The sequence below is a fragment of the Verrucomicrobiia bacterium genome (assembly GCA_019634625.1).
In the GTDB taxonomy this organism is placed as follows: Bacteria; Verrucomicrobiota; Verrucomicrobiia; order Limisphaerales; family CAIMTB01; genus CAIMTB01.
In genome coordinates, this window is sequence record JAHCBA010000046.1 from 1 (window position 1) to 49,452 (window position 49,452).

Below are 49,452 nucleotides of genomic sequence, written 5' to 3' on the forward strand. Positions count from 1 at the left end.
ATTTCTGGGGGCAACCGACTGGAGCGCCGCGTCAGCAGAATATCGCCTGGCGCTTTACGTGATTGGCGGGACGTCGGGGCGGAGCGACAAGCGGGTGCTGGATCCGGAGGCGATCCGGGCGGAACTGGCGCGGGGCGGCGAGTTGCCGCTGGGTCAAATCCTGCGGTTGCGAATCCGGCACATGACCGACGGGGTGTTCCTGGGATCGAAGGAATTCGTGGACCAGATGTGGGAACGGCACCGGGACAAGTTCGGCAGGCGGCGCAAGAGCGGTGCGCGGATCATTCGAGGCGCCCCGATCCCGGGTCTCACCGTGTTGCGCGATCTCCGCGTGGATGCGGTCGGCTGACTTGCCGCATCGGGGCGACTTACCAGGTGTGGCGATGGGCGCCCCAAGGGGCGTAGGGGGAGACGCACCGACGTTGCCCGCTTTCCTGGCGGGATCGCCGACGGCTCAACCCCCTGCATCCCGGAGTTGTGGGGAGGGGAGCGAACTTCGCAAAGTATCGCTTCGGAGGGCAGAGTTCCACGTGGTCGCAACGGTGTGGAGTGGAGCGTTGGGTTGAAGACTTGCGGAGCTCGTCCCTCCGATTTGCTGCCTCCTCACCCACAACTCCGGGATGCACCGTGATGCGGGTTGAACGGATGCCTGGACTTGCCTCACCGGCCGCTGGTCTGGATACTGCCTCCCCGCGCCCGGGAGGCCGATCCCGGGGGCGCCCGTCGGTTGCCAGTGCCAGGGTAGCTCAGAGGTAGAGCAGGGGACTCATAAGCCCTTGGTCGGGGGTTCGATTCCCTCCCCTGGCACCATTCTTCCCCGCCTTGTTCACCCGCTCGTGACCAGAAAGGGATTCCCCTGGGTGGACGGTTCGCGACAGGGTTTGGGCGAAATGAAGCCCATGCCAACCGCCCTGCTTCTGATCGTGCTGCTCGCCTTTCCGGCCGCCCTGGCGGTGTCCGCGGAGGCCCAGCTGGCCCGCGGCAGGGTGTTCGATGACCGGAATCGCAACGGCGTCCTGGACCCTGGCGAACCTGGCATTGCTGGCGTCCTTGTGTCCAATGGGGAGGCGGTGGTTCGAACCGATCTGGAGGGCCGCTGGGAACTGCCGTCGTGTGACGACTGCCATTTCTTCGTGATCAAGCCGAGCGGCTGGATGACCCCGGTGGATGACCATCAGCTTCCGAAGTTCTACTACAACCACAAGCCCGCGGGGTCCCCGGAACTGAAGTATGGCGGGGTGCCTCCCACCGGGCCGCTTCCGGCGTCGATCGATTTTCCCCTTCATCGCCAGCCGGAACCGGGCCGGTTCCAGGCCATTTTCTTTGCCGATCCCCAGGCCCGGGATCAGAAGGAACTCGATTACATCGCCCATGACGTGATCGAGGAACTGATCGGCACCGACGCCAGGTTCGGAGTCACCCTGGGCGACATCCTGTTCGACGATCTGTCGCTGTTCACCAACCACAATGCGATGGTCGCCCTGATCGGCATCCCCTGGTACAACGTCATCGGCAATCACGACATCAACTTCGACGCGGCGCACGACGATCATTCGGACGAGACGTTCGAGCGCATTTTCGGTCCCAACTACTACGCCTTCTCCTATGGCGCGGTGCATTTCGTGGTGCTCGACAACATCCAGTGGGGCGGAGCCAAGCCCGAGGGCACAGGCACCTACACCGGCGGCCTCGGGGAACGGCAGCTCACCTTCCTCGCCAACCTCCTCCCCCACCTTCCCGAGCATCAGCTCATCCTTTTCATGATGCACATCCCGCTGACGGGAACCGCGGACCGTGAACGCCTGTTCCGCCTGATCGAACACCGGCCCTACACCATGTCCATCGCCGGTCACACTCACTGGCAGGCCCATCTGCACCTCGATGCCAAGGACGGCTGGCACGGTGCCGAACCCCATCACCATGTGGTCAATGTCACCGTCTCGGGAAGCTGGTGGAGCGGCGAACCCGACGAACTGGGAATCCCCCACGCCACCATGGGGGACGGCGCCCCCAACGGCTACTCGATCATCACCTTCGACGGGCACCAGGCGATCGTGGATTTCAAAGCGGCCCGGCGCCCTGCGGATTACCAGATGAATGTCCACGCACCGGAAGTCGTGGCCGCCTTTCGCTCCACCCCGGACACCAACGCCGTCGTTCACGTCAATGTCTTTGGCGGCTCGTCCCGTTCCCGGGTCGAAATGCGGGTGGGCGACAAGGGTGACTGGATCACGCTCGACCATGTCGCCGAACCCGATCCCTACTTTGTGCGGCTCAAGCAGCTCGAAGGCGACGGGTCCCAACTGCGGGGCCGTCCGCTTCCCCAACCCCGCATCTCCCATCATCTCTGGAAGGCGCCCCTGCCCGAACGCCTGCCCGTCGGCACTCATCGGATTTGGGTGCGGACCGAGGACGCCTACGGCCGTGTCTTTCACGGTTCGCGCGTGATCCGGGTGGAGTAGGGAACGGCCTTCCGCGCCCCGATGCCCACCGGACGGGACGGAGCAGCCTGCGGCATTCGTCATGGCCGGCCCGGAATTCGTTCCGGATCAGGCGCCGCCCGCCACGCGGCCGACGGCGCCTGTCGGATGACCCGATCAACGGGGTGAACTCACGCGTGTCTCCGGGGTGCCGGACTTCTTCTCTCTCCGCCGGCGCATGGCGCCCAGCGCGACCGCCCCCACCACCAACAGCGCCCCAGGGGGCGGCTCCGGCACCAGGGTTTGTCCGAAGTTCAGTCTCCCCGGCGTGCTCTCTCCCAGGGCGGACCACAGGAAGTCCGAAGGGCCGGCCCCCGCCCCGATCAGACCCAGCGAGCTTCCCGGGGGAGTGAGTTCCGACTGGGCGACGCCGATATCCCAGGCGAAGAGTCCGGCGGCCGGTCCGTTCGCGGCCAGGAATCCCCCTTCATAACTCAGCAGGTGGACGACTTCGCCGCCGACATCGAGTGACATGCCGTCCGGGGCGCCATTCTGGATGCCACCGATGAACTTCGAGTAGAAGGTCATTCCCTCCACGGTCTCGCCCCGATCGAAGGTGCTCAGCGGATGCGGCGTGCCGTAGGTCCGGCCGTCCCCTCCGTTGTAGAGTACCAGCCGCACGGCTGCCAGGTCCGTAAAGTCCGCCGGCGCCACGACCTCGACAAACTCACCGACGTCCGCACCCGTATTGTCATAGTGAAACTCATTGATCCAGAACCCAGGAAGTGCGGCTCCCGCAGGGAACCAGGCGCTGACCAGGGAGATCATGAATAGAGCTGCAACCCAGGTCGCATGGACCGCGCAAAGCCTGTGCCGGCCCGCCGATTGCGCCGGGTCCGACCGTCCCTTCTCTGCCAGAATCATGCGTTTCATCGGCATTCCTTTCCCGAAGGGTTTGCAGACACAGTTGGAAGGCATGGGTTCCCGACACAGCGACGCCGCCGGCGCCACCAGGCGAGTCCGCCGAGGCCCAGGCAGGCCGCCAGGGCGTACTCACCGGGTTCTGGCACGACCGCCTGGCCCGCGTTGAAATAGCCCGGCGATGCCGCCCCGAAGCTTGTCCATGTAAAATCGGACAGGCTTGATCCCGTCCCGATCAGGCCCAGGGAACTTCCGACCGGCGTGGATTCGGACTGACTCACGCCTATGTCGGGCGCGAACAACCCCGCGGCCGGCCCGGAACTGCCCAGAAACCCGCCTTCGTAACTCAGGAAATGCACGACCGACCCGCCGACATCCAGAGACAGCCCGTCGGGAGCGCCGTTCTGCAGACCTGAGATGGTTTTGGAATAGACCGTCCAGCCCGAGGCCGTCTCACCTGGCGTGAAACTGCTGAGCAGATGGGCGGCCCCGTACGGATGGCCGTCCGCTCCGTTGTACAGGGTGAGTCGGACACTGGCCAGATCCGTGAAGTCGGCCGGAGCCACGACCTCGACGAACTCACCGACGTCCGCACCCGTGTTGTCGTAGTGAAACTCGTTGATCCAGAAGACCTGGCTCGACGCCGAAGCTGCCGCGAGGGCAGTGAATGCAATACCGATCCATGAAGACAATGCGTCCCCGTGCATAGGTTTCTCCTCCTTGTTGAATGTCTTGAAGGCCTCCTTGGTGACCTTCGCCGCCCAGTCAACTGAGTGAGTTCACGAATGGCAAGGGAAAAATACGGGGAAACTTCGTGACCGGTGCATCCCGGAGTTGTGGGGAGAGGTGCGGACTTTGCAGAGCGGCGCTTCGGAGGGCCGAGTTCCACGAGGCCGCAGCGGTGTGGAGCATTGGGTCGAGGACTCGCGGAGCTCGTCCCTCCGGAGGGTGGAAACCGGGTTGAGACCCTAACGGACCAGGATCATCCCCAGCAGGCCCGCCATGGCGGCATAGTACGCAAAGGGGATGAGGGTCATGCGAATGATGGTTCCTTCCCGACCCAACAGACCCACGACCGCGGATGCCGCCACGACGTTGTGCACGCATACGATGTTGCCGGCGGCGCCACCCACGGCCTGCAGCGCCACCATCCACAGAGGATCGAGTCCGATGCGTTGACCGACGCCAAACTGGAACAGGCTGAACATCATGTTGCTCACGGTGTTGCTCCCGGCCACGAACGCCCCCAGTCCGCCGATGGTCGGTGCGAAGAGCGGCCATGCACCGCCCACCAGCGAGGCCACGCCCTCCGCGAGCGCGATCGGCATCCGCTCGTACCCGGCGGTCCCGCCTTCGGTATGGATGAAGACCTGGACCATCGGCACGGTGAAGATCAACGCGACCGAGGCGCCCGCCAGGGTGCGCAGCGACCGGCTCCACACCCGCCGATACTCGGCGGCCGGCACTCGATGCAGTGCGAAGGTCAGAAGGGACACCACCACGAAGATCGTTCCGGGCAGGTACAACGGCTGCGCGTCGGCCACCAGTCCCGTCCCGAACAGGTCCGACCAGCGCAGCGTCACCCCCTGCAGCCAGCCCTTCAGCGGCAGCACCGGCACGCGCGTCAGCACCAGCAATCCCGCCACCACGCCATATGGCAGCCAGGCCTTCCACAGCGACGGTCCCGACCGGGCCGGGTCGAGTCGGGGCTCGATGAGGCCGCTCCATTCGCGTTCCCATCCCGCGCGCGGCCCGAAGTCCCACGCCTCCTCCGGGGGCGGCACCAGCCAACCCTTCCGGGCGGCGGTCACCACCAGCGCCAACCCGATGAGGGGACCCAGCAGCGACGGGAACTCGGGACCCAGGGTGCGGGCCACCAGGTAGTAGGGCACGATCATCGCCCAGGCTGCGAACAGGGCGAAAGGCCAGACCTTCAACCCATCCCGGATAGACCGGCGCGGCCCGAAGAACCGCGTCATCAGGCAGACCACGAACAACGGCATCAACGTCCCGACCATCGCGTGGATCAGGGCGACGCGCACTCCGATGGCCGCGAGCAACTCCTCCGTGCCCAGGCCGGCCGCGTCAGCGAACGCCTGCACCTGGGGATCGCCGGACAATCCTGTTCGAACCCCGACCAGGATCGGAGTGCCAAGCGCACCGAAGGACACCGGGGTGCTTTGGATCACCATCCCGGCCACCACGGCGGCCATCGCTGGGAAGCCGAGTCCGACCAGCAGGGGCACGGCCACCGCGGCCGGCGTTCCGAATCCCGCCGAACCCTCGATGAAGGCCCCGAAGAGCCACGCCACGATGATGGCCTGCACGCGGCGATCCGGACTCAGATGGGTGAAGCCGCGCCGGATGGTGCCCATCGCCCCGCCGGCTTCGAGGGTGTTCAGCAGGAGGATGGCGCCGAAGATGATGTAAATCAGGGTGGCCGCGGTCACCAATCCCTTCACGGTCGCCGCCGCGATCTGAGTCGCGGGCACCCCCCAGACGCCCCAGGCCAGCCAGGCGGCGGTGAGAAACGACAACGGCATCGCGCGGCGGGCCGGCCATCGAAGCCCCACCAGGAACACCGCGACCACCGCGATGGGGAGCAAGGCCAGCAGCGCGAGGGTTGCCGAACTCATGCCTCAACGGCTTGGCAGGATCTGGTCGAGCGCCTGCATCAGGGCCTCGATCGGGGCGGCCCGGCTGGTCTCCCCCATCAACCCGATGCGCCACACCTTGCCCTTGAGCGGTCCCAGACCCGCCCCGATTTCGATGCCGTGGTCAATCAGCAGGGCCTTTCGCACCGCGGCCTCGTCCACTCCCTTGGGCACCGCCACCGCGTTGAGCTGCCAGAGCCGGTGTCCATCCTGGGCGGTCAACGCCAGGCCCCTCGCGGCCAGGCCTTCCCGCAGGATCTCGTGATGGAGCCGGTGCCGTTCCCATCTTGCCTCGAGTCCTTCGAGGAGCACGAGTCGCAGGGCCTCGTGCAGGGCGTAATTCATCGAGATGGGGGCGGTATGGTGATACACGCGTTCCTCGCCCCAGTACGAGGCCAGCAGGTTCACGTCGAAGTACCAGCTCGACACCTTGGTGCGGCGTTTCCTCGCCACGTCGAGCGCCCGCTCGCTCAAGGTCACCGGCGCCAGGCCCGGCGGGGCGCTCAGGCACTTCTGGGTTCCGCTGTACACCGCATCGAGCCCCCAGGCGTCCACGCGCACGGGGCATCCGCCCAGGGACGTCACGGCATCCACCACCATCAGGGCCCCGGCCTGATGTGCCACCCGGGCAATCTCCTCGACCGGTGTCCACGCACCCGTCGAGGTTTCCGCCTGCACCACCGCCACCAGCTTCGGTTGCCGCGTCGCGCCCAGGGCCGAGGCCACCTCGTCCGGTTCGATGATCCGCCCCCATTCGGCCTCGACCCGGATCACCCGGGCCCCCAACCGGGCGGCGACTTCCGCCATGCGACCGCCGAACACCCCGTTCACCCCCACCACCACTTCGTCCCCCGGTTCGATCAGGTTTCCCAGGCAGAACTCCATTCCGGCGCTGCCGGTTCCGCTTACGGGGAAGGTCATGGCGTTGTCCGTGAGGAAGACCGCGCGCAGCATCCCCTTGATCTCCTCCATCAACCGCACGAACTCGGGGTCCAGGTGCCCGATCAGCGGGCGGGCCATCGCCTCGTACACCGACGGCGCCACCAGGCTTGGTCCCGGACCCATAAGCACACGACGGGGCGGCTCGAACGCGAGGGGGGGTTGCATGGACGCCACCCTACCCGCGCGCCTCCCCGCCAGACAACCACCCGCTACGGGCGGGGCTCGTCCCGGACGCATCCCACGTTTCCTGGAACCCGCCCAAGCCCTCCCTTGTGGGGACTCGTACTCAGCCCGAAGGGCGGTACTCGTCCTCGTCCTCGAAACGCCAGGCGCACCATTTGGAACGTCGTCTGAAGGCTGGCCCGATGGGTTCGATCTGGTTCGGACCTCCCATTCCGCGTGGGATTCCGCATGGGAACTGGGGGGGCGAAGGGGGAGGGCGATTACGATTACGATTACGATTACGATTACGAGGGCTACTGCAAGAGGTTGATGTGCGCCCGTTCGTCCATCCGGAAGGGCAGCGGGGAGGGAGATATCGGAGGGCCGGGTTCCACGAGGCCGCAACGGTGTGGAGCGTTGGGTCGAGGACTCGCGGAGCTCGTCCCTCCGATTCACGGCGTCCCACCCACCCCTCCGGGATGCACCGGCCCGGGCGGTTGGGAGCCTCCTATCCGGGCTGGCGCCCCGTGGGAATTCATGCACTCTGCCCGGGTTCGATCATGAAGCGTTTCATTCCCTGGCTGGTCGTCGGTGTCGCCGTGCTCTGGCTTGGCGCCACGTTGCTGCCCCCGCGCGAGAAGGAGTTTCAGTCCCGTGAATTCGGGCGCATTCCGGTCCTGCTGAACGGTCGGGTTCAACCGCTGGATTCTGTGGCGCGCAACGCGCTGCTCCAGCTCCGGGCCAAGCAGTCCGTTCAGGTCACGGACTACCAGACGGGTGGCGCCTCGACGAAGCTGAGCGCCATCGACTGGCTCAAGGAGGTTCTTTTCCATCCGGAACGGGCCGACACGCGGCCGGTTTTCCGGATCGACCACACGGAGGTCATCGGGCTTCTCCGGATCGACCGCGAGGACAAGCATTTCTCCTTTGCGGAGATCCGTCCGGCGCTCGAGGACATCGAGCGCGAGGCGCGCCGGATCAACGCGGCCGAGAAGAAGCCCGAGCAGATGACGCCCTACGAGAAGGCCGTCATGGGCGCGTACAACCGGCTCATTCTCTACCAGCGCCTGAAGAACAGCCTCAAGCCGGAGCGCATCGCCGAACTCGGCCGGTATCTCGAAGACTACGAGCGGGTCATCGGCCCGGGCCGCACGGCCGCGCGCGCCGAACGGGCCGGACAGGAATTCGACCGCGAGGCCCTGGACGCCCTCATCGGGCACCTCACCCAGTTCGACATGGTCTCCCGGTTTGCCTATCCGCTGATCATCCCCGGGCCGAATCCCGGGCATGATCGGGAGGACTGGTCCAATGCGGGGGCGGCGATGATGAACGCCGCCCATTCGGACCGTGTGCCCGAGCCGATGCGTTTCTTCGCGTCGATGAACGATTCGTTCCGGGCCGGCGAAGGCGCGGCGTTCAACCAGGCGGTGGCGGACTACCATCGGTGGCTGCTCGCCCATGACTACGCGCCGGAAGTGACGAAGGCCGGCTGGGAACACTTCTACAATCGTTTCCAGGGCTTCTACCGCTCGATGGTGCTTTACATCGCCGCGCTCGTATGCGCGTTCGTGTGCTGGTTCAACCGCAACGAAACCATCCGCCGCAGCGGCGTCGGGCTGGCCGTTGTCGCCCTGGTCATTCACACCGCCGGCCTGATCTTCCGCATGGCCCTGGAAGGCCGTCCGCCGGTCACCAACCTCTATTCCTCTGCCATCTTCATCGGCTGGGGGAGCGTGATCCTTGGGCTCATTCTCGAACGGCTGTACCGCGACGGCATCGGCACCGTGGTGGCCGGGCTTACCGGATTCACGACCCTGGTGGTCGCGCATAATCTCTCCATGAGCGGGGACACGATGGAGATGCTGCGGGCCGTGCTGGACACCAACTTCTGGCTGGCAACGCACGTGGTGGTGATCACCCTCGGGTATTCGGCCGCGTTCGTCGCCGGCTTCCTGGCGGTGCTCTACATTCTCCGCGGCGTCTTCACCACCGGCCTCACCCCCGGGGCCGCCCGGTCCCTGTCCCGCATGGTCTATGGCGTCATCTGCTTCGCGACACTGTTCAGCTTTGTGGGCACGGTGCTTGGCGGGATCTGGGCCGATCAGTCGTGGGGCCGGTTCTGGGGTTGGGATCCCAAGGAGAACGGCGCCCTGCTGATCGTGCTCTGGAACGCCTTCTACCTGCACGGCCGGTGGGGGAAGATCCTTTCCGAGAAGGCGCTGATGGCCACCGCCGTGTTCGGGAATGTCATCACCGCCTTTTCCTGGTTCGGCACGAACATGCTTGGCATCGGGCTGCACAGTTACGGCTTCATGGATGCCGCCTTCAAGTGGCTGATCCTCTTCGACATTTCCCAACTGGCGGTGATCGGCCTCGCGCTCCTGCCGCTGCGCTACTGGCGCAGCTTCCGGGACCCGGCCCCCACCCCGCGCCCGCCGACGGCCACCCAGACTCCGGATCGTTCGAGTCCCTCGGACCTCCTGCCCAAACCCCGGACCGCCTGAACCGTGGCTCCATGCGGACCCCGCCTGAAGCACGGCCCGCCCCCTTGCAACGTCCCGGCCCCCGCACGGCCGCCATCGCCACGGCGATGGCGGCCGTCTCGTTGCTGGTCGTCAGCCCGTCCGCGCGCCCGGACCTTCCGCACCTTCACGATCCCCGCCTGGAACTGACTCTCATCGCGGAGGAACCCCGGATCGTCACCCCGATCGGGCTCGTCATTGACGCTCGCGACCGCCTCTTCGTGGTCGAATCCCACACCCATCTTCCCCCCAGGGACTACCCGGGCCCCAAGACCGACCGGATCAAGCTCTTCACTGGCGCCGACGGCGATGGAAGGGCTCAACGCATCACCACCTTTGCCGAGGGCTTCATCGACGCGATGAACCTCGCCCTCTCCCCGGAGGGCGAGGTCCACGTCGTCTGCGCCCGCGAGGTCTGGGTCCTGCACGACCGCGACGACGATGGGGTCAGCGAATCCCGCACCCGGCTCCTCGAAGTCCGGACCGCCAACCGGTATTCCCATAGTTGCCTCCTTGGCATTGTCTTCGGCCCGGATGGCTGGCTCTACGTCTCCCGCGGCAACAACGGCGCCCAGCCTTATCGCATCCTCGGCACCGACGGATCGACGGTCGAGGGCTGGGGTGATGGCGGCCAGGTGATCCGCTGCCGGCCCGATGGGTCCCGGCTCGAGGTCTTTGCCACCGGCTTCTGGAATCCCTTCGACCTCAAGTTCGACCGCCGCGGTCGCTTCGTCCTCATCGACAACGATCCCGATGCCCGCGGCCCCAATCGCCTCCTTCACCTTGTCCGGCACGGCGACTACGGCTACCGCTCCATCCACGGGGGCGGCGGCAACCATCCGTTCCAGGGCTGGGACGGCGACCTTCCGGGCTCGTTGCCTTACGCCGGCGGGACTGGCGAGGCGCCCAGCGGCCTGCTGGATGCCCACCGGACCTCCCTGCCGGCGGATTACCGCGATCAATGGCTGGTCACCATCTGGAACGAGAACCGCATCGACCGCTTCACAACCCGGCCCCGGGGCGTCTCGTTCGCGGCGTCCCCCGCCCCGTGGATTTCCGGCGATGCCAACTTCCGCCCGGTCGCCCTCGACGCGGATTCCCGCGGCAACGTCTTCTTCACAGACTGGGTTCTCGTCGATTACCCGAATCATGGACGCGGTCGCGTCTGGCGGGTCGCGCCCCGCCACCCCGCCGGATCCGATGCACCGCATCTTCCCGCACGGCCCCATCACGCCCCGCTGGAACCGGATCCCGAGTGGGCGGCGGTCGAAGCCCTGTCCACCGTCCGCGATCCGGCCGGGGTCCCGCGGATCCTCGCGGCCCTGGCCGATCCCGACCCGTTCGTCCGCCATGCGGCCGTCGTGGGCTTCGCCCAGCCGTCCTTCGTCGAGGACGCGCTTCGAGCCCTTGCCCATGCCGATCCCGCGGTCCGATCCGGCGCTCTCCTCGGCCTGCAACGGCTTCCGTTTCCGAACCCGGAGTCCATCCTACGCGAGCGCCTGGACGATCCGGATGAAGAAGTCCGGCGCATCGTTCTGGTCTGGACGGCCGAGGCCGGACTTCTCGGACTTCGGGACGACCTCGACCGCGCCATCGCCTTCCCCGACCTGTCTCCGGTCCTCTTCGAGTCCTATCTCGCCGCCGTTGAAGCACTCGATCCGGACTTCGTGGCGGCCCGCACCCGCATCCCGTTCGAAACGTCCCAGCGCGCCGACCGGATTCCGCGACGCCTCGACCCCGCCCTCGTCGAGGCGCTCGTCACCGACCCCGGCCGCCCTGCGGCCGTGAGGGCGCTGGCCATGACGCGCCTGGCCACGCCTCTCGATGCGGGTGTGACCGACCAGCTCCTCGGGCTCGTCCGGCATCCGGATCCCGTCCTCCAACGCGAGGCCCTCCGCACCCTGGGGCATGCGAGTGCCGCCACGGTCCTGCCGCCCCTGATTGAGTTCGCCCGCGACCCGTCCCAATCCGTCGGGCTGCGCGCTGAAGCCCTTCAGACCCTTGGGGGCTGGCCCGGGTTTGCCCGCACCAATGCCCTGGCCTGGCTCGACGACCCGAACCCGGCACTCCAGTCCACGGCCATCCGCCTGCTCCGCCCGATGGCCGGCCAACCGCTCGTCCGGCAAGCCCTCCGCCAGCGTCTGCGCACCGCCGCGGAGCAGTCCCTTGCATCCTCCGTCGTCGAGCAACTGGCCTTTGCGCTCGCCCCCCACGAGGCGGAGACGACCGCGTCCCCACCCCGACCTGATTCCCCGGAAGGCTGGCGCGCCATTCTCGCCCGCGGCGGGGATCCGGAAGCGGGAGGCCGGGTCTTCTTTTCCCCGGAAGTGGGTTGCTCCCAGTGCCACCAGGTCCGTCGGCGCGGCGGTGGGATTGGGCCCGACCTCAGCCACATTGCCCAGTCGCTCGACCGCGACGCCCTGATACGGGCCATCCTGCAACCCAGCGAAGGATTCGCGCCCCAATGGCAGGCCTGGTTTGTGGAGCTTCGCAACGGCGACGAGTTCCTTGGTCTCCAGCTCGACCACCAGAGCCGCGGCGACATCGAACTGTTCACCACCGAAGGCATCACCCGCCGCTTCCGCGGCTCCGACATCGCCCGCTATGGCGTCCTCCCCCGGTCCCTCATGCCCGACGGTCTCGAGGAAACCATGACGGTGACCGAGTTCCGCGACCTCCTCGCCTTCCTCGAATCCCTTCGCTGATCCCGCCCTGGCCGGGATTTCGGCGCCCGGTCGCCCTGGCTCCCAACCCTGTGCATCCCGGAGTTGTGGGTGGAGGCACGAACTCCGCCAAGCGGCGCTTCGGAGGGCCGGGTTCCACGAGGCCGCAACGGCTTGGAGCGTTGGGTTGAGGACTCGCAGAGCTCGTCCCTCCGATTCGCTGTCTCCTCACCCACAACTCCTGGATGCACCGCCCCCAACCCTGGGACGCACCAAACACTCGCCACCCACGGACCCCGGCGCGCATCGTCCTGTCCGCCGTCATGAATCAGCTCCTGCTCGCCTACTACGGGGACGATTTCACCGGGTCCACGGACGTGATGGATGTCCTTGCCCGGGCGGGGCTGCGCACCGTGCTTTTTCTGGATCCGCCGTCCGGCGCCCAGCTCGCGCGGTTCCGCGGTCTGCGGGCCTTCGGGGTTGCGGGCGGTTCCAGGACCCTGGCGCCGGAGGCCATGGACCGCGAACTCCCGCCGGTCCTCGAGGCGCTGCGGGCCAGCGGCGCTCCGATCGTCCACTACAAGATCTGCTCGACCTTCGACTCCGCGCCTCACATCGGATCGATCGGCCGCGCCCTGGAAATTGGCCGCCGCGTCTTCGGTCCCGGTCGCGTCCCCATGATCGTCGGCGCCCCGTCCCTGGGCCGGTACGTGGTGTTCGGGAACCTCTTCGCCCGTTCCGGACTCGACTCCGAGCCGTCGCGACTCGACCGGCACCCGACGATGCGCTGCCACCCGATCACGCCGATGGCGGAGGCCGATCTGCGACTGCACCTCCGCGACCAGACCGACCGCGACGTGGCGTTGTTCGATGTTCTCCAGATCGAGGCGGACGACGCGGATGCCCGTCGGAACCGGCTTCCCGCCGATGGGCCGGTGCTGTTCGACACCCTGAACGACGCCCATCTGGCGAGGATAGGCCGCTGGGTGTGGGAGGATGTGCTGGCCGGGCGCACCCGGCTGTCGGTTTCGTCGTCGGGCCTCGAACACGCCCTGGTGGGCTGGTGGCGGCACGCCGCGCTGCTGGCCCCACCCCCGCCGGAGGCGGCCCCTGCCACGCCGCATCCGCTCCTGGTCGTCTCCGGAAGCTGTTCCCCGGTCACCAGCCGGCAGATCGGGCGGGCCATCGCGGCGGGGGCGTTGGATCTTCCGCTCGATCCCCTGGCCCTGCTCGATGGCAGTCTTCCGGACGAGACGCTTCGGCTCGCCTCGGACGCGCTTCGCGCCAATCAGAGCGTCGTGCTTCACACCAGCCGCGGCCCGGAAGACCCGCGCCGGCTTGCGGGCGCCACGTCCGGACAGCGGAGCCGGTTGAGCACGGCGCTGGGCCGTTGCATCGACCGGATCCTCTCCGGCACCCCCACCCGCCGCACGGTAGTCTGCGGCGGCGACACCGGCCTGGGTGTGGCACGGGCGCTGGGCATCGAATCGCTCGAGTTCCTGGCGCCCCTGGCCCCGGGGGGCCCCTGGTGCCGGGCCGCCGCGCCGGACCGGGCCGCCGACGCCCGCGCATTTCTTTTCAAGGGCGGCCAGATCGGACGCGACGCCATTCTCCTCGACGCCGCGCGAACGCATCTCGAACCGCCCCCCATCCCGCTGCCCTCCCACCCGACTCCCGGGGCTTGGAACGTCCGGGGGTGACAAGGGCCGTGGGTTCGGGCACGAAGGGCGGCGGTCATGACGACATTTCCGATTCGTACTGGAATCTGCCTGGTGATGGCGGGGTCACTTTTCTCGGGGACGGCGGGCGCCTCGATGCCGCGCGGCGTTCCGGAGGCGCACGGGGTCTCCTCGGCGGCACTCTTGGAACTGGTGCATGCCCTCGAAGACCGGGTGGGCGGACTCCACAGCCTGATGATCGCCCGGGACGGCCAGGTGATCCTGGAAGGATGGTGGGCGCCGTACCGGGCCGGGGACAACCATGTCCTGTACTCGCTCAGCAAGAGTTTCACGGCGACGGCGGTGGGGCTGGCGGCCGCGGAAGGCCGGTTGTCGATCGACGACGAGGTGCTGAAGTACTTTCCCGCCGAGGCGCCGGCCGACCCGGCTCCCACCCTGCGGGCGATGCGGGTCCGGGATCTGCTGATGATGACGACGGGCCATCAGGACGAGCCGCCGTTGTCGCCGGACCGGATGTCGGTGCGGACATTTCTGGCGCATCCGGTCCCGCACCCGCCGGGAACGCATTTCCGGTACAACACGCCGGCGACGTTCATGCAGTCGGCGATCGTGCGGAAGGCGACCGGGCAGACGGTGCTGGAGTACCTGCGGACGCGCCTGTTCGAGCCGTTGGGGATCGAGAGGCCGGTGTGGGAAACGAACTTCGAGGGAATCCCGCTGGGAGGATATGGGCTGCGGGTCCGGACGGAGGACATCCTGAAGTTCGGTCTGCTGCATCTGCGCGAGGGCGAATGGGGCGGGCGGCGACTGCTGCCGGCCGAGTGGGTGCGGCTGGCGACATCGCGGCAGACCTCGAACGGGAGCCACCCGGAGAGCGACTGGAACCAGGGCTACGGCTTCCAGTTCTGGCGCTGCCGGCACAACGCCTACCGGGGCGACGGGGCCTTCGGGCAGTTCTGTGTCGTGATGCCGGACCAGCGGGTGGTGGTGGCGATCACCGGCGGATTGGGCGACATGCAGGGAGTGTTGAATGTGCTTTGGGAACGCCTGCTTCCCGCCTGCGAGCCCCGGCGTCTGCGCCCCAACAACGAGGCGCATGAGCGGTTGCAGGCCAAACTCGGGCGGCTCGAAGTGGTGCCTGCCCAGGGGGCGCCGTACTCGGCGGCGGCCGGACAATGGGTGGACCGTCGTTACGATTTCCCGGAGAACCCGCGCCGGGTCGAAAGCCTCTGGCTGCGGCCGGGGCTTGAGGACCGGGAATGGATCCTGTCGATGGTGGTCAACGGCCGGACCCTGCACCTCCCGTCCGGATTCCGGGAATGGCGCCGGGGCCGGGCCCCGTTCCCGGCCGGGCCGCTGGCCCAGTTCCCGGACGAACCGGTGGCCGGGACGTACGGATGGGAGACGGACCAACAACTCACCGTGAAGGTCTGCGCCACCGAGACGCCGTTTCACCTGACCTTGAGGCTGGCCTTCGAAGGGGACGCCGTGACCCTCGACGCGGCGGCCAACGTGGCGTTCGGACCGACCGTGTGGGAAACCGTGACCGGTCGGGCCGAACCCGTGGAGGCGGAAGCCGATGCGGAACCTCAGACAGAATCCGAGGCCGACCCTGAACCCGACGCCGAAGCCGGGGTGGACCCGGTTGCGGGTGACGACGACGATGCGGCCGACGATGCGGCTTCCGACCCCTGATCAGCGATCTTCCAGAGGGTGCGGTCGCTGCGCAGGTAGAGGGCGTTGTCGGAGATGGACGGGGTGGAGAGGATGATGTCCTCGAGCGGCAGTTCGCCGACCACTTCGCCCTCGGGACGGCTGAGATCGACGACCTGCAGCAGGCCGGTCTCGTTGGGCAGATAGAGGTGGTGCCCGGCGATGACCGGCGACGCGCTGAAGGGACCCTTGAGGCGCACCTGCCAGAGGCGCTGTCCGGTGTCCGCGTCGCCGGCGGTCAGGACCCCGGCGGCGTTGACGACGTAGAGCCGGTCGGCCAGCACGGCGGGACTCGAGGTGCCGGGCCGCAGGGTGCCGGCCCGCCACAATTGGGCGGGGGATTGACCGGCCGGACCCGGTTGCAGCGCGGTGATGCCGAAGGAGGGGACGAACAGAACGCCACCGGACGCCGCGGTCGAGGCGACCGTCGAGGCGCCATCCGGGTAGTTCCATCCTTCCTCGCCGGTCACCGGATCGACCGCCAGAAGCCCGCGACCCGACTGGAGCGCGACACGCATCCGGCCGGTGACGGGGTCGCGAAAGGCGACGGGCGAGGTCCAGTTGGCGAGCTTGGGGCGGTCGTGCTTCCAGCGATTGACACCGGTGGCGGCGTCGAGTCCGAGGGCGAGGGGCTGGGTGTCGTTTTCGACCTGGGCGACGACGGTGCCTTCGACGACCAGGAGGGACGACGCCATGCCGAGGGAATTGCTGACGTTCGGGTAGTCGAGGGCGAGGGCCCGGAGCCAGACGAGGTTGCCTTCCAGGTCGAGGGCGAAGAGGTCGTTGGAGGAGAACAGGGCGAAGAGGTGACGTCCGTCGGTGGCCGGGGTATTGGCGGCGACGGACGTTTTCGGGTGGCACATGGTGCGCCCGGTGGCGACGAACTGGCGTTCCCAGAGCCGGGTGCCGTCCGAGGCGCGGAAGGCGATGACGTGAAGGCGGGTCTGTTTGGGCCCGCTGGAACAGGTCACGAAGACGCGGTCGCCCACGACGATGGGGGAGGACAACCCGCGCCCCGGCAGCGGCACCTGCCAGGCGATGTGGCGTGCGGGATTCAAGGCCACGGGCAATTGCGCGCCGGGAAGGGCGGCAGAGCCGTCGGCTCCACGGAACTGCGGCCAGTCGGCGAAGGCGGCCGTGGTCGTCGCGCATGCCAGGAGCAGCGCGGCGAGGCGGGGAAGCCGGAGGGACGAGCTGGCGCCCGGCCCGGCGAAGCGGCGGGGATCATTCATGGCGGGTCAGGATCGCGGGAGGTTCGGAGCGCAGGACGCGGCCGGCGGGATCGGTCACGCGGAGCTGGAACTCCCATTCCACGGTCCAGTCCTCGACCATTTCGTTCTGGGTGAGTTTCACGAGGATGGTGTTGGGTCCGGAGCGCAGCCGGACCGGGAGCCGGTACTGGTCGATTTCGGCGGCCCGGTGGTACTCGTCGCGACCGAAGAGGAACTCTCCGTTGAACCAGACCTTCCAGCCGTTCTTGGAGCCGATCCGGACCTCGGCCGGGCGGTCGGCGTCACCGTGGAACGTGGTGAAGGCATAGCCGGCGACCTCCTTGAGGGGGGCGAGGGCCCGGTTGAAGTCGATCTTGCCGAAGGCGTTGGTGCTGACGAATTCGCGCCAGCGGACCGGGCCTTCGAGACCCGGATACTCGGCCCGGGGATTCCATTCGGTTTCGGGGGGCAGTACCCGTTCGTACCCGGCGCCGCCGGTATTGTCGAAGGGGCCAATGATGTGCCAGCGGGTCAGGAACCCGAGCTGCCGGACGAGGTCCACGGAATGGCCGAGGTTCCGCAGCGGGGCGACAACCGATTGGATCTGGTCGGCTTCCCGGGCGAACTGCAGGGCCTGAAGATAGAGGACGGTCGCGGTGGGGTGATGGCCCCCGGCCAGGGCGGCGGCGGCGGTGTCGATGGCGTGCTGGACGGCCTCGCGGCGCAGTTCGGGGGCTGGATCGTCGATGAAACCGCCGCGCAGTTCCGAGGCCAGGCCGGGATCGACGCGGAGGACGAGTTCGTAGGCCAGCCGGCGGGGGCGGGGTTCATGGGTGGAATCGAGCAGGAACGCCCCGACATCGGCGAGGGGAAGGGTGCCGCCGGAGGAGAGGGTGCGGTCGGCGATGGTGCTGGCCGCGGCGAGGAAGTAGTTGTTGGCGCGTTCGCCCGCACCGTTCATGGCGGCGAGCAGGGCGGGCAGCACCGCGGCATCGCGGGCGGCAAGGCGGTTCCAGGCGGCGGTGGCGGCGGCGTTCCCCAGTCCTTCCGGTCCCACCGCACGGAGGGCGGCGCAATCCGCAGCGAGAGCCGGATCGGGTGGCGGGGAGGCGGCCGGGAGGGACAGGACCCCGAAGACGGCTGGAACCAGGCCGAGGACCAGCCATCGGGCACGGGTGACCGGATTATTCATACGCGGACTGGAGGCGGACGATGCGATCGTGGACCGGGGAGGTGGCGGGGACGCGGGCACGGACCTGATGAAAGCGTTCGCGGGCGGCGCGGTGATCCTTGAGATTGAGGAGCACCACATAGTCGAGTTCGATCCAGGCGAGGCGGGGGTCCTGAACATGACTGCTCCAGGTGCGGAGCCAGCGTTCGAGGGATTCGAGGCCGCCCTGCTGGGCCTCGGCGAGGGAGCCTTCGAGGTAGGAGGGCAGCCCGGGCAGCGATTCGCCGGTGAGCCGTTCGGATTCCGGGGTGACCTGCCGGGTCCGGGCCTGCGAGGGATTGGCGGTGCGGTCGTAGAACCCGACCAGTTCGGTGAAGACATAGACCGCGCTGAGCACGATCAGGACGACGATGAGGGCTTTCATGGTTCGTCTCGCCTCCGTTCGATGCGGGCACCCACCCGCCGGAGCTTCTCGTCGAGGGTCTCGTAGCCGCGGTCCAGATGATAGACACGTTTGACCTCCGTGATCCCGTCGGCCGCGAGCCCGGCCAGAACCAGGGCGGCGGAGGCGCGGAGATCGCTGGCCATGACCGGCGCCCCGCTGAGGGGACGTCCGCCCTTGACGATGGCCGTGGAACCCTCGATGGCGATTTCGGCACCGAGGCGGCACAGCTCGGGGACGTGCATGAAGCGCGACTCGAAAATGCGCTCGGTGATGACGCTGATCCCCGGGACCTGGAGCATGAGGACCATCATCTGCGCCTGGACGTCGGTGGGGAAGCCCGCATACGGCTGGGTCGTGATGTCCACCGGGCGCAGGCGGCTGCGTCCGCGATGCACCACGAGGTCGGGACCTTTGCGTTCGACCCGGACGCCCGCCTCTCCGAGTTTGTCGAGGACGGCGCCCAGGTGGTCGGCGCGGGCCCCACGGAGGGTGAGCTGGCCGCGGGTGACGGCGGCGGCGATGGCGAGGGTGGCGGTTTCGATCCGGTCGGGAATGACCTCGTGATCGGCGCCGTGGAGTTCGGAGACCCCGGTGACGACGATGGTGGGGCTGCCGGCGCCCTGGATCCGGGCGCCCATGGCGATCAGGAACTGGGCGAGGTCCACCACCTCGGGTTCGCAGGCGGCGCTCTCGATGAGGGTGACGCCCTGGGCGAGGCAGGCGGCCATCATGACGTTGGCGGTGCCGAGGACGGTGGGGCCGACGCGCCCGCCGAGGAAGACCTCGCTGCCCTGGAGGCCGGGGGTGTTGCCCACGACATAGCCGCCGCGGACATTGAAGCGGGCGCCGAGCTGGGAAAGCCCCTTGAGGTGAAGGTCGATGGGGCGGGCCCCGATGACGCAGCCGCCGGGAAGGGAGACGCGGGCCTTGCCCAGGCGGGCGACAAGGGGGCCGAGAATGCAGACCGAGGCGCGCATCTTGCGGATCAGGTCGTAATCCCCGACGCCGCTGAGGGAGGGCGCCTCGATGGTGACCGCGTCGTCGTGGAAGGCGACCGAGGCTCCGAGGGAGCGGAGGATGTCGCCCATGAAACGCACATCGCTGAGGTTGGGAACCCTTCGGATGGTGCAGCGCTCGCGGGTGAGGAGGGCGGCGGCCATGATGGGGAGGGTCGCGTTCTTGCTGCCGCTGACCGTGATCTCGCCCCGGAGGGGGCGACCGCCCTGGATTCGGAATTCGTCCATGATTGCCCGATGCCCTTGGGTGAAAGACGGCTTACCTACCCGCCGGCAGTCGTGTTGCCAACAGGAACCGTTCGCGGCCGGAGTGATCGCGGTGGCATTCGGCAACCGTCCAGTCGTGCGCCTCGAGGATGGCGGTCACCGCCGGTCCCTGGCCATCCCCGAACTCGAGGAGCAGGGCCCCTCCGGAGCGGAGCCGGCATGGCAGCTCCATGGCCAGGCGCCGGTAGTAATCGAGGCCGTCCGGGCCGCCATCAAGGGCCGTCCGTGGGTCGTGATCGCGCACCTCGGGCTGAAGGGAGTCGAGTTCCGCCGTGGGAATGTAGGGAGGATTGGAGACGACCAGATCGAAATCGAGGTGGGAGGGAAGTTCACGGCAGCCGTCGCCGTGATGGAACGTGATCCGGTCGGACTCGGGGAGACGGGCTGCGTTGCGCCGGGCCAGAGCGAGAGCCTCGGGGGATTGGTCCACGGCGACGATGCGGGCGCCTGGGGCATGGCGGGAGATGGCGAAGGCGAGGCAGCCGGTTCCGGTGCCCCAGTCGAGGACGTCCGATGAGGGAATCCCGGAAGCGGCTCGGTCCTGGAGCCACGTCCAGGCCCGTTCGGCGAGCAGTTCGGTTTCCGGACGGGGAATGAGGGCCGCCGGGGATACTTCGAGTTCGAGGCCGGCGAAGGCGGCGGTGCCGAGCACGTGCTGGAGCGGTTCGCGAAGGCCGCGGCGCCGGACCGCTTCCCGGACGGAGTCGAGCTGGGCCTCATCGAGGGCCCGGTCGAACTCGAGGTATAACTGGAGCCTGGGGCGCCGAAGCGTGTGGGAGAGGATCCACTCGACCTGAAGGCGCGGGGATTCGACGCCGCGTTCCTCCAGGTAGGAGGCGCTGCGCCGGATGACCTCGAGCAATCGCACGCCGGGCAAGTAGCACTTGCTGGCCCCGACCCGCAAACCTAACCTGCCCGGATGCGCTTTCTGTCCGTCCCCGGACGGTTTCTCGCCCTTGGAATGGCGTTGGTTTTCGGGTTGCCCGCGGTGTATTCGCAACCGGTCGATCCGGCCGTGTTCGGCGAACGCCTCCAGCGTTTGACGTCTGCGGTGGAATCCCTGGAGATGGCGCTGGCAAGCCAGAGGCGCCAGATCGACAACCTCAGCCAGGAGTTGCAGCAGGTGCGCCAGGACATGCTGGACCGCTCCCAGGCCCAGCCCCGGGGCGGGGATGACGATCTCAAGCGTCTGGCCTCGGCGATCGCCGAGGTGGACCGCAAGCGGATCGCAGACGCCGAGCAGGTGCTCCGGATCCTGGGGGAACTTCGCAAGTCCATTGCCGCCGCCGCGGAATCCGGTGCGGCCCGCTCCGGGGGAGCCAGCCGCCCCGCCACGGGCGGAGCCCGCCCTTCACGGCCGGCCGAACCGACGCCGGACAAGGAGCTTCCCTATGTGATCAAGCGGGGGCAGACGCTTTCGCAGTTGCTGGTGGAGTTCAACACCGACGCCCGAAAGCACGGGTACCGGACACTGACCGCCCAGCAGGTGATGGACTACAACCAGATCACCGACGCCACCCGCATCCCCGAGGGCGCCACCCTGCTGTTCCCGCTGTACCCCCAATGAACCGGCCGACACCCGCGGTCCGTCCGCCGGGCGTCCCGGTTCCCGTATTTCCGGAATGAACCGATACCTCCGGCGGCTCCACCTCCACCTCGGCGTCTTCTTCGCGCCGCTCCTGCTCTTCTTCGTCCTGACCGGCTGGCATCAGACCGTGCAGCCCGACCGGCGCAAGGGGACGACCGATTCGGACGATTGGGTCAGCCGCCTGAACCGGGTGCATGTGGAGCAGTACTACCCCGCCGAATCGGCGGAAGGGTATTCGACCCGGCTGTTCACCGTCCTGGTGGTGGTGATGTCCGCGGCGTTGACAGGGACGATTTTACTGGGTGTCCTTCTGGCGTTCCAAGTTCTGAAGGCACGGTGGGCGGTGTGGCTATCCCTTGGGCTCGGATTCGTGATTCCAGCAGTAGTCTTATGGGCGGGACAGATGCGGTGACAGACGATTGGCATGGCTGGCTCGTGGCGGGCGGGTCGGTGCTGGTGGCGTTGATGGCGGCCGTGTGGATCCGGCTCACACGATACCGGCTGAGCCGCCATGAGTTCGAGATCCTGTTCTGCGGCGTGGTGCTGCGCCGGGTGTACCTGAAGGACATCGACGAGGTGTTCCTCGGGGGGCGGTTTCCCACCGAGTTTTGGCCGTCCCGATGGCTGTTTCGAAGTGCGCGACTGACCCTTCGGAAGAAACGCGGCCTGATCCGGCACGTCACCGTCACTCCGCACGACGCCGAACAACTCCGGATCAACCTTTGCTACGCGCTGGGCCGGAAGCCCTGACGCTCAGCGTCCCGGATCCGCCGCCGCCGCGGCCCCCAACCGCCCCAGATGGGTGTCGAACCAGGCCGCGAACTGGCGGATGTCCCAGGACATGGTCCACCAGCCGTGCCGGGCCCCCGGACGGACCACCAACCGCACCTCCCGGCCGTATTGCGCGGCCCGGTCCCGAAACCATTCGGACTGCTCCAGCGGCGTCAGGGTGTCGGCATCTCCGTGGTGAATCAGGACGGGAGGAAGATGGGCATCCAGGTGGTGGATGGGCGATGTCTCCCGCCCGACCTGTTTCCACACCGCCATGTGGGTCGAATCGGCGCCGAACCGCTCCGGAAAGCCGAAGGCCCGGACGAAGCTCTTCGGCGGCCCGCCGTCGCCGGGGTTCTCCGTGGACTGGCCGAGATTCAGCAGGTCGGTGACCGGGAAGAAGATGGCCACCGCCTGAACCGCGCTGCTGGCCCGGTCGATCGGGTCCGGAGCGTCCGCGGGTCCCGGACCGCCGCGCGTGGCCAGCATCAGGCTGAGATGCCCTCCGGCGCTGCCTCCGATCGCGCCGATACGGTCGGGATCAATGCCATACGCCGCAGCGTGATGCCGCACGAAACGCACCCCTCGGTTCACGTCCTCGATGATTTCCATCACGGTGGCTTCGGGCTGCGACACATGGCAGATGGCGAAGACGGTGTAGCCGCGACGGAGCAGCGGAGCCATGAGCCAGACCTTGGCCGATCCCGGCCCGCTGGACTTCCAGCTCCCGCTGACCATCAGGGCAATGCCGACGCCGTTGGGGCGGCGGGGATGGATGACGTCGAGCGTCAGCGGACGACCGTGACGCTGTCCATAGACGATGCCGTCGGTCCGCTCGACGGGCGGATGCAGGTACCACCACCCCAGGGCCACAAGCGCTGCGGCCAGGGCCGCGATGGCCAGCAGGGACAGGAGGATGCACCGGAGCCATCGCGGCAACCGGAACCGGAAACGAAGGGAGGGAAGCATGGGTGACGGCGCCATCGCACCCGCAGCGGCGACGCCCGGCAAGCTTCGGTTCACCGCCTCACCGGTTCGGGTTTATCGAGGGGCCGGGACTCCCGCGTAGAGGAAGAGCTGAAGGCCCCCGAAATCGATGAAGTTGGAAGGGCAATAGAACTGGGCGCGTGGCACGCTGTAGTTCGAGTGGATCATGTTTCGAAAGGGAAGACCCACCCAGTGCGGGTCCCGGTGTCCGTCGCGCATGAAGCGGCCGTTGTAATCGTCAGCATAGAGGAGTGTGGCGAGGGTGGGTTGCCGGATTGCGTTGAGGCAGGCGATACGATTGGCCCGTTCCTTCGCCTGCGAGAGGGCCGGCAGCAGCAGGCTCGCGAGAATCGCGATGATGGCAATCACCACCAGCAGTTCGATCAAGGTGAACGCGGCGCGGGATGGAGGTGTCTTGCCCGGGCTAATGCTGGGACCCTAAGGGTCCACGCAGGAATCGTCACCTGCCGACTGGAGAGGTGTCGGCGGGGAGGGCGATCAGGACTTTGAATTGGGAGGGCGAAAAGGCCTGCAGAAATCCGAAATGCGCCCCCACTGCGGGAAGACTTGTGGAATCGGGTTCGAGGAGTCCCTCGATGGGACAACCGGTCCGGGTCCCCCTTCATATTGCCAGGCCCTTTACGGTTTACGGTGGACTTCGAGCGTCAACAATAACAATGAACGTTATTAGGGCTGACTCTTTGAACTTGTCATGTCGGGTCCGGTAGCGACTCCGCAATGCTTTCCCGCGCTCTCTCTGTTTGAATGCCAGGCGATTACCTGTTGACGCCCCCACCTTCATCCATCACCACCACGGCCCGCTCGAATCTCGGAAGGCCCGGATTGGAGTCGGAGAGGAGCCGAATCGTGGCGTCAACAATAGCCGGCCTGACTATTTGAAGTACAAGGTCAACTAAATTGCGCCTGACCTGTTGGTGACGGTCTGCGGGAACCGGGGCGGAGGGGCAGGCGCGAGTTGGGTCTGGAGGCGATTCGGGCGGGAGGGGCGCGGAGGGGTTTGCGGACCCGCGATGGGTCCGGTGTCCCGGATTCAGCCGGCCTCGGCCATGCCCCACGTCAGCCAAGATCGAACAGCAGTGCCTCGACGGGTTGGGTCGCCGTCAGGGTCAGGAGACCCGCCACCTCCGTGCTTGCCCCGTCGCCGGCGGCCAGTGCCATGCCATCCAGCATCAGCGACCCTCTGGCCATCTGCAGCCAGGCGCCGCGCCCGGGGGCCAGATCGTGAGAGATCGTGGCGTCAGCTTCGAGTCGGAGGCGGTACACGAGGGCGTCCTGATGAATCGTCGCCGATCCGTCACGACCGTCGGGCGAGATGACCAGCACCTTGGGATGGTGGGCCTGAGCCGGCTCGGGATGCCACTCGGTGTAGCCTGGATCGAGACCGCGAACACGGGGTCGGATCCAGATCTGAAGGAGCCGGGCCGGATCGGAGGGCGAGGGATTGAACTCGCTGTGAGTCACCCCGCGTCCGGCACTCATCAACTGGATCTGGCCCGGCCCGAGCCGGCGTCCGTTGCCAAGGCTGTCCCGGTGTTCCAGCGCCCCTTCGAGCAGGTAGCTGAAGATTTCCATGTCCCGGTGGGGATGGGTGCCGAATCCCGCGCCGGGCGCAATGCGGTCGTCATTGATGACCCGCAAGGAGCGGAACCCCATGTGCGCCGGATCGTGATAGTCCGCGAAGGAGAACGTGTGGTGGGTGTCGAGCCAGCCGTGGTCGGCATGGCCGCGATCCGCGGCGCGGCGGATGTTCCATGATCGAAGGGTTGTTGTCATGGGCCCACTGTGCCGCCGGACTGGGGCGGCGACCAATGCCACGTGATTGGCCTGAGGCCGTCATCGCCTCATGCTGCCGCGCATGGAACTGCGCCAACTGCGCTGGTTCGTCGCGGTGGCCGAGGACGGCAACATCAGCCGGGCGGCGCGACGTGTTTTCCTCACCCAGTCCGCCCTGAGCCGGCAGATCAAGGCGCTCGAGGAGGAGCTCGGACAGTGTCTGCTTGAGCGGCACGCGCATTCGGTCCGGTTGACCCCGGCCGGGGAGATCCTCGCCCGCGAGGCACGGGAACTGCTGCAGCAGGCGGACGCCGTGGCGGAGCGGGTGCGCACGGCGGGCCGAAATCCGCGTCTGCGGGTCGGCTATGCGCCGTCCCTGGCGGCCGACCTGTTGCCGACGGCGGTCCGGGCGTTCTCCGGGAAACACCCGAATGCGGCGGTGGAACTGCACGACCTTTCAACCCAGGAGATGCTCAGCGGACTCGACACGGGGACCCTGGACGTGGCCCTTACCGTCGGGTCGGTGCGGGGTCCCCGGGGATTGACCTGGACGCCGCTGATCCGGGCAGCGTGGCGTCTTGCGGTGCCTGCCGCGCATCCGCTGGCGCGCCGGGCCCGGATTGGTGCGGCCGAGGTGGCGGGGGAGCGCCTGCTGGTGTTCTCGCGGCGGGAGTATCCGGAATACCGCGAGATTGTCCTCGCGTGGTTGCGTGCTCATGGGCAGCGCCCGCGTCTCGGGGGCGAGTATGACGGCGCCTCCAGCCTGTTTGCGGCGGTGGCATCCGGACTGGGGGTGGCCCTGGTGACCCTTCGTTCCCGACGCCACCTTCCCGGGCACGTACGGCTCAAGATGCTGGAGTCGCCTCCGGAATCCCTCTGCATTGCGGCCGGTTTCCGCGCCGACCGGGTGGGGGAGGAGGGCATCGCCGGATTTCTTGCGGAACTGGCGCTAGCCGCCCGGGCGCCCGGGTGACGACTCCGGGGGCCGCCAGCGAGGAAGGGGAACGGTCGTCGTCAGGAAGCGGCCTGGGAATCCCGCCCGCCATCCACGGCGTGGGCCCGGAGATGATCGAGATCAACGAATTCGAGGGCCGAGGTGTGGGTGGATTCGAGCACGACGGGCGGCGCACAGCCGGCTTGGAGGGCTTCCGCCCAGCGGGTCACGCACAGGCACCAGCGGTTACCGGGTTCGAGACCGGGAAACTGGTATTCCGGAACCGGCGTGACCAGGTCGTTGCCGAGCTGACGGGAGAATTCGAGGAACTCGGCGGTCATGACCGCGCAGACCACGTGAAGCCCGTGGTCGCCCGGGCCGGTGTGGCAGAACCCATCCCTATAGAAGCCGGTCAGCGGCTCATGGCAGCAGGATTGGAGCGGCGTGCCCAGCACGTTGGAAGGCATGGCGCAGAGGGTAGCCGCAAAGGCCGTTGACGTGAAGGCGGGGCTGGAGCGTCGGCCTGATCGGCGCCGCTGGGGGGGGGAGTGTATTCAAGCTGACGCCGGGCGGCGCGATCCATGTCATGTGCCGGAGAGGCGGTCACGGAGGCCGGTGAAGAAGGACTTCATTCCCTCGAGGATCTGGCGGGTGAGCCCCGGGGTGGGGGCGACGCCCTGGGCGGACTGGGCGGGGGCGTCCCCAGCCGCGGTGAGTTCGCGCTGACGACGGGCGGCGACTTCCGCGAGGTGCCAGGCGAGTTCGGGCCGGGCGGTAAGGAGTTGCTGGAGGGCGGAGGCATCGATCTCGTACACGATGGAATCGGTGACGGCGAGAACCGTGGCGGCCCGGGGGGCGCCGGTGAGGAGGGACATTTCGCCGAAGAAGGCCCCGGGATGGAGTTCGACGACGTGGACGGGGGATTCGCCGGGCGGGTCGTCCTTGCAGACATCGAGGAGGCCCTCGACGAGGACGAACATGGAGGCGCCGGACTCGTGCTGACGGACGACGGGTTCGCCGGGGGCGAAGCGGCGTTCGCGAACGGCGTCATTGAGCTGGGAGAGTTCCTCGGGCTGGAGGGTGGCGAAGAGTTCGACACGACCGAGGAGTTCCTGTCGGTTGCGGTCGCAGTGGAGCTGGCGGACGGGGAGGCGGGCGAGGTAGAGGTCCTGCTTGGGGTAGGCGAGGCTGATGCCGGCGTGGTAGAGGTGCTGAAGGATGCTGGCGGTGACGGCGTGCCGGCCGGAGCGGGGGGAGGTGCGGACGGGATCGAGCCAGTAGCGGACCTTGTATTCCACGCCGGTTTCGGTGGTGCGATAGACCTGGACTTTGGGGGGGGGATCGGGAAGGAGGCCCTGGGCGGCGCGGACGCCGGCATTGAGGACGCGGAGGGCGCGATCGGGGAGGACTCCGAACTCGATGCAGAAGGTCTGTTCGAAGCGGCTGCGCGGGGTGGGGAGACTGAGATTGACGACGACCACGGAGCCGAGGAGGCCGTTGGGGACGATGACCACGGTATGGTCGATGGTCTGAAGGCGGGTTGATCGCCAGTTGATCTCGCGGACGCAGCCGCGCATGACGGGAATGCCGCGGCTGTGGACCTCGATCCAGTCTCCGACGCGGAAGGGGCGATCGACGTTGAGGGCGATACCGGCGAAGACGTCGGCAATGGTGCCGCGGACGGCGAAGCCGACGATGATGCCGAGGACGCCGGAGGAGACCCAGAGGCCGGTGACGTCGCGGCGGAACACGAGGCCGAGGATGATGATGGCGGTGGCGAAGAGGACGAGTCCGACGACGAGGTCCTTAAGGAGCCGGGGGACGGGGGTTTGGAAGCGGCGTTCGAGGAGGCCCCAGACGAGGACGTCGATAAGGCGGATGAGGAGCCAGGCAAGGGAGAAGCCGATGCCGGTGCCGAGGACCCAGAAGGCGATGCGTTGGGAGAGGGCGCGGGCCTCGTCGCCGTAGGTGGTGAGCAGGGGCCAGCCGGGGATGAGGAGAAGGGCGAGGGTGACGGCGGGCCAGAGGAGGCGACGAAGGGACGACCAGGACATGGGTAACGGGTGGGGGGGGCGGGAGCGGGGCGTCAGGGCTGGTTTGGGGAACCGGATTCGGCGAGGAGCCGGTCGATTTCGGCGAGGGTGGCCTCGATGTTCCGGAGGGCGGCGGCGTAGTAGTGTTCGGTGTGGAGGAAATGCTCGGCCACGCGGCGGTCGAGGAGCCGGGTGTCGAGGGTGTTTTCGTCGGGGACGAGCAGGACCTGCCCGCGGCTGAAATTGCGCCGATTCACCCGGGAGGAGCCTCCATTGAGGTTGATGATTTCGCGCAGGAGGAGGGCACGTTGGAGGCGGACGAGGTCCTGGGGCTGGTGGATGAGGAGGGTGGAGCGGGGGGTACCGTCGGGCTCGGGTTGGTTCCAGCGCCAGAGGAGTTCGCCCCAGGTGGTTCGGTCGGGGCAGTCGATGAGGCTGACCTCGGGGATGGGATTACGGGTCAAGGCCCCGGCGGTGATGGCGTCGGTGCCTCGGCGGAAGGTAAGGGCGAGTGCGCGGTTCGTCTGGGTGGTGAAGAACGAGGCGGCGGTGAGGCCGTCACCAAACCCGGCGAGGATCCGATCCAGGAACTGGACGTCGTAGCCGCCAGCGTTCTGGTCGGAGAAGAAGATGATGCGATCGGGGGCGATGCGGTTGTCCAGCCAGGCGGGGTCGGAGTCGGAGAGCCGCTTGACGACCTCGTAGATCATGCGTTCGACGAGGATGGATTCGCCCGGGACACGACCGTCTGCGAATTCATTGAAAGGGGGCCGGCTGGCGAGGCGGAAGTTGCGTTCGACGACGCGGCGGGCGAGGTCGCGGTAGCGATTGAGGCGTTCGTTGCGATCGAGGAAGGAGAGGTCGAGGACATCCTCCTCGCGAATGCGGTAGGAGGAGCGGAAGAGGACATTGCCGTCGTCGTCGAACTTGGCGTCATCGCGCGGGAGGTAGCGGCCCCAGGCGCGTTCGGATTCGGCCTCGGGCAGCACGTGGGGCGTGAGGACGATGATGACCTCCTGTTTGCGGGTGCGGGTGGAGCGGGTGCGGAAGAAGGTGCCGAGATAGGGAATATCGCCGAGGAGCGGGACTTTGCGGCGGATGGACGTGGTCTGGCGGTTGACGAGGCCGCCGATGATGAACGGGGTGTTGTTGGCGATGCGGGTGTAGGTCTGGACGCGGCGGCTGGCGACGGTGGGGGCGGAGGCGAGGACTTCGCCGGAGGAGGAGCGGAGTTCGAGGTCGGCACCGGGGATGGGCGCGGAGACGACCGTATCGACCAGCATGCTGACCTCGTTGCCGTCCTCGGTGATGCGGGGCCGGATGTTGAGGGCGATGCCGGTGGCGAGGTATTTGAAGTTGAAGGAAATGCGGTTGGCATCCTTGACGATGCCGGCTTCGGAGCTGGTGGCGATGGGGATTTCCTGGCCGACGCGGATGGTGGCCTGGCGGTTATTGAGGGTGAGGACGCTGGGGCGGGATAGGATCTCGGCCTTCTGCTCCTCGACGAGTGCGCGGAGGCGGACGACCCATTGCTGATCGAGGTCCCGGAGGCTGTCGAAGGTGAGTCCGGCAGTGCCGGAAGCGGCGGGAAGACCGGGGAGGAGGTTGCCGGCGCCAAGTTCGAGTCCGCCCTCCTGGTATTTCCAATCCACGCCGAGCTCCTTGAGACCCTCCTCGCTGATTTCGAGGATGAGGCCCTCGATGAAGATCTGCCGGGCGGGACGGTCGATGAACTCGTCGAGGAGCCGTCGGACGCGGGTGAACTGGTCAGGGCGGTCGGGATGGAAATAGACGAGGACCTGGGACGAGCGGGCGAGATTCGGGTCGGGCGGGAGGGCGGTGGCGAGGGAAGGCGACATGGATAGGTCGAAGCCGGCGGCGCCTTTCTGGGCATCGACGCCAAGAAGCGCAGTCTTGGGGCCCTCCGGGGACGGCATACGGGCGACGATGGGGAGACGTTCGAAGGCGACGGGCAGGACGACCTTGGCGGGGCTGTCGGCGGTTTCGATCCCGAAGCCCTTGAGGGACTCGATCGCGCCTTCGACGTCGATGTAGCTGACCTGGATCAGGCGAAAGTCGAGATCGTCCCGGGTGAGGGGTTGGCCACCCTGTCCGGTGGTGGCGAGCGACGCTTCGGCGAGGCCGAGGGCGGTTGCGAGATCGGGGTTGACCTGCCAGGCGCTGGAGGGATCAGGGCTGCGAAGCGCCTGGATCCAGAGTTGAGGGGCGCGGGAGATGAAGGGGACGATGCCGAGACGGATGAGGAAGGTTTCCTGGCCTTCAACGCGGGCCAGTTCGAGGAGGCGGTTTAGGCCTTCCGGTGGCGACGGGAGCAGGGGGTGCGGGGAGGTGGAACCGGAGCGGTAGCCGAGGTCGGCTTCGAGGTGGAGGGCGATGCCAGCCTGGAGTTCACGGATCTGGGTGATGGTGAGGTTGGGCAGCGCCACAAGGCGCGTGGAGCCGACCGGTGCCGGCGGCGCGGAAACGCCCGCACCAGAACGGCTGGGGGAGTTGAAGGAAGCAACGGCGGACGGCGATGCCGATGGCGGGCCGGGCTCCCGATCAGCTTCAGGTGACGTCAGGTGCCGGGCGAGCCGGTCAGCATCGGCGTCATGGAGCTCCGACCAGACATGACCCCGGCTGACGCGGGGAACGTCGAGCGCGAAGCCGGCGAGGGGCGGCGTGGCAGCGACGCAACCGGGGGCTGGGACGAAGCAGGTGAGGAAGGCCAGTGAGATCCAACGCGAGAGCGAAGCACGCGACGGATGGGATCGCGGGCATGGCTTGGAAGGGTGGATGTCCCGGCCGCGCACGTTTGAGAGGCTAGGGGCGGGGCGGCTGGGGTCGCCAGCCCAAAGCATTTCGCCCGATCGCCAATCCAATTGACGAGTCCGGCAGGCTGCCGTGGTTTCGGAGATGCAACAGATAATAGGCCAGGCGTTTCCTATTTGACTGAAAACTGTTAATAAGCCCGACACGTAATGCTTTACCTCCTGGCACCTGTGGACTGCTATAAGCCCGACACTTAGTGCTTTACCTCTGAGCGCCCGGGCGGGTTCTGTCGAGCGACGGGGAGCGGGGTGCCTGCCATTCACGGCATGATGGGGTTCCTGCCGTTCCCTCGCGGAGAGACGAATGGGCGATCCGGGGCAGTCCCCGTTCCGGCCTGCACGACGGAATGGGTTGCCTGGGGGCGGTCGGCGCCTACTCTGCCGCGGTTCGCGAAACGGGCATGGAGACATCACCACAGGGTCTGGCGTTGACGAGCAGCGAGGAGCTCGCAGGGGACATCGCGCCTTTGCGACGGGCCTTGGGGGAGCCGGAGGTGCTGGCATCGCTGACAGCCCTGGCGGAACTGGTGGAGGCGCCCCGGCCGGACACGGTGCCGGCGTTGCGGGCATTTCTCGAACGGTACCGGGATCGGATGCTGATGGCGGTGGAACTTCCGGCCATCCGGCAGGCGTACGATCACGCGATGCGGGGTGAGGTGCGCGAACTGGTGGCGCTGGATCGCTCGCTGGCGGGGCAACTGGGACGTTCGGCCTTTGCGGACGCCAGCCGTCATACCGGCCGGATGCAGTTGCGCCGGGTGCGGCCATTGCGGCAGCGGACGTTGCAGCGGTATCTGGGAGCGGTGGAACGGGGGGAGGCGACGGGCTGGCACATGGTGGTGTTCGGGGTCTTGCTGGCGCTCTTCTCGATGCCACTGAGGCAGGGGCTGGTGCATTTCGCGATCCAGGCGCAGCGGCAGGTGCTGAATTCGGCGCCGGTGACGGACCGGCTAACCCTATCCGAGCGGAGCCGGCTGTGTGCGGAGTGTGACGCGCCGGTAGGCGCGGCGGTGCAGCGGCTGATACCGGCTTTCGTGCCGCGGGTGGTCCAGGCCAGCCCATGAAGGTGACCGTTGGAGGTCGGGAACGGTGGTTTCGCACGGTGGGATTCGATGCCGGTCGCAATGCGGTGCGCCTGATCGAGCAACGCCTGCTTCCGCATCGGTTCCAGGTGGTGTCGATGCGGGATTACCCGGCCACGGCGGATGCGATCCGGACCATGGTGGTGCGGGGCGCGGGGGCGATCGGGGCGACGGCGGCCTTCGGGTACGCACAGGGGATGCGGGCGTTCCGGGGTGCGACCCTGCGGGAATGGCGGCGCGAGGAGGCGATGGTGTTCCGGACGCTGGCCGGGGCCCGGCCCACGGCAGTGGATCCCCTGAATGCATTGCGCCGGGTGCGGGCGGCGGCGGGGCTGGGAAAGACGGTCAGGGAACGCCAGGCACTGGCCCTGCGGGAGGCGGAAGCGTTTGCCGAGGAGGACGTCGAGCATTGCCGGCGGATCGGGGAGCACGGGGCGCCACTCATCCGGGACGGGATGCGGGTGCTGACGCACTGCAACGCGGGATGGCTGGCGTTCGTGGACATCGGCAGCGCGACGGCGCCCCTGTACGCTGCGCAGGCGACGGGGCGGCGATTTGAAGTGTTCTGTGACGAGACGCGGCCGCGGTCGCAGGGGGCGGCGCTGACGGCGTGGGAACTGGGTCAACAGGGGATTCCGCACGCGATCATCGCGGACAATGCGGCGGGACACCTGATGCAGCGGGGCGAGATTGACCTGGTCCTGGTGGGAGCGGACCGGGTGCTGGGTCGGACGGGGGAGGTGGCGAACAAGATCGGAACGTACACGAAGGCGGTGCTGGCCCGCCGTCATGGAATTCCGTTCTACGTGGCCATCCCGCTTTCCACGCTCGACTGGGAAACCGGATCCGGGATGGAGATCCCGATCGAGGAGCGGCCGGCCGATGAGGTGCTCCAGGCGTGGGGCGTAACGCGGGCCGGGAAGCGCATCGCGGTTCGCGTGGCGGCGCCGGGGAGCAACGCCCGGAACCCGGCGTTCGATGTGACGCCGCCGGATCTGGTGACGGGAGTGATCACGCCGGAAGGGATCTTTCGACCCTCGGATCTGCAGAAGTGCCGGCCGCGGTAAGCGATTGGCCGTTCGGCACCGGGGAATAGCGGAAGGGATGGCTCGAAGCGGGCATGAAGCCGCAATTCGTGCCTGCATCCGGGCTGCCCTATATCGCTCCCGCCGGCGAAGGCAGCCTCGGCGGGGACCCAAGGTCTGCGGGAGCGGGACCGCAACGTTGAGGAATCGGATGGGGCGCCGGGAGGAGCGGCGCAAATGTCAAATTCAGAGATGTGACCCCGGGGCCGGGAGTTTACGTGATCTCGGGAATGCCGATCTCACGGAGGAGTTGATAGGAGGAATCGTAAAATGCCGGCGAGCGCGTGGGATCATGGGGATCCCCGGGGGGAATGAAGACGACCATGCCTTGTCGCGCCCGGGTGAGCAGGACCCGGTAGGCATTGCGCAGGTACTCGCGGTTGTCGGGGTTCGCGATGTTGCACCAGCGATCCCCGCGGAAATCGTGATACGTCCAACCGTTCTCGGCAGCACGAAAGTCCGCATCCCAGGCAACACAGACCCAGTCGAGTTCCAGGCCCTGGACCTGAAACTCGGTGGCCACATCCTCGAGGTAGTAACTGGATCGCGTGTCCTCGCGATCGTTCAGGAAGTAGTGAACCGGGTTGATGGCGACACGGATGTCGATGGCATGCGGCTTGAGCCGCATGGACTTCGAGGAGGCCACCAGTCCGTAGCGTTCCGAACCCCGGGCGTGGGAGCGGATCCAGCTCTTGGCCGCGGGGAGGCTGCGGGTCAGGGCCAGGGGATAGCGGAGGCGGAATTCGGAGAAGGCCTCGCGAGCCTTTTGTCTTTCCCCGTCCAGCAGGGCTTTGATGAATGCGGAAACGTTCTCCGCCCGGAACGAACGCATGGATACCGCAAGGTGCAGGGAGTCTTCGAAGCGGGTGGCTTGACTCCGCCGGGCGGTCTCCAGGGCGCCGTCCGCGGCGTATTCCGAGTCAATGAGCCGCGGCGAGATGACCCTGCGCCAGTGTTCGAAGCGGTGGTTCACGGCCTCCAGCCATGCACCAATTCCTGCCTCACCGGTGTTGATCTCCTGGCCACCCCCCACCAGGCAGATGATCACCGCCCAGTCCGCGTGCCGGTCCAGGTAGGAAATCAGAAACTCCGGCTCCGATTGATCGAACCCTGGGCGGTTCTTCTTCCGACGCATGAAGCTCGCCGTCTGCCTGCGATTCCAGGCTCGCTGTGCTTCATCGAAGATCACGACATGCTCCACTGGCGGTCCGGAGTTGATCAGTCCATCGTCGCGAAAGTGGTGCACGTTCTGGATGAACGCTTTGACGCATTCACCCACCCGCCCTTTGCGAACCCTTTCACCCTGTTCCTTGCGCCTTTCGCATTCGTCACGGGTCAGGGCTTCACGGAGAACGGCAACCAGCGGGCCGTTCCCGGAGAGGAAAACCGCGTGGGTGGGTTGTTCGGCATCACGCCTTCGGGTCGCCACGTTGAGACCGACCAGGGTTTTTCCAGCGCCGGGGACACCGGTGACGAAGCAGATGACCTTCTGACTCGCCGCCCGCGCTTCGTCGATCAGTTCCTCGATGCGGTGGGACGTTACCTGCAGATTCCGTGCGCCCGCGTCGAATCGCGCAATGGCTTCGACGGAGTGACGCGAGTAGAGGGCTCGCGCCGCCTCGACGATGGTGGGAGTGGGGCGGTAGGGGGCTCCGGCCCAAGCCGGTCCGTCGATCGCCGCTCCGGACGCGGCGCGAACACCCTCCTCCAGCACTGTGCGCAGGTCCGACGGATGGGTCAGAATAGGGCGGAACACGCGGTCCGGATCCTTGGTGAGCCGGAGCCGGGGTGGCTGGGGGCATTCGGTGGCGACGAGGATGGGAACCAGCGACACTTCATGGCTGGCCTCGTGAAAGTTCCTGAGGTCGAGTGCGTAGTCCCAGACCTGGTCGATTGCCGCGCGATCGAAAACGCGCTCGCCCACCTTGAACTCGATTGCGAAGACCACGGGGCCGATGAGGAGGATCCCATCCACCCGACGCCCCATCCGCGGGATGTTGAACTCAAGGAACACAGACCCGTCCAGCCCGGGAAGATGGCTGCGGAGAATGTCGATCTGCACCCGCCAGGCATCGCGTTGGGTGGGCAGCACCGCGAAGTCGGAGTGTGATGTCAGTTGCCCGAGAACAAGGTCCTGATCGGAGGCCAGGAATTCGGCAATGGACGCCCCGTACCAGGCGCGCAGCGACGATACCATTGGAGTCGTGCCGGCCATGTTTGAGGGGAACCCTGCCAGGTGAACGTTTCGATGGGAAGGCGGTGGACACCCCGGCAGCAGAGGTATGCCGGGAGCGGGACGATCGGAGGTTGCAGTCGGCGTCAGGTCGGGGCTCGATTGGATTGCTGCTGGCCGTCCGGCGGGCGGTCGCAGTCCGGGCCAGCGGCGGACCTGGCGGCGGTTCGGTGGATCGCGCGGTGTTCTGCCCGGAGGGAGTCCTTCTGCTTACGGGGTCATGGGATGCCTATGCCCGCGTCTGGGACACCCGTACGGGCCGGTTGGTCGGCGTTCCCATGCTGCACAACGCACGGGTGGCGGAGGTGGCGTTTCATCCTTCGCGGGAGATGATCGCCACGGCCTCCTCGGACGGGGCGGCACGGGTCTGGCGGGTCGGCGGGGGCGAAGCCGGCGAGATCGCGGCGCAGCACGGAGGTCAGACCGGTGTCACCGCATTCAGCGCGGATGGCACCCTCTGGCTGACGGTGTCCCGGGACGGTGTCGTGCGGGCATGGGATACGCAGACGTGGACGCCGGTCACGGAACCGCTCCGTCACCGCACCGAAGTGCGTCAGGCGGGGTTTCATCCCGACGGTCGCACGATCTGGACGTGGGACGCGCTGGGTGTGGCGCGCCGCTGGCCGGTTCCCGCGTACGAGCCTTCGGATGCAGCCTGGCTGCCCGACACCGCCGAACTGCTGGGGCGGATGTACCTGGATCGCGCCAACCGCTTCCGGGTCACTTCGGCCGACCGATGGAACACCATCCCGCCGCCGGGGGCGCACGGCATCCGGTAGCGGGACCGGGGCTCATCGGGGTGCGACGGCGACGGGGATGACAAGGCGGTAGAAGCGGGTGTTGGTGCCCGCCGGAATGCGGTCGAGGGCCGTCGTGGTTCCGGCATTGCCGACAAAGGGCCCGAGCGGGAGCCATGGTCCCGCGGCGACCGCTTCGCGGTATTCGATGCGATAGGTCCTGTTCGGCGTCGAGGCCCACGACAGTTCAACCTCGCCCGCACCGAAACGTCGCACCGCCAGGCGAACGGTCCCCGGGGTCCCGGCGACCGGCGAAAGGGAAAGGTCATCCAGGCCGAAACCGTCCGCCTGGATCCCAAGACGTTCCAACTCCACCCGCACAAACGGATGGTTTCGGTCGATCACGCCGAAGAAGAAGGCGCCTCCGCTGCCCTGCGGCCGGGTCACCGGGACATCGATTTGGGTCCGCCATCCGTCCGGTGTGACGAGGGTGATCTGCAGTCCGGCGCTTTCGCCCAGGTCCGTTGCGTAGAATCCCACGGCGGTGCCGGGCTCCGACAGATCGATGGCCCAATGTCCGGCATGGCCGCCGGGAAGCAGAAGCGCCTTGGCACCCGAGATGGGGAAGACGCCATTGAACGTCGCGCCCGGGTCGCTGACGGCCACCACTTCGCGCGGCCCGGAAAGGGTGGCAAGAACATCGCCGAAGACCAGCGTGCCGGGCGTGTCCCCGTCCTGGAACAATTCGAAAGTCTCCTTCTGCGGAGCTTCGAGCGCCGACTCGAAGGCGTGGGCGGCTGCCGAGGATTCCGGCAGGGTGGCCGGGCGGGGCACGACGTTGGGGCCGCCGACGGGGTGCGGACTGACGTCCTCGCCGAAGAAAACCGTGGGCGGCAGGGCCTGCGGCATGTTCAACCGGGCGGCCCGGCTGACCGACAGGCCGTGCGGATTGGAGATGGCGACCGAGAACGTCGCCCCTGCGTCGGCGAGGGCGAGATCCTCGAGGGCATAGGTCGCCCCGGTGGCTCCCTCGACCGGTTGTCCGTTGCGGGTCCACTGGTAGTTGAAGGGCCGGGCTCCGATGGCCACGACCGAGAAGGACACCGTATCGCCCACGGCGGCGGTCACATCGGCGGGCTGCGTCACCAGAGTGGGCGCGAAGCCGGGCGGGCCGGGAATCCCCTCCTTCATCACCTCGATCACCTCGGCCTGGCTGAGCGCCCGTTCCCACAGGGTGAGTTCATCGAGGGCGCCCTGGAAGACGGCACCCTCGGCGACCATCGCCCGGACCAGCGTGCCCACCGCCGTCCGATCGAAGGGGAACGATCCGCTCCGGGTGTAGGCAAAGTCCGTCGGGTCCGGTTCGCCGTCGATGTAGAGTCGCGCCTGTCCCCGGTCATCCACCCACGCCACGTGGCGCCAGGTGTCGTCGAACACCACCCCTGTTGAAACGCGATGATTCACCGGTGTCGTCCCGGCGCTGTTGCGGACGATGACGTCGAAGCGATCCTGGTTGGCCGCGACCTGGCCGGTCTGGAGGATGAGGAGGGGATTGTTGCCGGTGCTGGAGCCATGGCTGAAGAGGTACTTTCCGGTTTGAGGCGGACCTTTGACCCACATTGCGATGGTGTAGCTCTCCGCCCCGAAGACCGGCAGCCCGGTGGCGGCGGGGTCGGCGTCATGATCGATCCGGAGATACTGGCCCGCGCCGCTCAGTCCCACGGCGTTGCCCCGCCGTCCCGGCACCGTTTGAGGGGCGCCGACCGCGACGAGGTGATTGCCGGAGACCCAGTCCGGTGCGCGTTCGCCCACCTCCTCGAAGGCCCAGTACGAGACCAGGCCCCGGCGGATGTCCTCGCTCAGGGCGGCCATGGCGCAGGGCAGGGCATCGTCGCGTCCCCGGTCTGTGAGCACGCGGTTGACGCATCCTGCGGCTTCGGACGGGCTGGCGGCCTGGTCCTGGCACTCGGCGACCAGGAAGACCAGGAGGGCCATGCCGGCACTGGCCTGGGCGCGCGACTGAGGGAGTCCCGGAAAGGGCTCTTCGAAGGGATCCGGACAACCGGCGGCCTCGATGCGCCGTTGGATCAGGGCTTCGGAACTGCGTGCCTGCGCCTGCTGCCGTTCGAGCTGGTTCAGTTCCTCCCAGCGGGCGCGGCGCTGGGCGTCGGTCAGTGCCGGCATCGGCCCGATGCCGCTCTCAATGTCGAGACCGAGACCGGGATCGTCGTCGGTGCCGGACACCGATGGCGGTGCCAACGCGGCCGGCGAAACGGCTCCCGAGCCGATTCCGCCACTTCCGAGGAAGACCCGGGCGACATCGTCGGTGAGCTGGTTCATGTCGGCGCCGGTTTCATTGGCGAGGAGCGCGACGCCGAAGTTGCGGGAGGACCAGACGGTGAATCGGGCCTTGAAGCCGGGATAGGCGCCGTCGTGCAGATAGACCGGCAGGCCGAGTTTCGTCCCCAGCAGCATCCCGAGTCCGAACCGCAGACTGCCTTGGGCGCCGTGCTCGGTGAGCATCTGTGTCCGGGAGGCTGAAGAGACGATGCTGTTGTTCTGCAGCGCGACCATGAGGCGGACCATGTCGCCGATGGTCATGGCCCAGCCTCCGGCGGGTCCCTCCCAGCCGGCCGGCCCGCCGGCGAGGGAGTCGTAGGTGGCGGGAACGTAGTTCGAGGTCGCTTCGTTCCACGTGTAGCCGCCGGCCAGCCATGGGATGTCTTCGGCGCGCCAGGGGGGATTGAGGCCCGGCGAGATCATCTGGTTGGGGTCGCTCAGGCGCCCGCCGTAGTAGCCGACATACCGCCAGATGAACGACTCGTAGCGGGAGTGGGGGACACCGAGGCTGGCAACGCTGGATCCTGCCACCGTTTCGATGAGGGCGCCGAGCACCAGATACCCGGCGTTGGAATAGCGGGCCGTCTCGCCGGTTTCGAAACCGATGACCGGGGTCCCGGCGTAACTGTGGATCACCAGCGACGGATGGATTCCCAACTGGGCGCTGGGAGGCTGCAACCAGGGAAAGAGATGGGTGCTGAGGCTCTCGGAGGTGCTCAGGGCCGCGGACATCCGGGCCTCCCGTTGCAGCCCCGAGGTGTGGGAGAGCAACTGCCGGGGGGTGATGCCGGACCACGCCGTCGGCACCCCCAGATGTTCCTGGATCGGGTCATCGAGGCCCACGAGCCCCATCTCGACCATGCGCAGAAGACCGAGCGCCGTCAGCGTCTTCGACACGGACCCGACCATCGACATGGTGGCGTGGGTGAACGGGTGATTCCGCTCACGATCTGCCAGGCCATACCCCTTCAAGTGGCGGATGGCGTTGTTCTCCATGATGCCCACCGCCACACCGGGGGGGGCGCCGGAACGGGCCAGGTAGTTCGAGACGACGACGTCCACCCCGGCCGGCATGCCCATCCACTGGGTGTCCTTCCAATCGGTCACGAGCTGGTTGGCATTGGGATACTGGTCCGGGCCGGTCTGGCGCGGGGCGCATCCCGCCAGGCCGGCCAGGACGGCGAGGAGCACCATGCCCTTGGAGCCCTGCCGGCGGACGCGATGGCCGGGGGGTGACAGGTACTGGGGACCGGGCAGGCATGGGAACGTCAGGCTCATGCACTCCCATTAAGAATCTGCCGGCGAAGGTAACCGGCAAAGTTGCGGGAGCGCGGCGAACGTCGCCAAGCCGTATCCATGCAGCAAGAGCCTGTCTGAAAACTGGAAGGCGCCCTGCGACGAGGGGTCTTGGTCCCGCAGCCGCGGGACGGCGAGGCCGGCGCATCCCCGCAGCGGGCTGTCACGGTCGAGCCGACGCTCCACACCGTTGCGGCCTCGTGGAACTCGGCCCTCCGAGGCGATGCTTCGCGAAGTTCGCGCCTCGACCCACAACTCCCGGATGCAGCGTGGGATTGCCGCCGGGGCACTGGGGGATTGACCGCGACCGCCGCGGAGCCAACGGTGCCCCCATCCCACCGCGAGATGAAAGTCACCGACCCCAAGCCGACCTGGCTACAGCCCCTGACCGAGTCGCTGGCCCACCTGTTCGAGCGTTGGACCGGGCAGGCCGCCAACGAGCCCGGTGCCCAGCGCGCGGATCCGAGCGAACTGGCGCGACTGATCCTGCTCGACGCATCGACGGAGGGGGCGACGGACATTCATCTCGAACCGCGCAAGGACGGCTGGTGCATCCGGTTGCGTATTGATGGCGTGCTCCACGAGACGGCCCATCTGCCGCCCGAGCTGGGGCAGCGTCTCCTCCAGCATCTCAAGTCCCTGGCCGGCCTGGATCCCGGACCGGTGTTCGAGCCGTCCGATTCCCACATCCCGTACGAACTCGAGGACCGGCACCTGGATGTCCGTTTCGCCTGCGTTCCCTGCCAGTTTGGGGAGAAGGTGGCCCTGCGGATCCTCGATTCGCGACGCATCCGGCACCGGCTCGGCCAACTGGGACTGGGCACGGACGAACTCACCGTGGTGCGGCAATGGCTGGCCACCCACACCGGGATGTGCCTGATCGCCGGCCCCACCAGCAGTGGCAAGACGACCACCCTCTACGCCCTGCTCCAGGAGCTTCAACTGGCCACCCGGTCCGTGGTCACCATCGAGGATCCCGTCGAGTACGCGATCGACGGAATCACCCAGATCCAGGTGGACGAACGGCGGGGCCTGACGTTTCCCGAGGGGCTCAAGGCGATGCTCCGCCTGGATCCGGACTACCTCATTCTCGGGGAGACGCGCGATTCGCTTTCCGCACGCATTGCGGTCGAGGCCTCGGCCACGGGGCGGATTCTCATGAGCACGCTGCACAGCCGCGATGCCGTCGGGGTGCTGACCACGTTGCGCAACTGGAACATCACCGACACCGAGATCGCGGTGAGCCTCGAGATCGTCATCGCCCAGCGTCTGGTGCGGCGGTTGTGCGAGAAGTGCCGCCGGCAGGACGCGCCTCCCGACGCCATCCGGGTGTGGCTGGAAAGCATCGGCCGGTCCGTGCCCGAATCCGTGTGGCGTCCGGTCGGGTGCCGGGCCTGTCACAAGACCGGGTACGCGGGGCGCATCGGCCTGTTCGAGATCTGGCTCAAGAGCGAGCAGGATCACGATGCGATCCTGCGCCACGCCGACGAGAAGACGATCCGGCAGGGCCTGGTCCGGAATGGCCGGAAGGCCCTGCTGGACGATGGTTTGGACAAGGCGGGGGACGGGCGGACGAGCCTCGACGAGGTCAAGGCGGCCGGGATCGGGAACAGCATGGGGTCCTTGAAGGCGCCGCGTTCCCGCCGGACTCCGGCGCCGCGGCGCAGGAAGGGCGCTTCGGCCTTCACGTTGATCGAGCTGCTGGTGGTCATTGCCATCATTGCGATCCTGGCGTCCATGCTGCTCCCGGCGCTGTCGAAGGCGAAGCGGAAGGCCAGGGAGACGCATTGCCTGTCGAACTTCCGACAGTGGGCGGTGGCGGCGAATCTGTATGCGATGGACGACACCCGGGGCCGTCTGCCGATGTTCGGGAGCATCGGGAACAACCCGTGGGATGTGCACTACGACATGATTCCCGCGCTACAGCAGCAGGGCCTGACGGTGCCGATGTTCTTCTGTCCGGCGCGGCCGACCGAGTTCACGGAGGCCCGGACGTGGTTCCAGCGGCAGGCAGGGCGGACGATCTCGAACAACGACGATCTCCGGGCCTACTACAGCCAGCGCTGGGCCTTCGGGTTCGCCATCATCCAGCACAGTTGGTGGGTGCCGCGTTCGGGGCAGCCGGGCTTTCAGGTGATGCCCGCCACGTCGCGCGTGAACACCAATTCGATGACGGACGGCTGGCCGACGAAGCTGGAGGATCCCGGGGCGTCCACCAGTCCGATCGTGACCGACACGTTGTACCACGACGGGTTCATGACGGATCTGAACCGCGCCTGGGGCGGACATCCGACGCGTCGTTCGGACTCGGGGTTCCAGATCCACGGGGGCGGCGCGGAATCGATCAGCCGGGCCTACGCCGACGGGCACGCGGACGTCGCGCGCCAGTCGCGGATCGTGTGGAGACACTACGGCAACTGGACCAGCTTTTACTGAGGGGGGCGCAGTCGCCTGGCGCGACGCCCCGTGGGAGGAGGAACGGCCGTACCCGAATGCCTCGAAAGGCTTGGGGAATCCTTGAGGGGTCCTATTCCTGCTCGGCGGCAGGGGGCTCCTCGCCGCGAAGAACGCCTTCGAAGGCGGGATTGGGGGGTTGCCCGGCACGGCGCGCCTTCTCGTAATGGTAACGGGCGAGTTCGAGGAAGGGAGGTCGCTGGGTGGCGTACACCACGGCGAGATTGTAATGGGCGGCCGGGGAGGCGGGGTTGAGTTTGAGGGCGCGGCGCAAGGCGGTTTCTGCGGCCTGGCGCTGCCCGCGCTGGCTCAGGGTGATGCCGAGGTAGTTCTGGGTGTCCGCGTTGTCGGGGTCGATCCGCGCCGACCGGCTGAGGGTGTCGAAGGCCTCATCGTAACGCTGCTGCCGGAACCGGATGATGCCCATCAGGGAGAGGCTGAACGGGTCGTCCTGGTCGAGGCGAAGGGCGCGGTCCAGAAGCGCCTCGCCTTCCTCGATCCGGCCCTTTTCGACCAGGATGGCGGCCAGGTTGCCGAGGGTGAAGATGTTGTCCTCGTCGAGTTTGAGGATTTCCCGGTACCCGGCTTCCGCCTCGTCGAAGCGGCGCATGAGGAAGGCCCGGTGGGCCTGCTGGGCGAGGATGCCGGCACCGGCGGGCAGATCCCTGGCGGTACGACGTCGGGGAGCCGACGGATCCGTAGTCGCAGTCTCAGGGGCCGCGGTGGCCTGGGCGGGCGTCGGATGGGAGGGCGTCTCCCGGGCGGGAGGAACAGGCGCCGGCGCCGGGGGGGCGGTTTCGACCGGGGCGGGCGGAGGTTGCGGAGGTGGGGGAGTTTCCGTGGGGGCGGCCTGGGCGAGCTGGAGCGGGCGTAGGATTTCGCGTTCGACGGGCTGGCGGAACAGGGCGCGTTCCTCGTCGGTGTAGGGTTCCGGGGGGGCGGTGAGGACGCGCAGACGGGCGTCGAGGCGGTCCACTTCGCGTTCGAGCTGCCGGACGCGGGCGGGGTTGCCGCGCTGGAGTTCGGCCTGGGTCAGTTCGAGCTGGTGGAGGAGTTCATCGCGCTCACGTTCCAGGCGGCGGGCTCGAACCGCCCCGGCGGCGGCGAGGTCGCGGTCGTCGGACAGAACCTCCTGGGGTTTGAGGCTGGCCGGGGTGACCCGAATGGCGGTGAGCTTCTCGATTTCGCGGAGGAGGGAGAAGTTCTCCCGGCGGAGTTCCTCGGCGGCGGTCCGGTGGGCGGCGAGTTCGCGGCGGAGATCTTCGGAACCGGGTTCAGGACTTGGCGGTTCGGCGCGGGCCTCGTCGAGTTGCCGGCGCAGGGAGGCGACCTCGGCGCGGAGGGGTTCGGACTGGGACTCGTCCCGGCGGGAGAGGGTTTCCACACGGGCGAGGAGGCGGCGTCGTTCCTCGCGCAGGGCGTCGAGTTCGCGTTTCTGAGCGGCGAGTTCCGACCGGGCCTCGGTCCATTGACGTTCGAGTTCCAGGGCCTTGGAGGCCGTTTCGACCAGGCGGCGGTTTTGGGCGGCCTGGTGGTCCAGGGCCGCCTTGAGGATCTCGTTCTCCCGGATGAGGAGGAGGTTGCGGTCATGGACGCGGGCCAGTTCCACGGGATCGATGGCGGCGGGGCGGGGGCGGAGAGCCTCGTCCAGTTTGGCCTGGAGGGTGGCGCGCTGGTTCTCGAGCTGGCGCCGGGTTCGCTCGAGATTCTGCTGGGACGCCTCGAAGACCTCGAGTCGATCCCGCGCGTCGCGCAGGTCGAGGGCCATCTGGGCCGTGCGGTCGGCAAGGGTGTCCGCACGGGACTCGGCGGCGTGGGCCCGCGCCAGGGCATCCGCCGCCACCGCACGGGCGACGGCCAGGGCGGCATTCATCGCTTCGTCCCCGGATGGGGCCTGCCAGGCGGGGGAAGCGGGCGATGCCGGGGAGGGGGTGACCGTGCGAAGCGGAGCCGGGACCGGCTCGGCGGGAGCGTTGAGCTTCAGGGCGCCGACCTTCTCGCCAAGGAACCCCAGGCGGAACTGGACGATGCGGCGGTTCCAGGTGGGGTTGGCGCGGGCGAAACGATCGAGTTCGCGACGCGCCTCCTGGTAGCGGTCCATGGCTTGGGCGAACTCGCCCGCTGCCTCGTGGGTTTCGCCCGCCTGGATGAGCCGGTAGATCTGCAGGAATTCGGAGTCGGGGGTTTGCGCGTGCAGGCCGATCAGGGCGCCCGTCAGCCAAAGCCACAGCGCGAGACGTTTCATCAGTGGGACGCTAGCCACCGGGGCGGAAGGTTGGCAACCGGGGAAACGCCGCGGACCCGCGGAGCGGTGCATCCCGGAGTTGTGGGTGAGGAGGGAGCGAATCGGAGGGACGAGCTCCGCGAGTCCTCAATCCATGGCACCACTCCGCTGCGGCCTCGTGGAACTCGGCCCTCCGAGACGACGCCTCGCGAAATTCGCACCTCTCCCCACAACTTCGGGATGCACCGCCCGCGGGGAGCCGGCTGCGGGTGGATTGGCAGGGCGGTCCGGATCTGTCAGGGTCGCGACCGCAAGATGACCGAGACCATGAGCGCCCTGGATTCCCTCAAGTTCAATGCGGACGGGCTCATTCCGGCAATCATCCAGGACCGGAGCACAGGCCGGGTGCTGATGATGGCGTGGATGAACCGGGCCTCGATCGAGAAGACCCTCGAGAGCGGGTACACGCATTTCTGGAGCCGATCCCGGAAGGCCTTCTGGAAGAAGGGCGAATCCAGCGGGCACACACAGCGCGTGTTGGACGTCGCGTTCGACTGCGATGGGGACACGCTGCTGGTGCAGGTCGAACAGGTGGGGGCGGCGTGCCACGAGGGTTACCGGTCGTGCTTTTTTCGATCGATGCGGAAGGGTGGGGAGGCCGCGGAGGTCACCGAGGACCGCCTTCAGACCCCGGAGCAGATCTACGGTCGGGCCTGACCATGACCACGTGGCCGATCGATCACGTCACCGCGTTCGGCAGTATCGATCATCTCGCCCTGGTATTGCTCGTCCTGTTCGGACGGGGGATGGACCTGTTGAGCACCTGGGTGGCCACGCCCTGTCTCGAGCTGGAGGCAAACCCGATCGCGCGGTGGCTGGGATGGCGGGCGGGGATGGCGGTGAACGGGGTGGTGGCGCTGGGGGTCGGCCTGCTCCCTCTGGCGGCGATTTCGATCGCGACCACGAGCCTCCTGGTCGCCTCTCGCAACTTTCAGTCGGCCTGGCTCACCCGGGTGGTGGGAGAACTGGAATACCGGCGATGGATTGCCGCCCGTTACCGCGAGGGCAGGCCGGGAGTCTTCCTCATTTGCCTGATCCTGCATGCCGGCCTCGTCGCCTTGGTCGGCGTGGGCCTGATGGCCGGCAGCCAGTGGCGGCTGATTCCGTTCGCGATCGGGCTGGGTGTCGTCACCTACGCCCTGGCCATCGCCGTGTTCACCGGCCTGGCGATGCGACGCGCCGGGCGGTCGGACATCTGGCCGACATCCATTCCGGACCGGGAGTGACCTCCACGGGCGCGACGTTTCAGGGAATCAGGGCGAGGGGGGCCGCAGGGCACCCAGACTGAGGCCCTCCCGGCGCTTCAACACCGCTTCGAACTTGGGGACGTACATCTGGGTCTCCGCCGGCAGGCTCGGCGCAATGGCGTCGTAACTGGCGGCACGCCGGCTCTTGAGGAGTGTCGAAACCCGGCCGGGTCCGGCGTTGTAGGCCGCCAGCGCGAGGTGCCAGTCCTTGAACTGCCCATGCATTTGCCGGAGATACGTGGCCGCCGCACGGGCGTTCTTGTCCGGGTCCAGCCGTTCGTCCCGGGGCTGCAGACGCAGACCCAGTCCTTCGGCCGTCCGCGGCATGAGTTGGTAGAGGCCGACCGCCCCGACCGGACTGCGGGCGGCAGGGTCGAACGACGACTCGATTTCGGCGAGCCAGACCCAGGCCTCGGGCAGGCCGGAGCGGCGGAAAACGGGTTTGAGGCGGGGCACCCACACGTTGGCGCCCTTGGGCGCGGGGCGCCGTTCCATCGAACGTTCCCACGCCCGGCGGCCCTGGCTGGGGGTGGGCACGGGTGGAGGCCGGGGAACGGGGCCGGGCACGGGAGGGGCCGGGACCCGCACGGCCTCGCGCAACCAACGCGCCACCTCGCCGTAGTCCACGCGGGACCGGAGCCAGGCCGCGTAGGGGCGCGTATCCGGATGGGACTCCAGCAGGGGTAGAACGGTCCGGGCCGTGCCCTCCAGGGCTTCGAGGTCCAGCACATACTCGCCCTGCAAGCGGGTGAAGGCGTCGCGGAGGGCGGGTTCAAGGGCCGTCATGTCCAGCGACCGGAGGGCGCGGGTCAGGTCGGGATCCCCCTGCCCTTCCAGCCAGCGCCGGCCGGTTTCCAGCCATTCCTGCCACTGCGCCCGTCCCGCCGGGACGGCGGCCAGCCAGAGTAGCGCGATCAGGAAGCGCCTCCGGCGGGACGGGACAGACAGGGACATGCGGCGGATCGATCAGCTTCCCAGCTTGGTCTTGGCGGCGGCCGGGATTTCCACCGTCGTCGTGCCAATCTCCTTCAGTTCGTAGGTGGTGGTCCGTTCCACGAAGCGGTCGTTGTTGTTGAAGGAATAGGTGCCGGACACCTTGACCTGGATTTTTGCGAGCTGGCCGTCCTTGAGCCAGTAACGGACAGACCCCTTGGCATCGCGAGCTTCGGCCGCGCCCCCTGCACCGCCGCCACGACCGCCGCGACCGAAGGCCATCATTTCACGGGCGCCCGCTTCCGTGAGGTCGCCGCCCAGACCGTCAGCCGAGGCTTTCCATTCCTTGATGTGGCCAAGTGCACGCTTCGCCTCGTCGAGCGGGGTGCGCGTGCGCAGGAGCATCCCGGCGCGAAAGGCCCCGCCGCCGCCGCCGCCCTGGCGTTGTCCGCGAAGATCCTCGGCCGAGTGCCATGCACCGTCGGCCTGGACGACCCCGTTTTCGCCCTTGAACACGGCGACGGTCCGGGTGCCATCCCGTTCCTGGGTCACCACGGCCCAACCCTCCTTCTGGGCCTTGCCGTGGATGTCGGAGGACTGGAATTGGGAACCTTCCACCTGGGTCCGGGTGGTCCAGGCGTAGTTCGGCGCTTCTGCCAGGCGACCGAGAGCCGCTTGGATATCCTCCTTGGGCCCGGCGAAGCAGGGCGACAACACGAGGGTGGAGGCGACAGTGGCGGTGAATGCAAACAGGGTTTTCACGGTATTTCTAGGTTGATGACCGCCCCCGCCCGGCACGGGAGCCGACACGCCTCGACAGGAGGACGCCGGAACTCGGCACGAAGAACGGGAACTCGCGGGGAGACGCTTAACCGCCGCCGCAGGTTACCCGGAAATCGTGGCTAGAGGCGGGTCAGTTGGACCCGGATGCGGGCGGGATCGGGACGGACGCGCTGGGGAGGTCCCTGGGGTTGAGTGGTTGAAGGGGGCAGCAAAGGAACGGCACAGGCCGCCAGGGCGCCAACCACAATGCAAATGGATGCCAGACCGTAGGCCCATGGCCTGGACAAGGGCGATGCCAGACACAGCCACGCCGCCAGTCCGAGCAATACCAGGTCGAGTCCCATCGCCAGGATCCACCAAGCCCGCCGGCTTTCGCAGCGCACCGGGGGCGGCGCCGGAATCGCGCTGAAGGTGGCATCCTGCGGCCGTTGCCAGGGTGGGGGAGATGGGGTTTGAACGACGGTCGCAGGGACGGAAGCGGGAGTTGGTCCGGGGACTGCAACCCATCTCGTCGGCAGAGAGGAAGGAGGCTCCGGAGGGGGCGGGTCGGGGGAAGCCACGGGCGCAGCCGCCTCCATCGGGTTGACCCATGGAGAGCCCGGACGTTCGGAACGCGAAGGATCGGGTGGCCTCGGGGAAGGCACCTCGCTGTCCTTGGCGGAAAGGGGAACGGCGTCGTCGAGAAAACGCGCGGGACGGGCGCGGGAGAGGAGTTCGCCGAGATCGCGGCCTAGGGCTTTCTTGGCCACCGGAGCGCGGGCGATCAGCCCAGAAAGGTGGTGTGGAGGGCGCGAACAGCGCGTTCGCCGTCCGCCATGCGGACGACCACCGAGATCTTGATTTCGCTGGTGGAGATCATGCTGATGTTGATGCCTTCCCGGGCGAGCGTCTCGAACATCCGCCCGGCCACGCCAGTGTGACTGCGCATGCCGACCCCGACGATGGAAACCTTGCCGACGTCCTCATCGGCCTGCACCACGCCGAAACCGAGATCGGCCCGGAGTTCCTCAAGCACCTTTCTCGCCTTGAGAAGGTCCGGCTTGTCCACGGTGAACGAGATGTCGGTGGCCGGCGACCCACCCCCGTGGCTCGCACTCTGAACGATCATGTCCACATTGATGGCCGAATCCCCCAATCTCCGGAAAATGCTCGCCGCCCGGCCGGGTTGGTCGGGAACGCCGACAACGGTGAGCTTGGCCTGATTCCTGTCGAGCGAGACGCCTCGGATCACGACGTCCTCCATGCTGCGCGTTTCTTCCTTCACGATGGTTCCAGGGTGGTCGTTGAGACTCGATCGGACCTCGAAGACGACGCCGAACTTCTTGGCGAACTCAACCGAGCGCAATTGCATCACCTTGGCGCCAGCCCCGGCGAACTCCAGCAGTTCGTCATAGGCAATCTCGTCGAGTTTGGTGGCATCGGGCACAATACGGGGGTCGGCGGTGTAGATGCCGTCCACATCCGTGTAGATCTGGCAGAGGTCAGCCCTGAGAGCCGCGGCGAGCGCAATGGCGGTAAGATCGGATCCGCCCCGGCCAAGCGTGGTGATCTGTCCCTCCGCCGTCTGGCCTTGGAACCCGGCAACGATGACCACATGGCCCTCGTCAAGGAGGCCGTGAACCTGCTTCGGGGTGATGTTACGGATCTTGGCTTTGGTGTGGACGCCATCGGTGACGATGCCGGCCTGGGCCCCCGTGAGCGAAGAGGCAGGGATGTCGAGGGCGTGCAGGGCGACGGCCATGAGCGCGATGGTCTGCTGTTCACCGGTCGCCAGCAGCATGTCCATCTCCCGTTCGCTGGGCATCGGGGTGATCTCGCGGGCCAGGCGAATCAGCCCATCGGTGACCCCGCTCATGGCCGAAACCACCACCACCACTCTGTCTCCCCGCGCACGGTACTCCGCCACCCGGCGGGCAACATTGCGGATCCTCTCGGTATTGCCGACAGATGTGCCGCCGTACTTCTGAACGATCAAGGCCATGGAATCGAGATCCCGAACGCGCCACCCGGGGTGGCCAGATTCCGGGACGGGGAGGCTGCCTCGGGGGCGGGTGGCACGAAAAGGCGAAAAACGGGGCGTAACCGCGGGCAGCGGCCCAGTCCGGTAATGGGACGAAATCCTCCCGTCCTCACTCTGCATTACGTCGCTCTCCACTCCCCGGGGTTATCCCTTGCTACCCCGGATACTCCGTCTCCGGATCAGATGCCTTACCCCACCGCATCGACGCGGAGATCGCGCAGCGCGGTAACTCCT

Annotated in this window: 38 protein-coding genes and 1 tRNA gene; 17 read left to right on the top strand and 22 right to left on the bottom strand. The window is 67.6% G+C overall.

What is annotated here, in order from left to right; translation table 11 throughout:
• From KF833_20540 to KF833_20550, 3 genes are all read left to right on the top strand, one after another.
• Positions 1 to 349: hypothetical protein (locus KF833_20540; GenBank protein MBX3747704.1), on the top strand; the 349-nt coding region annotated here is incomplete at its 5' end.
• Between the two features lie 386 nt (positions 350 to 735).
• Positions 736 to 810 (top strand) — tRNA-Met (locus tag KF833_20545).
• 80 nt (positions 811 to 890) lie between these two features.
• Positions 891 to 2,462 carry a calcineurin-like phosphoesterase family protein gene (locus KF833_20550; protein ID MBX3747705.1) on the top strand — a complete coding sequence of 524 codons (1,572 nt, stop codon included), beginning with the start codon at positions 891 to 893 and terminating at the stop codon, positions 2,460 to 2,462.
• Between the two features lie 135 nt (positions 2,463 to 2,597).
• Here KF833_20550 and KF833_20555 read toward each other — a convergent pair whose 3' ends face one another.
• The 4 genes from KF833_20555 to KF833_20570 all read right to left on the bottom strand — a co-directional run bounded on the left by KF833_20555 (position 2,598) and on the right by KF833_20570 (position 7,102).
• Positions 2,598 to 3,248, bottom strand: a complete 651-nt coding sequence (locus tag KF833_20555; GenBank protein MBX3747706.1) for a PEP-CTERM sorting domain-containing protein — start codon at positions 3,246 to 3,248, stop codon at positions 2,598 to 2,600.
• Between the two features lie 101 nt (positions 3,249 to 3,349).
• The gene (locus KF833_20560) at positions 3,350 to 4,048 is read right to left on the bottom strand and encodes a hypothetical protein (protein ID MBX3747707.1); all 699 of its coding nucleotides are present in this window, start codon (positions 4,046 to 4,048) and stop codon (positions 3,350 to 3,352) included.
• Between the two features lie 261 nt (positions 4,049 to 4,309).
• The gene (locus KF833_20565; GenBank protein MBX3747708.1) at positions 4,310 to 5,977 is read right to left on the bottom strand and encodes an L-lactate permease; all 1,668 of its coding nucleotides are present in this window, start codon (positions 5,975 to 5,977) and stop codon (positions 4,310 to 4,312) included.
• A 3-nt stretch (positions 5,978 to 5,980) separates the two neighbouring features.
• On the bottom strand, positions 5,981 to 7,102 hold the full coding sequence (locus tag KF833_20570; GenBank protein ID MBX3747709.1) for an alanine--glyoxylate aminotransferase family protein: 1,122 nt from the start codon (positions 7,100 to 7,102) through the stop codon (positions 5,981 to 5,983).
• A gap of 1,232 nt (positions 7,103 to 8,334) precedes the next feature.
• Here KF833_20570 and ccsA point away from each other — a divergent pair.
• The 4 genes from ccsA (at position 8,335) to KF833_20590 (ending at position 15,658) form a co-directional block, all read left to right on the top strand.
• Positions 8,335 to 9,603 carry a cytochrome c biogenesis protein CcsA gene (gene ccsA, locus KF833_20575; protein ID MBX3747710.1) on the top strand — a complete coding sequence of 423 codons (1,269 nt, stop codon included), beginning with the start codon at positions 8,335 to 8,337 and terminating at the stop codon, positions 9,601 to 9,603.
• Positions 9,604 to 9,647: 44 nt separating this feature from the next.
• Entirely contained in the window at positions 9,648 to 12,326 is a 2,679-nt protein-coding gene (locus tag KF833_20580) for a dehydrogenase (GenBank protein ID MBX3747711.1), read from the top strand.
• Between the two features lie 281 nt (positions 12,327 to 12,607).
• Entirely contained in the window at positions 12,608 to 13,984 is a 1,377-nt protein-coding gene (locus KF833_20585) for a four-carbon acid sugar kinase family protein (GenBank protein ID MBX3747712.1), read from the top strand.
• Positions 13,985 to 14,020: 36 nt separating this feature from the next.
• A complete protein-coding gene (locus KF833_20590) occupies positions 14,021 to 15,658 on the top strand; it encodes a serine hydrolase (GenBank protein MBX3747713.1) in 1,638 nt (545 codons plus the stop codon).
• On the opposite strand, the gene KF833_20595 is transcribed toward KF833_20590, so the two are convergent.
• The 5 genes from KF833_20595 to prmC are packed head-to-tail and all read right to left on the bottom strand — an operon-like array spanning position 15,553 to position 20,654.
• Positions 15,553 to 16,908 (bottom strand): PQQ-binding-like beta-propeller repeat protein, encoded by a 1,356-nt coding sequence (locus tag KF833_20595; protein ID MBX3747714.1) that lies wholly within the window; start codon positions 16,906 to 16,908, stop codon positions 15,553 to 15,555. The genes KF833_20590 and KF833_20595 overlap by 106 nt on opposite strands.
• On the bottom strand, positions 16,901 to 18,079 hold the full coding sequence (locus KF833_20600) for a hypothetical protein (protein ID MBX3747715.1): 1,179 nt from the start codon (positions 18,077 to 18,079) through the stop codon (positions 16,901 to 16,903). The genes KF833_20595 and KF833_20600 overlap by 8 nt, the downstream gene beginning before the upstream one ends.
• Entirely contained in the window at positions 18,072 to 18,482 is a 411-nt protein-coding gene (locus KF833_20605; protein MBX3747716.1) for a hypothetical protein, read from the bottom strand. Before KF833_20605 ends, KF833_20600 begins: the two co-directional genes overlap by 8 nt.
• Positions 18,479 to 19,747: a UDP-N-acetylglucosamine 1-carboxyvinyltransferase gene (gene murA / locus KF833_20610; GenBank protein ID MBX3747717.1), complete on the bottom strand. Its 1,269-nt coding sequence runs from the start codon at positions 19,745 to 19,747 to the stop codon at positions 18,479 to 18,481. The genes KF833_20605 and murA overlap by 4 nt, the downstream gene beginning before the upstream one ends.
• A gap of 31 nt (positions 19,748 to 19,778) precedes the next feature.
• Positions 19,779 to 20,654, bottom strand: coding sequence for a peptide chain release factor N(5)-glutamine methyltransferase (gene prmC / locus KF833_20615; protein MBX3747718.1), 876 nt, complete (start codon positions 20,652 to 20,654; stop codon positions 19,779 to 19,781).
• A 51-nt stretch (positions 20,655 to 20,705) separates the two neighbouring features.
• Between prmC and KF833_20620 the strand changes: the two genes are divergently transcribed.
• From KF833_20620 to KF833_20630, 3 genes are read left to right on the top strand one after another with little or no spacing between them, the layout of a single operon-like run.
• On the top strand, positions 20,706 to 21,353 hold the full coding sequence (locus KF833_20620) for a hypothetical protein (protein MBX3747719.1): 648 nt from the start codon (positions 20,706 to 20,708) through the stop codon (positions 21,351 to 21,353).
• Positions 21,354 to 21,408: 55 nt separating this feature from the next.
• Positions 21,409 to 21,786: a hypothetical protein gene (locus tag KF833_20625; protein MBX3747720.1), complete on the top strand. Its 378-nt coding sequence runs from the start codon at positions 21,409 to 21,411 to the stop codon at positions 21,784 to 21,786.
• Entirely contained in the window at positions 21,765 to 22,124 is a 360-nt protein-coding gene (locus tag KF833_20630) for a hypothetical protein (GenBank protein ID MBX3747721.1), read from the top strand. Before KF833_20625 ends, KF833_20630 begins: the two co-directional genes overlap by 22 nt.
• A 3-nt stretch (positions 22,125 to 22,127) precedes the next feature.
• On the opposite strand, the gene KF833_20635 is transcribed toward KF833_20630, so the two are convergent.
• From KF833_20635 to KF833_20645, 3 genes are all read right to left on the bottom strand, one after another.
• A complete protein-coding gene (locus KF833_20635) occupies positions 22,128 to 23,168 on the bottom strand; it encodes an alpha/beta hydrolase (GenBank protein MBX3747722.1) in 1,041 nt (346 codons plus the stop codon).
• Positions 23,169 to 23,186: 18 nt separating this feature from the next.
• Positions 23,187 to 23,561, bottom strand: a complete 375-nt coding sequence (locus tag KF833_20640) for a type II secretion system protein (protein ID MBX3747723.1) — start codon at positions 23,559 to 23,561, stop codon at positions 23,187 to 23,189.
• A 648-nt stretch (positions 23,562 to 24,209) separates the two neighbouring features.
• Positions 24,210 to 24,926, bottom strand: coding sequence for a pirin family protein (locus KF833_20645; GenBank protein MBX3747724.1), 717 nt, complete (start codon positions 24,924 to 24,926; stop codon positions 24,210 to 24,212).
• A gap of 70 nt (positions 24,927 to 24,996) precedes the next feature.
• On the opposite strand from KF833_20645, the gene KF833_20650 reads away from it, so the two are divergent.
• Positions 24,997 to 25,899, top strand: coding sequence for a LysR family transcriptional regulator (locus tag KF833_20650; GenBank protein ID MBX3747725.1), 903 nt, complete (start codon positions 24,997 to 24,999; stop codon positions 25,897 to 25,899).
• 41 nt (positions 25,900 to 25,940) lie between these two features.
• Here KF833_20650 and KF833_20655 read toward each other — a convergent pair whose 3' ends face one another.
• The 3 genes from KF833_20655 to KF833_20665 form a co-directional block, all read right to left on the bottom strand.
• Complete coding sequence (locus tag KF833_20655) at positions 25,941 to 26,327, bottom strand: DUF2237 domain-containing protein (protein ID MBX3747726.1); 387 nt, start codon at positions 26,325 to 26,327, stop codon at positions 25,941 to 25,943.
• Between the two features lie 117 nt (positions 26,328 to 26,444).
• Positions 26,445 to 27,914: a mechanosensitive ion channel family protein gene (locus KF833_20660; GenBank protein MBX3747727.1), complete on the bottom strand. Its 1,470-nt coding sequence runs from the start codon at positions 27,912 to 27,914 to the stop codon at positions 26,445 to 26,447.
• A 32-nt stretch (positions 27,915 to 27,946) separates the two neighbouring features.
• Entirely contained in the window at positions 27,947 to 30,340 is a 2,394-nt protein-coding gene (locus KF833_20665; GenBank protein ID MBX3747728.1) for a type II secretion system protein GspD, read from the bottom strand.
• Between the two features lie 785 nt (positions 30,341 to 31,125).
• Between KF833_20665 and KF833_20670 the strand changes: the two genes are divergently transcribed.
• A complete protein-coding gene (locus KF833_20670) occupies positions 31,126 to 31,788 on the top strand; it encodes a hypothetical protein (GenBank protein ID MBX3747729.1) in 663 nt (220 codons plus the stop codon).
• On the top strand, positions 31,785 to 32,873 hold the full coding sequence (mtnA, locus tag KF833_20675) for an S-methyl-5-thioribose-1-phosphate isomerase (GenBank protein ID MBX3747730.1): 1,089 nt from the start codon (positions 31,785 to 31,787) through the stop codon (positions 32,871 to 32,873). The genes KF833_20670 and mtnA overlap by 4 nt, the downstream gene beginning before the upstream one ends.
• Positions 32,874 to 33,105: 232 nt before the next feature.
• Here mtnA and KF833_20680 read toward each other — a convergent pair whose 3' ends face one another.
• Positions 33,106 to 35,106: a DUF2075 domain-containing protein gene (locus KF833_20680; GenBank protein ID MBX3747731.1), complete on the bottom strand. Its 2,001-nt coding sequence runs from the start codon at positions 35,104 to 35,106 to the stop codon at positions 33,106 to 33,108.
• Positions 35,107 to 35,150: 44 nt separating this feature from the next.
• On the opposite strand from KF833_20680, the gene KF833_20685 reads away from it, so the two are divergent.
• Complete coding sequence (locus KF833_20685) at positions 35,151 to 35,903, top strand: hypothetical protein (protein ID MBX3747732.1); 753 nt, start codon at positions 35,151 to 35,153, stop codon at positions 35,901 to 35,903.
• Between the two features lie 12 nt (positions 35,904 to 35,915).
• Here KF833_20685 and KF833_20690 read toward each other — a convergent pair whose 3' ends face one another.
• Positions 35,916 to 39,479, bottom strand: coding sequence for a serine hydrolase (locus KF833_20690; GenBank protein MBX3747733.1), 3,564 nt, complete (start codon positions 39,477 to 39,479; stop codon positions 35,916 to 35,918).
• Between the two features lie 363 nt (positions 39,480 to 39,842).
• Here KF833_20690 and tadA point away from each other — a divergent pair, with 363 nt between their 5' ends.
• Positions 39,843 to 41,933, top strand: a complete 2,091-nt coding sequence (gene tadA / locus KF833_20695) for a Flp pilus assembly complex ATPase component TadA (protein ID MBX3747734.1) — start codon at positions 39,843 to 39,845, stop codon at positions 41,931 to 41,933.
• Between the two features lie 91 nt (positions 41,934 to 42,024).
• On the opposite strand, the gene KF833_20700 is transcribed toward tadA, so the two are convergent.
• Entirely contained in the window at positions 42,025 to 44,196 is a 2,172-nt protein-coding gene (locus KF833_20700; GenBank protein MBX3747735.1) for a tetratricopeptide repeat protein, read from the bottom strand.
• Between the two features lie 294 nt (positions 44,197 to 44,490).
• On the opposite strand from KF833_20700, the gene hisI reads away from it, so the two are divergent.
• Together hisI and KF833_20710 are read left to right on the top strand one after the other, a co-directional pair.
• Complete coding sequence (gene hisI, locus KF833_20705; GenBank protein MBX3747736.1) at positions 44,491 to 44,892, top strand: phosphoribosyl-AMP cyclohydrolase; 402 nt, start codon at positions 44,491 to 44,493, stop codon at positions 44,890 to 44,892.
• A 2-nt stretch (positions 44,893 to 44,894) separates the two neighbouring features.
• Positions 44,895 to 45,461, top strand: a complete 567-nt coding sequence (locus KF833_20710; GenBank protein ID MBX3747737.1) for a hypothetical protein — start codon at positions 44,895 to 44,897, stop codon at positions 45,459 to 45,461.
• Positions 45,462 to 45,488: 27 nt separating this feature from the next.
• On the opposite strand, the gene KF833_20715 is transcribed toward KF833_20710, so the two are convergent.
• The 4 genes from KF833_20715 to KF833_20730 all read right to left on the bottom strand — a co-directional run bounded on the left by KF833_20715 (position 45,489) and on the right by KF833_20730 (position 49,179).
• Positions 45,489 to 46,436, bottom strand: coding sequence for a lytic transglycosylase domain-containing protein (locus KF833_20715; GenBank protein ID MBX3747738.1), 948 nt, complete (start codon positions 46,434 to 46,436; stop codon positions 45,489 to 45,491).
• 12 nt (positions 46,437 to 46,448) lie between these two features.
• Positions 46,449 to 47,177, bottom strand: coding sequence for a hypothetical protein (locus tag KF833_20720; protein MBX3747739.1), 729 nt, complete (start codon positions 47,175 to 47,177; stop codon positions 46,449 to 46,451).
• A 140-nt stretch (positions 47,178 to 47,317) separates the two neighbouring features.
• The gene (locus tag KF833_20725; protein MBX3747740.1) at positions 47,318 to 47,581 is read right to left on the bottom strand and encodes a hypothetical protein; all 264 of its coding nucleotides are present in this window, start codon (positions 47,579 to 47,581) and stop codon (positions 47,318 to 47,320) included.
• A gap of 380 nt (positions 47,582 to 47,961) precedes the next feature.
• Complete coding sequence (locus KF833_20730) at positions 47,962 to 49,179, bottom strand: aspartate kinase (GenBank protein MBX3747741.1); 1,218 nt, start codon at positions 49,177 to 49,179, stop codon at positions 47,962 to 47,964.
• Between the last annotated feature and the right edge of the window lie 273 nt (positions 49,180 to 49,452).

Coding starts and splice junctions, on each gene's coding strand:
- KF833_20550 (MBX3747705.1), top strand. CDS start 891: ATGAAGCCCATGCCAACCGCCCTGCTTCTGATCGTGCTGCTCGCCTTT.
- tadA (MBX3747734.1), top strand. CDS start 39,843: ATGAAAGTCACCGACCCCAAGCCGACCTGGCTACAGCCCCTGACCGAG.
- KF833_20645 (MBX3747724.1), bottom strand. CDS start 24,926: ATGACAACAACCCTTCGATCATGGAACATCCGCCGCGCCGCGGATCGC.
- mtnA (MBX3747730.1), top strand. CDS start 31,785: ATGAAGGTGACCGTTGGAGGTCGGGAACGGTGGTTTCGCACGGTGGGA.
- KF833_20555 (MBX3747706.1), bottom strand. CDS start 3,248: ATGATCTCCCTGGTCAGCGCCTGGTTCCCTGCGGGAGCCGCACTTCCT.
- KF833_20690 (MBX3747733.1), bottom strand. CDS start 39,479: ATGAGCCTGACGTTCCCATGCCTGCCCGGTCCCCAGTACCTGTCACCC.
- KF833_20680 (MBX3747731.1), bottom strand. CDS start 35,106: ATGGCCGGCACGACTCCAATGGTATCGTCGCTGCGCGCCTGGTACGGG.
- ccsA (MBX3747710.1), top strand. CDS start 8,335: ATGGTCTCCCGGTTTGCCTATCCGCTGATCATCCCCGGGCCGAATCCC.
- KF833_20655 (MBX3747726.1), bottom strand. CDS start 26,327: ATGCCTTCCAACGTGCTGGGCACGCCGCTCCAATCCTGCTGCCATGAG.
- KF833_20660 (MBX3747727.1), bottom strand. CDS start 27,914: ATGTCCTGGTCGTCCCTTCGTCGCCTCCTCTGGCCCGCCGTCACCCTC.
- KF833_20595 (MBX3747714.1), bottom strand. CDS start 16,908: ATGAATGATCCCCGCCGCTTCGCCGGGCCGGGCGCCAGCTCGTCCCTC.
- KF833_20620 (MBX3747719.1), top strand. CDS start 20,706: ATGCGCTTTCTGTCCGTCCCCGGACGGTTTCTCGCCCTTGGAATGGCG.
- KF833_20650 (MBX3747725.1), top strand. CDS start 24,997: ATGCTGCCGCGCATGGAACTGCGCCAACTGCGCTGGTTCGTCGCGGTG.
- murA (MBX3747717.1), bottom strand. CDS start 19,747: ATGGACGAATTCCGAATCCAGGGCGGTCGCCCCCTCCGGGGCGAGATC.
- KF833_20570 (MBX3747709.1), bottom strand. CDS start 7,102: ATGCAACCCCCCCTCGCGTTCGAGCCGCCCCGTCGTGTGCTTATGGGT.
- hisI (MBX3747736.1), top strand. CDS start 44,491: ATGACCGAGACCATGAGCGCCCTGGATTCCCTCAAGTTCAATGCGGAC.
- KF833_20605 (MBX3747716.1), bottom strand. CDS start 18,482: ATGAAAGCCCTCATCGTCGTCCTGATCGTGCTCAGCGCGGTCTATGTC.
- KF833_20625 (MBX3747720.1), top strand. CDS start 21,409: ATGAACCGATACCTCCGGCGGCTCCACCTCCACCTCGGCGTCTTCTTC.
- KF833_20560 (MBX3747707.1), bottom strand. CDS start 4,048: ATGCACGGGGACGCATTGTCTTCATGGATCGGTATTGCATTCACTGCC.
- KF833_20630 (MBX3747721.1), top strand. CDS start 21,765: ATGGGCGGGACAGATGCGGTGACAGACGATTGGCATGGCTGGCTCGTG.
- KF833_20585 (MBX3747712.1), top strand. CDS start 12,608: ATGAATCAGCTCCTGCTCGCCTACTACGGGGACGATTTCACCGGGTCC.
- KF833_20590 (MBX3747713.1), top strand. CDS start 14,021: ATGACGACATTTCCGATTCGTACTGGAATCTGCCTGGTGATGGCGGGG.
- KF833_20700 (MBX3747735.1), bottom strand. CDS start 44,196: ATGAAACGTCTCGCGCTGTGGCTTTGGCTGACGGGCGCCCTGATCGGC.
- KF833_20730 (MBX3747741.1), bottom strand. CDS start 49,179: ATGGCCTTGATCGTTCAGAAGTACGGCGGCACATCTGTCGGCAATACC.
- KF833_20565 (MBX3747708.1), bottom strand. CDS start 5,977: ATGAGTTCGGCAACCCTCGCGCTGCTGGCCTTGCTCCCCATCGCGGTG.
- KF833_20715 (MBX3747738.1), bottom strand. CDS start 46,436: ATGTCCCTGTCTGTCCCGTCCCGCCGGAGGCGCTTCCTGATCGCGCTA.
- KF833_20600 (MBX3747715.1), bottom strand. CDS start 18,079: ATGAATAATCCGGTCACCCGTGCCCGATGGCTGGTCCTCGGCCTGGTT.
- KF833_20670 (MBX3747729.1), top strand. CDS start 31,126: ATGGAGACATCACCACAGGGTCTGGCGTTGACGAGCAGCGAGGAGCTC.
- KF833_20710 (MBX3747737.1), top strand. CDS start 44,895: ATGACCACGTGGCCGATCGATCACGTCACCGCGTTCGGCAGTATCGAT.